This is a genomic window from Streptomyces sp. NPDC001828, assembly GCF_042892175.1.
Taxonomy (GTDB): domain Bacteria; phylum Actinomycetota; class Actinomycetes; order Streptomycetales; family Streptomycetaceae; genus Streptomyces.
Genome location: NZ_JBIATV010000013.1, coordinates 171300 through 227070, shown reverse-complemented (window position 1 = coordinate 227070; position 55771 = coordinate 171300). Strand labels below are relative to the sequence as shown.

Genomic DNA, 55771 nt, shown 5'->3' with positions numbered 1-55771 from the left:
CCGCACCCGTCCGCGTCGCCGAGAGATCCGGGCAGCAACGAGCTCACGCGATGCGCGGCCTGGATACGCGCTACGCCAAGCCCCCTCCAGCCTCCTCGCCGCACTCCATGTCGCGGCCATCTCCCTCTGGTCAGCGTGATCCAGAAGAAACGGCCTAGGCGGGCCACGCGGCGGGTACCGGTAACCACCAAGCGGGGCGAACCAGTCGCGCTTCCCGCCCCCGGCCCAGAGCCCGCACCGCACCCCGCACCACCCCGCACACCGCAAGGAGCCACCGATGACCGTGTCCGACCGATACCGCACTGCCTGGGACGGCTTTTGGGAGCAGAGCACGGGCCAACCGGGCGAACCCTTCTGGGACGCGGACCCGGCCGTGACGGCGCAGCGCGACCTCGACCATCTCACCCCGTACGCCGACCCCGCCCTCCCGATCGCCGACCTCGGGTGCGGCAACGGCACCCAGACCCGATTCCTCGCCACCCGCTTCGCCCGTGCCGTCGGGGTCGATCTCTCCGCAGCAGCAGTCGCCCACGCCCGCCGCGCCGACCCCGGCGGGGCAGCCTCGTACGAGCAGCTCAACCTCGCCGACCCGGCCCAGGCCGAAGCCCTGCACGAGCGACTCGGCGACACCAACGCCTACATGCGGGCCGTCCTCCACCAGAGCGACCCCGAGGACCGCCCGGCTGTGGCCGCCACGGTCGCCCGGCTCGTCGGCGAGCACGGTCGCGCCCTCGTCCTTGAACCGACCGGCGAGGCCAAGGAAGTCATCGCCGCCATCGCCGCACAGCCCGGTGGGCCCTCCCTGAAACTGCGCCGCGTCAAGGAACACGACCTGCGCCCCGGAGAGGTCGCCGAGGGCGAAGTAGCCACACTGCTGCGCGCGGCGGGCCTGGCCGTCCTCGCCGAAGGCGCGACCGCACTCACGATGAGCGAGACCCACCCGGACGGCGTCCCGGTGGAACTCCCAGCCCGCTGGTTCGTCGCCGGGCGCCCCTGACCGGGTTCTTTGCCCTCCCGGCACCCGCCGCCCCGGTCGCGACCGGACCCCTCCGATGCGCGCGTGCCCGGCGCGCGGGCACGGATGGTCCGTGACGCCCGGCCACAGGACCCCGGCCCCGCAGACGCGGGCCCGGGGCTGGGGCGGCGGGCCCGGGACAATCCTGAAGCCGGGTTCAGGAGGCTTCAGGGAAGGTTCAGGACACGCCCCGAGAGTGGAGTCATCGCCATCCGGTGAAGCACACCGCTCGGGAGTACTCATGAACAACAGCGCCACCGCTACGCTTCACACCGCAGGACCCGTGCGGCGCCACCGCCGCCCGGCGGCCGTCGTCCTCGCGGCCGGAGCCCTGGCCCTCTCGCTCAGCGCCTGCGGCGGGTCGGACACCGACGCCGGCGTGGACAAGGCCCGCGCCGCCAAGAGCACCGCCCCGGCAGCAGCCGAGACCTCCGTCGCTGCGCGGACCCCGCCCCCGGGTCCGGCCGCCCCCTCCGCCGATGCCTCCGCCTCGCCCGAGCGGGGCGGCCCCAAGACCTCCCGTACACAGGCCCTGGCCACCGCCGAGAAGGCGGTGTCCGGCGGCCGCATGACCGAGGTGCGGCTGGAGAACGAGCACGGCAACCAGGTCTGGAAGGTCGACGTCATGACGGCCGACCCCCGCGTCCACAACCTCAAGATCGACGCGACCACCGGCGCCCTCCTGGGCAACCGCGCCGACCAGATGCCCGAGCGGGCACGCCAGTACCTGGGGATCCCGCTCGCCAAGCTGGCCTCGGCGAAGGTGGACCGCGAGGCCGCCGTCCGTTCCGCCGTCGAGAAGGCGGGCGGCGGATTCGTCTCGCGGCTGTCGATCCAGGGCACCGAGGCCGGCCCGGTCTGGCAGATCCGCATCAATGACGGCACGGTCCGGCACGAGTTGGACGTGGACGCCAAGACGGGTGCGATCGCCCGCCACGAAGAGCACAAGAACGGCACCGCGAAGGCACCCCGGAACGGCGGGAACGACGCCGACACGGGCTCCGCCGGCGACAGCTCGGGCGAGCGCGGCAACGGCGGCCGCATCTCCGAGCAGGAGATCCGTGAGCGCTCCGGCAACTTCGGCAAGGACTTCTACGACTGGTCGCAGCACGTCCCTCGCTGATCCGTCCCGTCCGGATCACCCCCGTCAGCGTCAGCCACCAATAGGTAGAATCCGGTCAATGAGTCGCATTTTGATCGTCGAGGACGAAGTCTCCCTCACCTCCGTGCTCCGCCGCGGCTTCGAGGCCGAGGGACTGAGTGTCGACATCGCCCATGACGGCAACGAGGGTCTGCGGCTCGCCCTCACCGACGCGTACGACGTGATCGTCCTGGACGTGATGCTGCCCGGCCTCGACGGCCACCGGGTGTGCCGGACCGTGCGGGCGGCCGGCCTCTGGACGCCGATCCTGATGCTGACCGCGAGGGACAGCGAGTACGACGAGGCCGAGGGGCTCGACACCGGAGCCGACGACTACCTGACCAAGCCGTTCTCCTACCTGGTCCTCCAGGCCAGGCTCCGCGCCCTGCTGCGGCGGCGAGGCGCCGGCAGGCCGACCGTCATCGAGGCGGGAGACCTGGTACTGGAACCGGAGAACAAGCGGTGTACGAGGGCGGGCACCGAAATCCCCCTCACCGCCAAGGAGTTCGACCTCCTCGCAGTGCTCGCGCGGCGGCCCGGAGTCACGGTGTCCAAGGGGGCGCTGCTCGAGGAGGTCTGGGACCTGCCGGCCGACAGCGACCCGAACGTCGTGGAGGTCCACATCAGCGCGCTCCGGCGCAAGCTCGACCGCCCCTTCCGGCAGGCAGCCGCCGGCAATCCGCCCTCGCTGCTCCACACCGCGCGCGGCATCGGCTACCGCCTGAACCCGGCACCCCGGGCGACGAGGTGAACCTGCCGGACGACTCCGCCCCGCCCCACCAGAAGCAGCCGGAAGCCCAGGGCCACCCGTCACCTTCCGGCGGGGCCGCGGGCTCGCTCTCCCCGGAGGGGCGGAAGCAACGGAAGCAACGGAAGCAGAGGAAGAAGAAGCCGGGACCGCCACGCAAGGCCGCTCAGCGCGAGCGGCACGAGCAACCGCCGCGGCTCAGACCCTGGCGCCGCCGGATCTTCCCGCTTCCGTTCGGGTCCGTTCGGGTGGCGAGCACCCTGGGAGCGGTCGCCGTCGTCGCCGTGGCCCTCCTGGCCGCCTGCGCGGGGCTGCTCGGCGTGATCCGCCACGGACTGGTCGGCTCGGCCGAGCACACCGCACTCGCGCGCGCCGCTGCCGTGGCCGGGGTGAGCGCATCCGGCCGGCTCGTCGATCGCCTCGCCGTCCCCGACGGGGAGGACAGCCTGCTCCAGGTCGTCGCCGACGACGGTCGGATCCTGGCCGCGAGCGAGAACCTGGCGGGCCGTGCGCCCGTCGCCTCCTTCGAACCCGCCCCGGGCCACAACTCGGCCGCCCGCAGCCTGGACTTGGCCCTGCCCCCCGACCCGCACCCCCACCCGTACCGGCTCGTCGCGGTCCGCGCGACGACGGCCAACGGCTCCGGGGCGACCGTCTACGCGGGCACCAGCCTGGAGACGGCCCGCTACACGCAGCGCCTGATCGTCAGCTCCATGATCCCCGGCATCCCGCTCCTCCTGCTCCTGGTCGCCGCCGTCACCTGGCGTACCACCGGCCGCGCACTGCGCCCCGTCGAAGCGATCCGCACCGAGGTCGCGGAGATCACCGAGCGCGACCTCGGACGCCGCGTCCCCGTGCCGGCGTCGCGCGACGAGGTGGCCCGCCTTTCGCAGACCATGAACGCCACCCTGGACCGGCTGGAGGAGTCCATGGACCGCCAGCGCCGCTTCGTGGCCGACGCCTCGCACGAGCTGCGCAACCCCATCGCCGCCCTGCGTGCCCACGTCGAGGTCGCCATCGCCCACCCGCAGCTGCTCCACGGCCCCGAGCTGCTCGACGATGTCATCCGGGTCCAACAGCTCGCGGACGACCTGCTGTTGCTGGCCCGCCTGGATGCCGGCCAGTCCCCGGAGCGGAGCCGCCTCGACCTCTCCGAACTCGTACGGGCCACCACGGCCCGGCGCCCGCGCGGCCGGGTCCCGGTCACGGTCGACGCCTCGGGTCCAGCCCTGGTGCACGGCAACCGGGGACAGCTCGCCCGCGTCCTCGACAACCTCCTCGACAACGCCCAGCGGCACGCCCGTACGGCGATCACCGTGACCGTCGCCGACGAGGCGACGGCCGTCGTCCTGGAGGTCCGTGACGACGGCCCCGGAGTCCCGGAGGCGGACCGGGAACGAGTCTTCACCCGGTTCACGCGCCTCGACGCCTCGCGCAGCCGCGACGCCGGCGGCACCGGTCTCGGCCTGGCCATCGCCCGAGACATCGCGGCGAACCACGGCGGCCAACTCGCCGCTGCCACGGGACCGGGCGGCCACTTCACGCTCCGGCTGCCCCACGCCCCAGCAATGACGTGATCCGGCGCGGCCACCGATGTGTGCCGCACCACGGTTCATCCGTGGCCAAGGCCGACGGCGCTGAGGGGTCATGCCGTACTCATCGACGTCCAGAAGGACGTCCAGAAGCGTGCCAGTAGCGGCAAGAAAGGCGATGGAAGCCTCTGGGTGCTCTACCTGGACGGCCCGAGCGGACCGGGACCCGGGCCGTTTTCTCCTTCTCCACGGCGCGGCCGATGAGTTTGTGGCTCATGGCCGGTCGAAGCTTGTGACACCTCTGGAAGGGACACCGCCATGTCGGAGCTTCTCGTTGACTTCATCACCTCGCTCGACGGTTACGCATCAGGAGAGGGATGGCCCGGGTACTGGGGCCTTGAGGGCCCCGAGTACCTCGCGTGGCTCGGACAGCAGCCCGAGGTCACCTATCTCATGGGGGCGAACACCTACCGTCTGATGTCGGGCTTCGCCGCAGGTGAGGTCCCGAGTGGCCAGGACGAGTTCAGGGCCGAGGAGGAGGCATCCGTCGACGAGCTCACGCAAGCGTCCAAGGTGGTGTTCTCCTCCTCTCTCAAGGATCCACTGACATGGGCCAACTCCACGGTCGTCCGTGACGACGCCGTCGAGGCGGTCCGTGCCATGAAGTCGAGCGGTACGGGGCTCCTCAGCACGATCGGCAGCCTCAGCCTCTGCCGGTCCCTGCTCCGAGCCGGACTCGTCGACCGCTTCCGGGTCGTGATGTTCCCGGTGATCACCGGGGCCACGGGTGAAGAGCGCATCTATGACGGCTATCCGGACGTCGCCCTCGAGATGACCGAGCACCGCACCTTCGACGGCCGCATCCAGATGGTCGAGTACAAGCCCCGCGTTCTCGAGCACCCGCCGCTCGCCGTCCCCGCGTGACGACGCCCGTCCGCCGGCCGCCCTGGCCGGCGGGGGCCAGCCTCAGGGCGCCTGCCCACCTGGACCCGAGCCGCCGGGGTGGTTCGTCCCGCGCCCGCGTCGCACGTGCCGCACCTCGAGCCTTGAGCCGGCGCGGCCGCTCATGAGCCCGGCGCGCCCGTGCGCAGCCCGTCCATGACGAGGTCGAGGAGACGCGTCGAGCGTGTCTGCCAGTCGCTGTGCGGGTCGATCTGGAGCAGCCCGGCGATGGCGAGGAGGAAGTCGTCGGGCGTGACTCCGGGACGGATCGTGCCCGCCTCCTCGTTCGCCCGCAGCAGCATCGATATCGCCGCGACCATGGGGTCGTGGCCCAGTGCGCCCAGGGTGCGGTAGGCCGTGCTGCCGCCGCGCAGGGCTGCCGCCAGACCGACCTTCGCCATCGCGTACTGGGCCAGGCGGTCCATCCATTCCCGCAACGCCTGGTCCGGCGGCCGGGTTTGGACGAGGTGCGTCGCGGCGTCCGAGAGCTGCTGGACCTCGTAGCGGTAGACCTCCAGGACGAGGGCCTCGCGGTTGGGGAAGTTGCGGTAGAACGTGCCTTGCCCGACACCGGCCTTCTTGGCGATCGTGCTCAGCGGCGTATCGGCCGAGCAGGTCAGCTCCTCCAAGGCCACTTCCAGGATGCGTTCGCGGTTGCGCAGGGCGTCCGAGCGCAGGGGCGCGTCCTTCTCGTGCCGCATTCGGCCTCCTCCTGACGCCCGGTGCTCCGGCGGCCCCGGTACTCGTGCCCGGAACGCTCTTGCTAAGCGGACAGCTGTCCGTTACGTTCGAGATTAACGGACACTTGTCCGCTTGGCTGGACCATAGTGGCATGCGGAACCAGTGCAGCTGGTCGGGGAGTTGCACGGTCGGTCCGCGTTCCGCCGCACACGCCGCCTGTCTCGAGCACTCCGTCCGTCTCCGTACCCCTTCGCTTCGCGCACACGCCTCAGGCGCACGTGACAGGGGCCTCGCGGCCCCCGGCCTCGCCCGCCGTCGACACCACGCACGTGAAAGAAGGCTGTTCATGGCCCCGTTGACGTCCAGCGTCATCACTCTCAACATCAACGGCGAGAAGCACACGCTGCCGGTTGACCACCGCACCACGCTGCTTGACGCCCTGCGCGAGCGGCTCGACCTGACCGGCACCAAGAAGGGCTGCGACCAGGGCCAGTGCGGGGCGTGCACGGTCTTGGTCGACGGGCGCCGGGCGGTCTCCTGCCTCCAACTCGCGGTCGCCGCCGAGGGCCGCGTCATCACCACCATCGAGGGGGTCGCGGACGGCGATCGGCTGCACCCGGTGCAGCAGGCCTTCCTCGATCTCGACGGCTTCCAGTGCGGCTACTGCACGCCGGGGCAGATCTGTTCGGCCCTCGGGGTGATAGAGGAGCACGCTGCCGGCTGGCCAAGCGCCGTCAGCGCCGACGTCAGTCCCCAAGCGGAAGCACCACCGCTCAGTGCCGAGGAGATCCGGGAGCGGATGAGCGGCAACCTGTGCCGCTGCGGGGCCTACGTGGCGATCGTGGCGGCGGTCGCCCGGGCGGCCGGGGACGCGAAGGGCACCGCCAAGGAGGCACTGGCATGAGGGAGTTCGGTTACCAGCGGGTGCACGACGTCTCCGGCGCGGTCGCGCTGCTCGGCTCGGAGCCCGCGGCGCGCTACCTGGGCGGTGGCACCAATCTCGTCGACCTGATGAAGGCCGGTGTGGAGCGGCCTTCACTGCTGATCGACATACGGGAACTGCCGCTCGACCGGATCGAGGCGACGGCGGCCGGCGGCCTTCGTATCGGCGCCACCGTCACCAACAGTGACCTCGCCGCCCACCCGCAGGTGCGACTCGGCTATCCGGCGTTGGCGCAGGCCGTGCTCGCCGGCGCCTCAGGTCAGCTGCGCAACATGGCCACCGTGGGCGGGAACCTGCTCCAGCGCACCCGCTGCGGATACTTCACCGACACCGCGCTGCCGTGCAACAAGCGCTCCCCGGGCAGCGGTTGCTCCGCGACGGCGGGCGAACACCACAATCACGCCATCCTCGGCGCCACCGAGCACTGCGTCGCCGTGCACCCCTCGGACATGGGTGTCGCGCTCGCCGCCCTCGACGCGGTCGTGTCGTACGAGACGGCCGACGGGCCGGGCGAGCTCGCGTTCACGGACTTCTACCTGCCGGTGGGGGACACCCCGCACCTGGAGACCGCGCTGCCGGGCGGAGCCCTGATCACCGGGATCACCCTGCCGCCCGCCCCGGTCGCGGCCAACTCCCGGTACCGCAAGGTCCGCGAGCGCGCCTCGTACGCGTTCGCGATCGGCTCGGTGGCCGCCGCTCTGGACGTGAGGGACGGGGTGGTCAGCGACGCGCGCCTGGCCCTGGGGGCGGTGGCGTCCCGGCCGTGGCGGGCGCGTGCCGCCGAGCGGGCGCTGATCGGCGGACCGGCGAGCGCCGAGGCGTTCGAGGCCGCCGCCACCGCCGAGCTGGCCGCCGCCGAGCCGCTGCCCCACAACCGCTACAAGGTGGCCCTGATACGCAACCTCGTCGTGGCGGTGCTGACCGAACTCGCCGAGCAGACCGACCCCGCCGAGGAGACCGTCCGATGACCACCACGACCGGAACCCCCGTCACCACCGGCGCGGTCGGGGCCGCGCACAGCCGGGTCGAGGGCCGGGACAAGGTCACCGGAGCGGCCCGCTACGCCGGCGAGGTCCCCTTCGCCGACCTCGCTCACGGCTGGATGGTCGCCTCCACCGTCGCCCGCGGCCGGATCCTGAAGGTGGAGGACGCTCCCGTCCTCGCCATGCCGGGTGTCCTCGCCGTCCTGCACCACGGCAACGCCCCGCGCGTGGACTCGGAATTCACCGGCCTGCTCGGGCGGCCCGACCCCGTCATGGCGGCGTTCCAGCACGACCGCGTGCCGTTCGTGGGCTGGCCGGTCGCCCTGGTCGTCGCCGAGACCTCCGAACAGGCCAGGGAGGCGGCCGAGGCGCTGGTGGTGCGCTACGACACCGAGCCGCACGACGTCGAGTTCTACGCGGACCGCCCCGGCACATACACACCGGAGAACTCTCCGATGCTGGAGGCCGAGACCACGCAAGGCGACCTGGAAGCCGAACTCGCCGCGTCCGCCGTCGTCGTGGACGCCCGCTACACCACGCCGGAGGAGCACCACAGCTCGATGGAGCCCCATGCGGCCACCGCCCGCTGGAAGGGCGGCCGCCTGGAGGTTCACGACTCCAACCAGGGCAGCAAGTGGGTGGCGGACGAACTCGCCGCACTGTTCTCGCTCGACCCGGCCTCGGTCCGCGTGCGCTCCGAGCACGTCGGCGGCGCCTTCGGCTCCAAGGGCGTCCGCCCCCATCAAGTACTCGCCGTGATGGCGGCGACCGTCCTGGACCGCCCGGTCCGCGTCGTACTGACCCGCCACCAGATGTTCTCCGTCGTCGGCTACCGCAGCCCCACCGCGCAGCGCGTCCGGCTCGGCGCCGACGCGGACGGCCGGCTGCGCGGCCTCGACCACCAGTCGCAGAGCCTCACCTCGACCGTCTACGAGTTCGTCGAGCAGAGCGCCTCCATCGCGCGGATCATGTACGGCGCCGACGCGCACCACACCGTCAACCGCGTCGTGCCGCTGGACGTCCCCACGCCCACCTGGATGCGGGCCCCCGGCGAGGCGCCCGGGTCCTTCGCCCTGGAGTCCGCGATGGACGAGCTCGCCGAGAAATGCGGCATCGACCCGATCGCGCTGCGGGCACGCAACGAGCCGGACGCGGGACCGGTCTCCGGACTGCCCTTCAGCAGCCGCAACCTGAATGCGTGCTTCCAGGAGGGCGCGCGCCGCTTCGGCTGGGCCGGCCGCGACCCGCGTCCCGGGCTGTGCAGCGAAGGGCGCTGGCTGCTCGGCACCGGTACGGCGGCGGCCACCTACCCCTCGGGCGTCGCCCCTTCCACGGCGGCCGTGACGGCCGAGGCGGACGGCACCTACACCGTGCGCATCACCGCGGCAGACGTCGGGACCGGGGCCAGGACAGTACTGACCCAGATCGCCGCCGACGCGCTCTCGGTAGCGGCGGAGCGCGTCCGCGTGCGCATCGCGGACAGCGACTTCGGGCCGGCGATGGTCGCCGGCGGCTCCACCGGCACGCGTTCCTGGGCCTGGGCCGTGATGGCCGCCGCAGGGGAGCTGCGGGAGCAACTGGCCCTGGGCGTAGACATTCCGCCGCAGGGGATCACCGCCCACTCCAACACCGCCGAACTCGTCGGCTCGCTCCCGCCGAGAGAACGGCACTCCTTCGGCGCACAGTTCGCCGAGGTCGCGGTGGACGTCTCGAGTGGCGAGGTCCGCGTCCGCCGACTCCTGGGGATCTTCGCGGCGGGCCGGATCGTCAACCCCTTGACCGCACGCAGCCAGTTGGTGGGAGGCATGACCTGGGGCCTGTCCATGGCCCTGCACGAAGAGGCGATCAGAGACCAGGTGTCCGGCGGACACGTCGGCGCCGACCTCGCGGGCTACCACTTCGCGACCAACGCCGACGTCCCCCTCATCGAGGCGGACTGGGTGGACGACCCGGTGCCCGACGACCCGGTCGGCGGGATCAAGGGCATCGGCGAGATCGGGATCGTGGGTGTCGCGGCAGCCATCGCCAACGCGGTCTGGCACGCCACCGGCGTACGCCACCGCGACCTGCCGATCCGCCCCGACCGCGTCCTGCGGGCCGCGAGCGCACTGCGGGCGGCCGAACCAGCGGCTTCCGGGGACGGCTCCGTTGCTTGACCTGGCGCGCGAGTTGCGGCGTTGGGTCGAGGAGGGACGCGACTTCGCAGTGGCCACCGTGGTGTCCGTCGGCGGCAGCGCGCCCCGCCGGCCCGGCGCGGCACTCGCCGTGGACGGCGCGGGCACGGCCATCGGATCGGTGTCCGGCGGGTGCGTCGAGGGCGCGGTGTACGAGCTGTGCGGGCAGGCCTTACGGGACGGCCGCCCCGTACGCGAGCGATTCGGCTACAGCGACGAGGACGCCTTCGCCGTGGGACTGACCTGCGGGGGAGTGATCGAGGTCCTGGTGACACCGGTCACCGCAGCCGCGCCGGACCGGGAGGTGCTGTCCGCGGCGCTGTCCGCCGCGGCCGAGGGCGGGACGGCCGCGCTCGCCCGGATCGTGGACGGCCCGTCCGGCCTGCTGGGCAGGGCGCTCCTCGTCCGGTCGGACGCCTCCTACGAGGGCACGCTCGGTGGGCGCCCGGAGTCGACCCGCAAGGCGGCGGACCTGGCCCATGCCTTCCTGGAGGCAGGCCGCACCGGCACGTTCGCCCTGGAGTGTGCGGACGAGGTCGCCGGCGAAGGCCCGTTGACCTTCTTCGTCGAGTCACTCGTGCCCCCGCCCCGGATGATCGTCTTCGGTGCGATCGACTTCGCCTCGGCACTGGTGCGCACCGGCAAGTTCCTCGGCTACCACGTGACCCTGTGCGACGCGCGGCCCGTCTTCGCCACCCGGGCCCGCTTCCCCGAGGCCGACGAAGTGGTGGTCGACTGGCCGCACCGCTATCTGCGGCGTACCGGGACCGACGGGCGCACCGTGCTGTGCGTGCTCACCCACGACGCCAAGTTCGACGTGCCTCTCCTGAAGGAGGCGCTGCGGCTGCCGGTGGCGTACGTCGGAGCGATGGGGTCGCGGCGCACCCACGAGGACCGGGAGCGCAGACTGCGTGAAGTCGGCCTAACAGAGCGGGAGTTGGCGCGGCTGCGCTCCCCGATCGGCCTCGACCTCGGTGCCCGTACGCCCGAGGAGACCGCCCTGTCCATCGCGGCGGAGATCATCGCGACGCGGGAGGGCGGCACGGGCGCCCCGCTGACCGGTGCGCGCACGCCGATCCACCCCGGCGGGAGGCAGGCGGCCGCGTGAACTTGCCCCGAGGGGGATCCTGGTGTTGCCGAGGTCGGCTGTTCAGGTAGCGAGAGCGTCGGATGCCGCTCGGTGTGGGACTCGATGACGGCGCGGCCGTGGGAGAGGCGGCAAGGGATGGCGCCTGCGCAGCTGGTCAGTCGGTGTGTGCCGCCACCGCGTCGAGGAGTTCGGGCCAGAGTTCACGCGGGCGGTCGTGGCCCATGTCCGGAATCAGCCGGAGGACCGCCCCGGGCACCAGTTCAGCTGTGCGCTCTCCGCCGCTGGGGTCGATCAGTGTGTCGTCCAGGCCGTGGATCACCAGCGTCGGCACCCGGAGTTCGCGCAGGGCGTCCGCGCGTGAACCGCTGAGGACCATCGCCCCCAGCTGCCGGCCGATCCCCGCCGGGTAGTAGGCGCGGTCATAGCTGGCGGCGGCCAGCTCACGCAGCGCGGCGGCGTCACCGTATCGCCTGGAGGCCCAGACCAACTCCCTCTCCGCCGCTGCGACATATCCGTCGCGGTCCGTCGGCCTCGGGCTGAAGAGCACCGCTTGAGCCTCCGGGCTTGACCGGCCGTATTCGCTCTCACCGGTTGAAGACATCATGGATGTCAGGGTCAGGACCCGCTCCGGAGAGCGAATGGCCATCATCTGGGCGATCATGCCTCCCATCGAGGCGCCGACCAGGTGGGCGCGATCGATGCCGAGCGCGCTGAGCAGACCAAAGCCGTCGTCGGCCATGTCGTCGAGGCGGTAGGGAACCATCGCGAGGGCGGTGGGGATGTCACCCGAGCTCACGGCGGCGATGAACTCGCCCATGTCGACGGGGTGATCGTCGAACTTGGTGGACAGACCGCAGTCCCGGTTGTCGTAGCGGATCACGTATCGGCCCAGGGCTGCCAGCGCCCGGCAGAAGTCCTCGTGCCAGCCGAGCATCTGCGTCCCGAAGCCCATCACCAACAGGACAGCGGGATCCCCCGGGTCGCCGAAACTCTCGTACGAGAGGGACAGCCCGGCAGACACGTCGACGTTCGGCATAGCCGGAGGCTTTCATATCCGGCCGGGAGGCGCATCGCGATATCCGCGCCTTGCTCTGGTGCGGTCGTGCCGCCGTGCCGTCCGTGCCGTCCACGCGGAGGGCACCAGTCTCGGCGCCGCCCAACGTTAGATCGCGGAACGTACACCGGAGGCCGGCCTGCTCGGCGAGGTCGCCGCACTGAGGCTCGCGAGCGGCCGCGCGCGGCCGGCGGTCGGGAATCCTCCGTCAGGACAGCGGGACCGCCCGTACGGGGGAGGAGGGCGTCCTGCGCGCGCGTACGAACGCGTCATTCGTCGAGCGCGGTCAGCCCGTCCTCCCAGCGACGGCGCCGCTGGGAGGCGCTCTGTTCCCACCAGGGAGTACCGCGTTCCCCGAGAGCCACCTTGGCGCGCTGCACGCGCTCGCGGGCGGCCCGTACCGCTGCTTCGTCCTCGTCGGCGAGGGCCGAGCGCACCGCACGCCGGGCCGCCATGAGGTGCTTGCGCAGCCGGGACGCGATGTCTTCCGGGAGCATGGGGTCGGTCGCCCGCCACCTCCGCCCGTCGATGACGACGAAGTGCCCGTCAGGAGTGTGGTCGAGTTGCCGGCCGGAGGACATACGGCCGATTCTGCCCGGCCGATTCGAGTCCCACCAGTTCAACTGGGCCGGGGCGGCCGGGCGGGCGGCGCGGCTCCCGCCGACTCCGTCGGCCGGGCGGCGACCGGCCACGACGAGCCCCGTCGCCAAGCGGCTGGACGCTCTCACCAGCAGGGCCCGGCCTGGTGAGCATCATTGAGCGCGGCTACAGAGGCTTCATCCACAAGTACACCAACGGCCTGTACTGCCGGAACTGGTTGCACGAGGCTTGGCTACTGCTGGATGACCACATCGTCCAGCTCTGGACCCCGCAGATAAGAGCGCTGGACGAGCGATTCAAGGCCGCGACTATCGACGACGAGGCATCGCACTCGCCCAGTTCCACAGGATCCTCGACGCGGGCCTGTGGCGGCGGCATCCCCACATCCTCACCGGGGACCTGGGTCGCTCACCTCGCTCAGCCGGAGCTATCGGCGCCGACGGTGGACGCAGCCTGACCCTCAACCTCAACCTCAACCTCAACGTCAACTTCAACGTCAACTTCAACGGATTACGGGATTACGGGACGACGACTCTCACGGCGAGACCCGCAAAGGGGGTTGCTGGATGTGCCGCTGGGGCTGAAACGGCTGCCTGCCGTCTGGGTGGGGCCCGGAGCTCGGCCGTGGCCGGGGGCGGAACGTCAGGCGGAAGCAGAATGCCGGCCGGGGCCGAGTTCGGGGTGGGCTTCGAGCAGTTGGTCGGTGGCCGCCTGGCGCCAGGAGTCCTCCAGGATGTCGCGGAGCTCGCCCAGGCCTTCCAGCGCGGCGAGCCGTACTCTCACCCAGGATGATGCGGCTTCGTGCGCGGGCACCCAGAACTTCTCCGGTTCAGCCGCGATCAGTTCGGCCCGCTCGTGGCGCGGACACCGGACGGCGAACGAGGTCTGCTCATCCGGCACGGTGATGAACATCTTCCCGGCCACCCGGAAGGTCGGCATGCTCCACGCTTCCTTCTCCACGGTCTCGGGAAGGGAGAGCGCCATGCGCCGGACATCCTGGGCGGTGGGTGTGTGCGTCACATCGACCACGGTAATGACTCTCGACGCCCGACACGCGCAGGGGGTGGGCCTTCACGTGTCAGGGCAGCAACATCGGTCAGTCGCAAGCGCGTTGTTTGTGGCACCACTTGAACCTCAAACCCTCGGCTTGCCCGACCTCCTCGTTTCCCTCGCTGTCACCGACTACGAATGCAGGCCGACGGCCGTGCTCACGTGTCCAGCGGCTCAGCCAGGAGGGCAACCTGCTCGGCCCCGACGTCGAAGCGGAGTACCGGACGGTCATGGCCGCCCGGGGGTTCCATCAGCGCTGGCTTGTCCAAGTGCCGCCCTATCCCGCAGAAGGCCGCAGAACACATCCGGTCGCTGCTGACCCCGCAACCCCCGCAGGTCAACATCGAAGTCGATGACCTCGTCGTCAAGGGAACGGAAGATTGCCAACACATCCAAAGCCGGCCAGACCCGAAGATTCGGGCACGCCGCCATGCCGGCCAGCTCCCCGACTCAGCGCATCCCTGTTTCCCTTGGCCAGAGAGGTAGGGGCACCCCCGGGTCCTTGAGGCCGATGACGCGGTCGGCGCGAACTGCGCCGGCCCGTAACATGCTCAGAAACTTCCTTGGAGGTCGTCTCAACTGGGTTCGAATTGGCGGGAGTTCAGCTTGGCCAGTTTGGATGGTCGAGGGTAGGGATGAGGCTAAGGCAGCTCTTTCGGATTTTTGCTTGGATCCGTGGTGCCGCTACGAAATCAGAAGAAAAAACGCCGCTTCTGTAGTCAATGCCAGCATTCCCCATCCAGCTATCCGCCCAATTGGACGAACTGGATGCCCGCTGTTTTCGCGAATGATAGTCACGTGCGCCGCCAGGGCGGCGGGAGTAGCTACGGCCCATAGGCAGCCCATAACTGCGAACCAGCTTCCAGCGTATTCGAGACCCCACGTTGCCTCGTACGCCTCAGCTGCGCACCAAGGCACTGCCACCGCAAGGAATGCGGCTAGCGTCGAGCAGGCTGCTACCCACTTTCCGCCCCTGCTGACGGGAATGCGATAACGGTGACACGTCCAGTGGCTGAAAATCACGACAGGCAACGTGTAAAACGCTGTCAAAGCGGCGCTGAGGCCCAAAAGTACAGGCAGGCAGAGGACCAGCGTAAAAGGCAGCAGTGCAACGCCGCTATACAGATCCCCTGCCACTCCCACCCGTGCAATGGTCAGCGCAGCAGTCATGACCGCGATCACTGCCATCGACACAGACGCTGGTGTAGCGCCACGCCCCGCCTTCTTCGTCAGGTGCACGACGGTCTCCATCGGGTTGTCATGAACGATCAAGCGAGGATGTCATGTCATGGGCGCCTGAGAGCGCAGGCCTTGACGTCCCAGTGGGTAACGCGCTCATCCGAACCGCATCCAGTACGCAATGCGTTGCCCTCCGGCCTGTCGTCCGGCCATGAGCAAGGCTCGTTCGCCCGGAAGGGAGAGGGTACGCATGCCTACGCGAGGCGACACCACGTGGAACGTCCGAAGCGCCGAGGGCACCCAGTGGGGCCGATCGCCTAGAACGCCCTGTCAGGCCCCGCCCAGTTCACGCCGGACCGGCGATCCGAGGTGAGACCGGCCTCTCGAAGAAGGTCTCCAGCACCACCGTCGCCTGGGTCCCGCTGACCCCTTCGATGGCGTAGATCCGGCGCAGTACGTCCTGGAGCTGTTCGGTGGTTGCGGTCCTGACTTTCACCAGAACGGCAGCGCTGCCCGCAATGACGTGCGCCTCAACGATCTCGGGGAGTGCGGCGAAGCTGTCGGCCGAGTCGCCCATCCACAGAGTGGAGTCGACCATCACGTAGGCCAGGACGTTCCCACCGACTGCCGCAGGGTCCACCTCTACTGCGGTGCGGCGGATGATGCCGCGCTCGCGGAGTTTGCGCACGCGTTCGTGAGTCGCTCCCGCAGACAGGCCCACGGTCTGTCCGAGGGCCGCGTAGGACTGCGTCGCGTCCAGCTGGAGTTGAGACAGAAGGGAACGATCTATGTGATCCACAGCTCTCCATTCGAACTTGTCTTGCGCAGACTGTAGTTCATCCGGCAGTGTGCCGAATGAGCCGAAGCAAATTCGGCACACCTGCGAAGAGGTGACCTATGACCAGCGAACGCCCCGCGCTGTACGACATGCTCGACGAACGGTTCCGGACCGGACGGTGCATGAACGGCGATGCCAACCTCGAAGTGCTCTACACCGGTTGCCGCTGGGCCGAAGGGCCGATCTACCTGCCCGCCTGGAAGAGTGTGATCTGGAGCGACATCCCCAATGACCGGATGCTCCGATGGGACGAGGAAACCGGCACCGTCAGCGTCTTCCGCCATGGGGCCGGACACAGCAACGGCAACACCCTCGACCACCAAGGCCGCCTGATCACCTGCGAGCAGGGCAACCGCCGTGTCACACGAACCGAGCACGACGGAACCCTCACCGTCCTGGCCGACCGCTGGCAGGGCAAGCGACTGAACAGCCCGAACGACGCGACAGTGAAATCGGACGGATCCATCTGGTTCTCCGACCCGGACTTCGGCATCACCAGCGACTACGAGGGATACCGCGCCGAGAGCGAGATCGGTGCCAACAACGTCTACCGCATCGACCCGGACAGCGGTGAAGTCCGCCTGGCCGCCGAAGGCTTCGGTGCGCCGAACGGCCTGGTCTTCTCCCCGGATGAGCAAGAACTGTTCGTCTCCGACACCCGGGCAGGCCTTATCCGGGTCTTCGACGTGCAAACGGACGGCACCCTCTCCGAAGGCAGGAAGTTCGCCGACGCCGCAAGCCGGGAGAACGCACGCTTCGACAACCTTCGCTTCGACGCCGACGGCCGTCTCTGGGCGGCCGCGATGGATGACGGCGTCCACTGCTACGACCCCGCCGACGGCAAACTGATCGGCCGGCTCAACATCCCCGAGACGGTGTCCAACATCGCCTGGGGCGGCCCCAAGCGCAACCGGCTCTTCATCACCGCGCAGACCAGCGTCTACTCGCTCATGATGGGCGTTACGGGCACACACCCGGCTGGCCCCGGGCACCAGCCCTGGAGCCCTGCGAAGGCATAGCTAAGGTTCCCCGGCGGGCCGCGTTGCCTCTGCGTCGTTGCGTAGGTCTGCGTCCTCCGCCTCCAGCGACGTCGCCGGCTTTTCACCCGCGGCCGCAGGGCCCCGGAACGGGAGCCCGGACGCCGCCCGTCGGCGGCCTGGAGCCGGTTGCGTAGCACTTCCGGATTGACCCTGTCGACGAAGCACCATCCCGCCGAGTTCAGGCGGAGGCGGTCGCGCTGTACCAGTCGCGGCCGGGAGCGACCATCCAGGAGGTTGCCGCAGAGCCTGTCCCCATCGACAGTATTGCCGCCTGCGGGCATCCACCGCCCGGCTACGGCCGGCTGGCTCCCGTGCCCAAGGCGCCCATGGACTCGCCGTCGTACGAGGGCCGCCCTCGCGGCGAGCACACCGGGCGGGTCTTCGACGCGGGGACGCTGTCGTTCCTCGGCCGGGGCAAGTACCTCACGGTGACGAAAGAGGGGGTAGGAGGGCATTCCCGTTCAGCCAACTCGCCCTGGAAACAGGGGGCGTCGGCCGTTCGCGTCAGCTGCCGTACATCATCGCGGACGCCCCCGCGCCGGCACCGAAGGTGAGGTTCTAGAAGGTGGGGCGCCGGAAGTAGGCGATGGCGTCCTGTGCGCGGCAGTTCAGGATGACGAAGGCACCCAGTGCGACGACTGGCCCGGAAACGATCTGACCGGCCAGCAGGTTGATGAGGCCGTGGACAGCGAGCAGGGCGCCAATGGCGATCGCACCGGTCCTGACTCCGTTGCGGCCGGACCGGAAGCGTGCGGCAAGGACTGTCGCGACGGAACCGAGGGCCAGGGTGAGGCAGCCGAGCAGGTACAGGACCGGGGCGCTTCTGTGGGCGAGTTCGGGGTTGGTGACCGTGCCGGTGCTGACCGCGGCGGCCGCGATCAGCACCAGGAGCCCGCTCAGCGCGTTCAGGCCGCCAACGATGTACAGGAGGATCCGGGCTGTCCTGACTGTGCGAGGCATCTCCGGCTCGATGGGCCGCTGGTGCGGCCCGAACCCCGCTGGTGGTACGGGAGTCATCGGGGCTGAGGGCACGGCGTTGTAAGGGTCGGGGGTGTGCATACGGGCTCCTGAGGACGCGAGGGCGGGACCGTCGACTGCTGGGGCAAGCGGAGTGGTGGGTTTGTCGGGGCGGGCCCGCCTCCGTCACCGCGCGAGGCGTGGACAGAGGTGCAGGGCGCCGAACCTTTCGGAATCCGCCGCCCCGCACCATGTCTCGCCGTTGTCAGGCGAGTTGCAGAACGGTCTTCCAGGTGGTGCCGCCCCACATGGTGGTGGCGGCGGTGATGCCGCCCTTGCCGTCGCCCTTGTAGAGGTGGAGGGTGCCGTCGGTCCACACCGCCATGAGGTCGGCGATGCCGTCACCGTTGAAGTCACCGGCGGTGAGCTGCCGAACGGTGTCCCAGGTATTGCCGCCGAGGGGGACCGTCGCGCCGTTGGTGACCTGGCCGTCGCCGGTGCCCTTGTAGTAGTGGAGGGTGCCGTTGCTCCACACGGCCATGAGGTCGGCGATGCCGTCACCGTTGAAGTCGCCGCCGGGCAGGAGTTTGACACTGCCCCAGGTGTTGGTGCCGGCGGTGACCTTCACCTGCGGCTCGAGCTGGCCGTCGCCTTTGCCCTTGTAGAGGTGGAGGGTGCCGTCGGCCCACACCGCCATGAGGTCGGCGATGCCATCACCGGTGTAGTCACCGGCGGTGAGCTGCTTGACGGTGCCCCAGGTGTTGCCGCCCTGGGTGACGGTGGTTGCGCCGGTGATGCCGCCCTTGCCGTCGCCCTTGTAGAGGTGGAGGGTGCCGTCCTGCCAGATGGTCATGAGGTCGGCAACGCCGTCACCGTTGAAGTCGCCCTTGGCGAGCTGCTTCATCGACTTCCAGCTGGTGCCGCCGAGCTGCGCCGTCTGGCCGCCGGTCAGGCCCTTGACCTTGTCGCCGGGGTAGATGTGCAGGGTGCCGTCACCCCAGATCGCGGCGAGCGAGGCAACGCCGCTGCCGGTCATGTCGCCCTGTGCGGCGAAGGCGGTTTCCTTCACCCAGGTACCGAGGTCGTCGACGCGCGTGTTCACGGCGCTGGTACGGGTTTCTTTCGCGTCGGTGCCGAGACAGCCGCCTTGCCAGGAGCGGGAGTTGACCGACACCACCTCGTGGCCACCGTCCCTGCCGGTGCGAAGGGCGGGGCCGCCGGCGTCGCCCTGGCACAGCACCGACTTGGCCGAGCCATTGAGCTGAATGCTGGTGGCTTCGACGGCGGCAACCGTGAAGTCGCCCTGGTGGAGTCGGCCGGGCACCCAGGTGTCGGCGGTCCGCCCGAACCCGAGCGCGCGTAGCTCCTCGCCGGGCTTCGGCGCGCCGGTGGAGAGGGGCAGAGGGGAGATGCCCTGGACGCGGTGCGCCAGTTTGACCATCACCACGTCCCGGTCTTCACGCGGCACCAGCCAGGTGGCTGCCTGGGTGTTGACGCCCTTCTGTGCCAAGTCGATACCGCCCAGGGTGACGGTGGTCTTCTCCTTCGGCACGCCGGGGGTGAGCTTGGCCGTCCCGCCGGTGAAGCAGTCGGCGGCGGTCAATACCCACTGCGGTGCGACGAGTACCCCGGAGCAGGCCCGCTGAGCGTCACCGATCTGCAGATGGGCGGCTGCGGTGTATGCGACATCCGCGGCCGTCTCACCGACGACGGCACCGGCTGGCGCCGCAGTGACCAAACTCGCTGCGAGCGCCGTAGCGATCAGGCAGGCGGCCCCGGCGGTACGGGCAGGGGTGGAGGACATGACGAAGCTTCCTTTGACGGGATGAGAGCTACGGCGTGGAGGAGGGCCCGGGATCGGGCGCCCGTGCGGTCCACGCGGGGGACGTCTACTTGCTGGTTCGGATCTCGACGAGGGTGTGGTCGCGGCCCTCGGGGTCGGTGGTCTCCCCGATGCCCCGGTAGTCGTTCTTGGCGATGTCGTAGGACTTGGTCTTGGCGTCCACTGTCATATTGATGTGCGCCTTGTGACCGCTGGTTTGCACGCCGACTACGCCGGGGACCTCCAGGCTCAGATAGCCCGTGCCGCCGATGGTGCGGAAGCAGAAGTCTCCCCGGTCACGGCCGATGAACTGCAGCAGATCTGGGGCGCTTCCGCATTCAGCGAGCACGATGTGGCCGTCCCCGCGTTTGAGTTTGAGGTTCCTCTCCGCGAGGATCTTCGCCGCGTTCGGGTAACCGAATGTCTCCACCGTCGAGGGCATCGCCGTATCGGCCGTCTTGCCGGTGGTAGTGGCTCGGGACTCGCCAGGGCCCGCGGCGGTGGCTATCCCCGCGACCAGCAGGCTGGTACTCGCCACCGTCGGAATCATCCACCGCCATCGAATACGCATCACAATAAGACCCTCTCTGGAGTTGTCGGGAGTTCAGGGGAGTGCCGTTGGCTGGGCAGGAGAACGAGAAGCTCCGAGCTATGGCCAAGACGGCGTCATATTCCAGAAGTAGCACGGGAATTGAGGATGCAACCTGTGCGCTCGCTGTGATCAAGATCAACTCGCGTCGGGTTACCGAGGGTTCAGTCCCGCTCCGTGGGACTAACGACCTTGCGCCATAGATGCAGGTCAAGGCTGCTGGAACGAGCCCAGCCCACCCCTTGGCCCGGCGTCACGAAGGACTTTAGTCCTTTATTTATCCGTGACTTAGAAGTGATGAGGTTTCGAGGGCACCTTCAGGCAGTCCTGTCTGGACTCCCTTTTCTTACCGTCTCGTTGAGGATGCAGACACCCCATCATGAAATGGTCCAAGTGGCCTCGCTGCGCCGTGTCCGGCGTAGGGGGCAAGCGCGCGACTGTGGTCGCGCTCGGCATGTCGGCGGTGCTGTTCTGCACCACGACGGCGCAGGCAGCACCGGCGGATCCGGCATATGACCCGCCTGCGGGCAGTCGTGCGCAAGCGGTGGAGGAGTGGCTGGCCGGCGGGAAGGGGGTGAAACGCGAAGCGGCCAAGGCCCTGTTGGGCAACGACGAGGAGTTGCGAAGGTTCTACGCCGCCGGCCTGCACCGTGCCTCGGTGGAGGATGCTCGCGTGACGATCCTGAAGATGCTGCCCACGGCCGGAAAGGGCGTGTCGGAGGCTGGGCGTAAGGCGCTGTCGGGCTCCGACCAGGACGTGCTGGACTTCGTGAATTCCGGTTTCGAGAAGCCGCTGCAGGACGACCGCAGGGTCGCGGTCCTGAGGGCGATGAACGAGGGAGGCCGGGGCGTCAACCGCGAGGGCCGTAAAGCGCTGAACGACGGCACCCCAGAGGCACTGGACGCGTTCTTGCAGACCGGAGTGTCCAAGGCCGCCTTCGAGGACAACCGCGTGAAAGCCCTGCAGTTGATGGAAACGGGAGGCCCCGCACTGCGCGAAGCCGGGAAGCGAGCCATGAACGGCACGCCTCAGGAACTCGTTGTCTTCCTGGAGAACGGGCAGTACCTGGCACAGGCGCGTGACCAGGAACTGATGACGGTGACGCAGCTGGCCAAGGCCGCGACGGAGGCCGGCAAGGAGGCGAAGGCGGCAACGGACCAGGCCAAGGAAGCCGCGTCCCGGGCCGATGTAGCTGCCGATGAGGCGAAGAAGGCAGCGGAGAGGGCCGCCAAGGAGACCGCTGCGGCCAAGGGGGACGCCGACAAGGCCGGCGCGGCGGCGAGCCAAGCAGCACAGGCCGCTGAGGGTGCAGCCGGAGCCGCACAGGCCGCGGTGGAGGCCTCCAACACGGCGGTCGCTGCGGCCCGGACCGCAGCGAGGGCGGCCTCGAACGCGGCAGCCGCGGCAGCAGCGGCTGGACAGGCAGCCGCCCGGGCCTACAACGCGGCGAACGCGGCGATCGGAGACCGGAACAAGGCCGAAGGCGCCCGCAAGGCGGCCCAGGTCGCTCGGGAAGCCGCAGCCGGCGCCAAGGATGCCGCCGCGGCCGCGAGTCACGCTGCGAACGCGAGCGCGGAGGCCGGAGATTCTGCCGCAGCGGCCGCGCGGGCGGGGCAGAACGCCGCCGCAGCCGCCGACGCGTCCGCCCGCGCGAGTGAACAGTCCGGGGTCGCCGCGAGCGAGGCCAAACGAGCCCGTGAAGCGGCTGCGACCGCTCGGACGGCAGCCGGCCAGGCCACCCGGGCTGCCGGCCGTGCGCAAAGCCTGGCCGCCCGGGCCGCCACCGCGGCACGGTCGGCCCATCAGTACGCCAGCTCCTCAGCCGACCACGCGGAACAGGCGGCCAAGGCCGCTGACGAGGCAGCCGATCATGCGGGCGAAGCCGATGCGGAGGCCAAGAAGGCCACCGCCCACGCGGACGCGGCGCTGAAGGCCGCCGACGCCGCCGCCAAGGCAACCACCGAGGCCACCAGCGTCAGCAAGGTTGCCCGCGAGGCCGAGCAGTACCGGCTCGAACAGGAAGAAACCGCAGCCACCGCAGACGCCAAACAGCTCACGGCCCTCGGCGAGGAGATCGGCCAGGCCGGCGACCGCGCCCAGAACCAGGCGGCGCGGATGAGCGAGGAAACCAAGAAGCTGCTGGCCGAAGCCACCGAAAAGGTGGCGGGCGACAGGACAGCGGGGGCGGCTCTGGCACGCCGTGCCGCGCTCAACCTGCTCGGCAGCGACGGCCCCTGGACCCAGAAGGCGGCGGGCAACGCCCTGTCCGGCACCGACACGGACATGCTTGCCTGGCTCAGCTCCGGGCGCCTTGCGGCACAGCAGGAAGACGACCGCGAAACCGTCCTCCACATCGCCACCGTCGGCACCGCCAAGACTGCGGCCGCCGCCGAGAAAGCCCTCGAGGACGGCCCCCGGGCAGTCGAGGAGTTCCTGACCACCGGCATGTTCGAAGGGCAGCGCGACGAGTACCGCATCCAGGCCCTGCGCGCCATGGAAGGCGCGGGCAAGGGTGTACGCGAAGCGGGGAAGAAGGCCCTCAACGACGGCTCGGCCAAGGCCCTCAACACCTTCCTGACGACCGAGTACCCGCGCGTCCTGGCCGACGACAACAAGGTCGAGACACTCCGCATCCTGGAAAAGGGCGGACCTCATGTGAAGGCCGCCGCCCGCATCGCCATGGCCGGACCGGACTGGATGAGGAACGTCTTCGTCACCCGCATCCAGTACAAGGCCGCCCAGGCCGACCAGGACACATACACCCACGAATCCGCTATCAGCACCCAGATCGGTATCGCGGCCCGCATCACCGCCGAGGCCTACGAAAACGCCAACACCGCGGCCAAGACAGCGGCCTGGGCCCGCGGCCGGGCCGAAGACGCCAAGCGCTACGAAGCCGCCGCCAAGAAGTCCGCCGCCGACGCCAAGGACCATGCCCGGCGGGCTGGCGAGAGCGCGCAGGCCGCCGACAAGTCGGCCGCCGACGCGGCTGCCTCCGCGAAGCTCGCCAAGGACGCTGCGGCCACCGCGCAGAGGGCCAGCAGGGCGGCCAACTACTCGGCCGCCCAGGCCACCAACTCCGCAGCCCAGGCCAGCAACTCCGCCGACTCCGCCGCCGCAGCAGCAGCCACGGCACGCCAGGCCGCGTTGGACGCCGGCAAGAACGCGGCCGAAGCCAGTCAGGCCGCGCAGCAGGCACTCGCCTCCGCCACCGAAAAGCGCAATCAGGAGCAGCGCACCGCAGCCCAATCCGCCCGCAAACAGGCGGAAGAGAACGCAGCCATCAACTACAGGCCGCAGGACGACCCCAAGAACGATCACTCCTCGCAATTCCCCTCACACAGTGACGCGGGAATACCCAGTGGCGTACGTAATGTCGTGGGCTTCTTCAGCTATCGAGGGGCGATTGATACTGTTGCTCTCTCATTGCTGGGGCGGACGGACGAAGCGAAGGAGTCCTTCAAGGGATTCGTCGGCCCCTACATCACAGGTAAGGGGTTCGGGTTCGCGATCAGCGGGGGACAGAAAGTCGGACTCGTCGTGGGTCCGGGCGGAGCGATGGCCAGCAGGTTGTTCGGATCACCTGTCGCGTTCGGCGCCACCATCGTCGATTACCTGCTGCCGGCCGGTGGGCCTGTACGCTACCTCGAACCGGGCCCGCTCGACCGTCGGCCCAAGCCGCCCATCGCCTGAAGATCACTGAAATGAAATCCATGAAATCCTGGCTCAACTCGACCAAATCTGGAAGGGCTGCCAAAAAGGTCGTAAACGTGATCAGTCCAATCCTCTTCGACTGGCGTTCACTTTTTCTCGGCTGTCTCGGGGCACTAGGAGGGTTTGGAACTTCGGTAAGTCCAATATCTGGCCTCGGGATTGGTGGTCGATTGGTGGCAGCTGGGATAGGTGTTGCTTCTCTCGCGTTGGCCATCGCGTCTTACAAATACATGAAGAATGCAGACAAATGGAACTGGTAGGCGCGGCAGGCTAGTTCAGTCATTCATCGCGTAGCCTTCCCGGGGCTCTGGCCGCCCTCCGGCAGCTAGAGCCCATGCGCACGTCATCAGATTCCTGCTGAGATTCTGTACGCGCCAGCGGGCAGGGCGCGTCATACCTCCTCGTCTTTCGCAGCCGTAACAGCCGCATCGTCGCGCGATTCCCGTTTCAGAAGACAGCGATCGGGTTCACGGCGAGTCCGGTTGTGCCCGTGATGCGCGGCGGCGCCAGCACCAGCATGAAACCCGAACGTCCCAGCCGCCCGCAGACTTCGGCGAGCTCGTCCAGGTCCGCGGCATCGACCAGTGGCAGGCCGAGCCGAGCGAGGGCGACCTGGTGCATGGGCATGGGGAATTGGGCCGGTCGGGCGTCGCTGATGTCGCCGAGGTACACGCTCACACCATGTTCGTCCAGCCATCGCACGGCGCTGAGGTCGAGGCCGGGTACCGGTTGGCTGAGCGGGCGATGGGTGTCCCATCCTCCCCGCACTGCCACAGCGTCTCCGGAGGACAGCACTGTGCCCGCACGATCGAGCGCGGCATCGAGATCGGTCGCTCCGATACGCCGGTCGGCCGACAGGCTGCCGCCGTCGGGTGCCAGGTCCAGGAACACGCCGCGGGTCACGATCCCGGCGCCGAACGGGTCCGCCGAGCCATGTGCAACGCCCGTCGGTGTCACGGCGTCCTGCACCGGTACACCGGGGTAGACATGTTCGTCGACCGGCATGTGTGCCACGGCGTCGAGATGGGTCAAGGCGGCGTTGTGCGTGTTGAGGACGAGTGTGTCGGTCAGCGCCAGGGGCTTCGCCCCGTTGAAATTCATGATCTGCAATACCCCGGCCGGCATCACGGCAGGGCTGCCGACGGGGCCAAGTCCTGTGGTGAGAGGCACCGGGCGAATACGGCGAGCCAGGCTGACGTGGTGGGCGTCGCGTACTTCGGTGGCGGCTCGCTTCCTTGCTGCCGCGTCGATGAGGTGCAGGGTGCCCAGTTGATCCTTGTCGCCCCACCGACCCCAGTTGCTCGGAAGTACGGCCTCGGTCATGGTTGCTCCTTTCCGGCGGGCCGGCGGGACGGTGCTCCAGTGCCGTCCCGCTGCCGGCCCGATGAGCGGGCGGGCTTTGTTGAACTGAAGAGCGGGGGAGAGGGCGAAGCGAACTGCCGTCTGCCGCCCGGAAGATGGCCGGGCGAGGCCGAGGCGGAGATCAGTCCGCGCACGTTCACGCGCACCTGTTGCCCCGCCCCAGACGGCTGTCCCGTATCGCCGATATCGATACCGATATCGATGGCGCTGTTGTTCGGGTGGCTGTGGCGATGGCGGCTCTATACATCTGACCCGCTTCCGATCCGTCCCGCTGGTGCCGGTTCGCGCATGAGCAGACCGGCCAGTCGGTCCAGTGCGGTGCGAAGACTGTCGCCCCCGGTGCCGCGTGCGCTGACATAACCGTCGGGACGTACGAGGATCCAGTCGCCGGCGGCTGCGGTCAGTGTGTCCTGCACCCGGCCGTCCCGGTCCCACACGCCGCAGTCGATCCTGTTTGGGCGGCTCCGGCTGATCGTCACTTTGTTCAGCCAGGCTGGGAGCGAGGTCGTCTCGGCGGTGATCCGATCCGGGCTGGAGGCATTGCCGTCGGCGAAGACGAGCAGGTGCCACGCGGGGTCCCTGATCAAAGCGCGAAGTGCGGTCCAGCCGGGGGACTGAGCGTCGGCTGCGGAGATCTGAGTGAGGCGTTCGCCAGGACGTGGGTCCTGTTCAGCCTCGCCGTCCGTCACGGTGAGGGGGCTTTCGGGGTAGGCGATGCTCAGCCCCGACATGCTCCGAATGAGCCGGCGCATGAACCCTCGATCATGGTGCTCGGTGTCCCCGGTCTCCTCGCTGGACGTGTCGACCATGGCCGTGTTCATGACCTTCGCGGTGGAGGCGAGCAGGGCCTGGCCGATGGGAACCCGCTCGGCGTCGTAGGTGTCGAGCAGAGTGTCGTCGGCGTGACCGTGTACGACCATGGCCAGCTTCCAGGCCAGGTTGTACGCGTCCTGGATGCCGGTGTTCAGCCCCTGCCCCGATGCGGGCGAGTGGACGTGGGCGGCGTCGCCGGAAAGGAGACACCTGCCGACGTGCATGGTGGGGACCGCGCGCTGCTGGATGGTGAACTTCGATGCCCAACTGGGCCTGCTCACAAGGGTTTCGCGGCCCAGAGCCTGTGACAGTTTGGTGCTGAACTGCCGGGCGATCAGCTCTGGCTGTTCAGGCTCACCCGCGCCCGACGTATCCAGCAGCCGCCATTTCCCCGGTTCCGGAAACGGAAACAGCATCAGCGCGCCGCCGGGCGGAAACAGCCAATGCACCCCATCTCGTTCGATAGCGGTGTGCACGACCGCATCGGCGATCAGCCACGTGTGCGCGGCTTCGCCTGCCAGGGGGAGCCGGAGGGCCTTGCGGACCGTCGAATGTCCGCCGTCGCAGCCCCAGAGGTATTGAGCACGCACGGTCTCCTGTGTGGCGCCTGGGCGATCGCCGCTGCGCAGCACGGCTGTGACACCGTCGGCGTCGGGCTGGAACGACTCCAGCCTGGTGTTCCACTCCACGTCGATCCCGGCCGACACGGCATGCCCACGCAGCACTCGCTCGGTGATCACCTGATCGACGTTGAGCATGTACGGAAACCGGGTCACCAAGTCGCCGTAGTCGAAGTCGACCCGGGTCGTGCGGTCTGCCTGATGGCGGACGAACGCGTTGACCCGTGTCCCGTGCGGAGCGATGTCGCCGAGAATCCCGAGCTGATCGTAGATTTCCAGGCTGCGGGCGTGGGTCCCCAGCGCGCGGCTGGTGGCGGCGGGCCCGGGTGCGCCATCCACCAAGCGAACCGACAGCCCCCACCGGGCCAGTTGCATCGCCGCCGTGAGACCGACCGGGCCTGCTCCTGCGACAAGGACGTCAACGGCATTGCTTGTCATGGCAACCGAACCTCCGCTGTGTCAGCTATGCTGACGCAGAAACGTACCCCACAAGTGACAGGACCGCGAGCGATGAGCGAAAAGGAGAACGCGACTACGGACCCGCCGCTCCTCACCCTCTTGCAGCGAGGGGCCCGTTGGTTCTCCGACGAGTTGATGGCGCGTCTGGACGCCGCGGGCGTGGACCCCATCACGCCGGCGCACGCGGCGGTGCTGGCGCACCTGGACTCCAGCGCGTCGCTGAGCATCGCCGAGCTCGCCCGCCGTGCCGGAGTCACCCGCCAGACGATGCATCGCGCGGTCACACAGCTTCTCGACGAAGGCCTGCTGGTCAGCACGCCGGGGCCGGGATTCCCTCGCAGCACCCTTATCGGCCTGACGGACTCGGGTCGTCGGCGTCGTGACGTGGCGTCAGGGATTCTTCGCGACCTGGAGCAGACCTTGGAGCGTCAGCTGGGTGCTGCGGCGCTGGCGGCTCTGCGTGACGGCCTGACGCGGGCATGGCCAGGGTGAGGATACGGGTCGCCCATCACGAGACGGGGCGGTCATCGGGCTGAGGCGGTCACGGTGAAGGTGGGGGAGGAGGGGCTCAAGTCTCCTTCGGCAGAGGTGTGTTGAGGCCTGACGGATACATCTCGGCCACCTCCTCCCAGGGTGTGACGCCAGTTCGCTCCGCCCCGGGGTCACTCGATGGTGAGAACGTCCCGCACCGTGCGACGAGGGGAGCGGGGTCCGGCCGGACCGTATCCGATACGGAGCATCACCTGTACGTACGGCATGGCGGAGAGCGGGTCTCGTACGGCCCATCGCAGGTCCTCGCGCTCAAGAGCTTCCGTGGTGACGTTGGCGACGAGGTCGTGGTGTTTGGCCAGGAGCAATACATGCTGCAGGGCTTGGCCGGCGCGCAACCAGTCGCCGGGGGAGTCCTCGGCCGTGCCCAGGAGGGCCAATTGCGGGACCCGCTCGAAGTCCAGGCGGCCGCGGTCGGCGACCGGCCGGCCGGTGGCGAAGTCGCGGATGGGGGCGGCGCCACTTCGACGACGCGGCGCGAAGGCGAAGTCGGGCACTCCGTCGACGGCGGTGTCCGACGGGGTGGCCCCGACGCGGGTCCAGCGGGCGAGTTCCGCGATCTGCTCCGGGTCGTGTGCGTTCTGCGATTCCGCGTCCTGGGCCAAGTCCAACAGCGCGTCCACGTGCCAGGGATGGGGGAAGAGGAGCTCCGCGCCCTCGCATGCCGCGGCGTCGCGGAGAGCGTCACGGACGGGTTCCGGTACGAGTGTCGGAGCGAACGGATATCTGCTGGTGTGCCGCCTGGCGATGTCCTGACGCAGGGAGGCCAGGTCCCGAGCACCCTGTGTGTCCCGGGGAGCCTGCGCATTCAGCCTTACCGCGGCGAGGAGTTCGGGCCGGGCCGGATCGGGCAGCGGGGACACCTCCGGGTCCAGGCCGGCGCCGGCGCAGGCCACCCGCAGGGTGAACAGCGACGCGCCGCATCCGATGTGCAGTGCCCGGCCCCGGGGGTCGGCGTACGAGACCGCGCGCCGTTCGTCGGAGTACAGCTCGACGGTGTTCGTCGCGCGCAGGTAGCGAAACCGCCAGGGTTGGGCGTTGTGCAGGGACGGTGCGGCCGTGGCGGCCTCGATGAGCGCGGTCACGGCCGGAACGTCCAGGATGGGGATGGTCCGTGGCATCGTGTTGCCCTCCTTGCCGAGGTCGGTGCGCGGTGGTGGCCCCTTCCGTCGCACGCCCCTGGGTGCGGGGGCCCGGCGGCCCGGGAGTCTTTGGCGGGCCGGGCGTTCGACCCCGGGCACGAACAGAAGCGTGGCGCAACAACCGCCGCGTACAAGGGAATTGATTAGCCGTCAGTGGACGCGCGCACCACGGCGACTGTGCATTGTGCGTACTGGACGACCTGTTGGCTCACGGAGCCCAGCAGCGCGTTCTTGAACCCGCCGTACCCGCGCGTGCCCACGACCATGGTGCGGGCGTCCTGCGACATCTCCACCAGGACGTGGGCGGGCGAGCCCTGCACGACCCGGGGGTGGACCGGGGCCGCGGGGTGGTCGCCCAGGGCCTCTTGGATGACCTCGGCCAGCTTCTCGCGGGCCATCTCCTCCGGGCTTACCATGCCGGAGGCGAGCCCCGTGGTTCCCATCCCGAGGGGGTTGCGCGACCACTCCCAGCACATCACCGCGTGCACGCGCCCCTCGATGGAGGCGGCGTGATCGACGGCCCACCGCAGGGCGTCCATCGAATTGCGCGAGCCGTCCACACCAACCATCACCAGGGGCTTTCTGACCTCGTTCATGTCGTCCTCTCGCTTCGTTGGCGTACTCGACGGGCACTCGCGGGGATCGAGGTACCGGTGTGGCGGCGCTCGCCATTCGGCAGTCCGGGCTCACCCTCAGCCTCACCGCTGTGAACGGGGACTCACAGAAGCCAAAGTCCCTCACAGCAGGGCCAAAGGTCCCGGCCGCAGCGGCCGACGACCGCCCGGAGCGCACCCGCTCGTGGGTCCCCACGAATCCTGCCCGGCTTTGTCCGGTGCCGCCTGTCGAGATCATCGCTCGGCGCAGGGGGAGCTGCTCGGTCCCGGCGTCTCGAACTCGCCTTGGTCGTGCGCGGCGGGCTCGCCTTACGTCGGTCGTACGACACCGCCCGGGCTTGCGAGGCCGAGGTGGGTCCGCGCGGTCGCCGGTCGGCCTGACGGAAGCGCGGGTACGGGCAGCACGGTCGGCAACGACCGGGGTATGCGTTCCAGGACGCCGCCCGCGAAGACGTCGTACAGGGGCAGGGACTCCAGGTGCACGTAGCCGATGTGGCAGTCGCACGTGGTCAGTGGGCAGGGACGCGGCGCGAGGGCGGTGCGGTAGGAACCGTCGTAGAGATTGCCCAGTTCGTCGCGTACGAAGTGGCAGCGGCGGACCGTGCCGTCCCCGTCCACCGAGATCACGGACTCTCCGGTGCGGCAGGGCAGGCCGGCCGAGGCGTGCGGGTGACGGCTGAGCGGGAAGAGCGGATCGAGCGCGGTCCACCGGGCGGCCTGCTCGTCCGTGTAGGCATGGCCCTCGGCGGCGTTCACCCAGAGGTACACCTCTTCCGGCAGTTCCTCGCGCAACTTGCGGGCTGCCTCAAGGTGCTCCGGCAGGCCCACGACTCCGACGCTGAACCGCACATTCAGATCGCGCAGTTGACGGGTCTTGGCCAGGAAGCGCTCGTGCGGTGTCTGCCCCGGGTGGTAGGTACACCACAGAGCCGCCGTGTCCCGGTCGGCTTCGTCGAGCCAGTCGGTTCGGCAGCTGAGGTTGGTCTGGATCGCCACGCGCCGCACATGCGGTTGACGGGACAGGCGCACCAGGGTGCGCTGGTACCAGGAGCGGGTGAGGCCCTCGCCCCACGGCGTGAAGAGTACGGAAAGGCGGTCTTCGTGCTGCCCCGCGACCCAGGCCTCGAAACGTTCCAGAGCCGCACGGTCGGCGCGCAACTGAGCCGTGGTGTCGCGGCGCTTGGCGAACGGGCAGTAGGGGCAGTCGTAGTCGCAGGACGCCAGTGGGCCGCGATAGAGGATGGTCAGGTCCACGGTGGCCTCACTTGAGTTCGTAGGCGGCCATGGCGTCACGGACGGCCGGGGAGAAGAACTCGGGACCGATGGCATCGGAGTGGGCAAGTCCTTCGGGAGACAGGCGCAGCAGGTCGTCGCCGTCGTCGCGCAGCCAGCCGCGCGCGGTGAGTACGTCGAGTTCGGAGCGGAAGTCGTCCCAGGGGTCGGCTCCGAAGCGCAGGCGGTAGTCCGCTCCGAGCAGTCCCTCGGCCTGGAGCAGGGACTGCAACAGGTGTCGGCGCCGGGCTTCACCCTCGTCGACGTGCCGGCCGTGGAGGGCGTGGGAGAAGTCGTCGGTGGCGGTGTAGTCGTCGATGATGCCGCGGATCTCCCGCATGGAGACCGCGTAGTCGAAGGAGTAGTGCAGCGTCGAGGTGTACGAGCGGGCGCCGCAGCCCAGGCCGATCATGCCGTCGGTCTGACAGGCGTAGTCGTCCGGGCCCTGCGGCGGGGCGTCCGCACGGCGGAACATCCGCATCGATACCTGCTCGTAGCCGTGGGTCAGCAGATGGTCCCGTCCCTCCCGGTAGCGGCGCAGACGCTGTTCGTCCCAGTCCCGCCCGGCGCGCAGCGGGTCGGTGTGCCGGCCGAGGCCCGTCAGGGGACGGACGTAGAGCGGGTAGAGGTAGATCTCCTCCGGCCGCCAGGCCAGAGCCGCGTCGAGGGACTGGCGCCAACTGGCGGCCGTCTGGCCGTCGATTCCGTAGATCAGATCGATGTTCAGGACGGGGATGCCCGCTTCACGGATGCGTGCGAGCGCCGCTTCCACGTCGGAGCGGCGTTGTGGCCGCGCCGCGGAACGCGACTCCTCCTCGATGAAACTCTGCACTCCCAGGCTGAGTCTGGTGGTGCCGCGCGCGGCCAGTACGTCCAGTCGGTCCGTCGTCGCGGTGGAGGGGGAGGCCTCGACCGACAGGGGAACAGCGCGGAGGTCCGCTCCCATCTCGTGCTCGGCGATGTCGCAGAGCTGCTCCAGTTCGCGGGGGTTCAGGAACGTGGGTGTGCCGCCGCCGAACGCGGCGTTGACGAACCGCGGGGGTCCGTCGTCGCCGAGCGCCGTGCGCACCGCGGCGGCTTGGCGGCGCACCGCGTCCAAGTAGCGGCCGGTCAGGTCGTCGGGCGCCCCGATACGGGTGAACAGGTTGCAGAATCCGCAGCGGACCTCGCAGAACGGTATGTGCATGTACAGCGATAGGGACCCACGGGACTCGCCCGCCCACAGGTCCTTGAGCGCGGGGCGCGGAGCGAGCGGCCGGTAGGCGGTCTTGTGCGGGTAGGCGTAGGTGTAGCTCTGGTAGGGGCGTGGAGCCGTGCGGGGCGGCGTGGCCAGGGGGGTGCGGGTCATGTGGTCGGCTCCAGGAAGAAGTGGCTGTACGGCACGGTCCATACGCAGTCGTGACCGAGGCGATGGCCGGTGTGGCCGTCGTCGCCGTACGCGGTGCCGTGGTCGGAGCTGACGATGGCGAAGCAGCGGCGGCGTGAGCTCATGGCATCGAAGAGCCGTCCGACATGGCGGTCGATGTACTCCAGGGCCGCGGCGTGGGATGCCCTGCTGTCGCCCGACTCGCGGGTCGCGCCGGGCAGGTGGAACCAGTTGGGCTGGTGCAGGGCCGAGGCGTTGAGGAAGAGGAACAGCCTTTGTTCGGGAGGCAGTTGGGCCACGACCTTCTCGGCGCGCTCCACTTGGGATTCGAAGGAGGTTGGTGAGGCCACCGAGAACTCGGGTTCCCAGTGGCTCTCCTGGAAGAATCCGGGCAGGACGTTGCCCAGCGCACCCTGCTTGTTGAAGAAGCCGACTCCGCCGATGCACACCGTCCTGTAACCACGGGCGGCGAGACCGGCCACCAGATGGGGGGCGTCGAAGACGAACGTCCGCCCTGCGGTGCTCTCGCTGCCGGCGAATCGTGCCGCGAACAGCCGTGGGTGCGGGCCGGGCGAGGCCGGGGTGGGGAGGAAGCCCGCGAACATCGCCTGATGGGAGGCGTAGGTGAAGTTGCCCGGTGCGTGGCGCTGTTCCCAGGCGCCGCCTGGCAGGTGCGCGGAGAGGTTCGGGAGGCGGCCGGTGGCGGCGAGTTCGACGGCCACGTCGTAGCGCAGGGTGTCGAGCGTCAGCAGAAGGAGGTCGTCTCGCCCCACCACCTCGTTCATGTCCGGGATGTCGTGCGCAGGGGGCGAGATGGCCGCGGCGGCCCGCGAGGCTTCAGGGGCGGTCATGTGCTGTCCTCGGTAGTGCGTAGTGCGTAGTGCGTGGTGGGTGGGGCGACGGTGGGTCGGGTCGGGAGCGACTGTGCTGGAGGAAGGTGCGCGGGTGGCGTGGTGCGGCCGGACCGGACCGCGGCGATCTGGGCCGCGTAGGTGTCCAGACCCTCCGCGCCGCTGTCGGGCAGCCCCGTCAGTCGGGGGAGGAGATCACCGAAGGCGTTGACCTCTCCCACGGCGAACCGACGCCAGCCCACGGCGGGCAGCAGGTCCACCCCGACGCACAGGGTGCCGGGGAAGCAGGCCGCGGCCCGCTCGCTGAGGGCGAGGGCTTGCGCCCACCGGTCACCGGCCAGCGCGCGTACGGCCGAGAGGTCACCGCGGGCGCCGCCCAGGTGCAGATTGGTGAGGGGGGAGCGGCTCGTCCGGACCACGGCATGGGTCGCGCGGCCGGCCACGACCACTACGCGCAGATCCGCGGATCTGCCGAAGAGCGAGGCCTTGGGCAGCCAGCGCTCGATGTGCAGCCCGTCCGCTGACAGCGCGTCCACGATCGAGGCGATCTCCGCCTCGTCCGTATAGCGGCGGATGCGCAGGGAGTTGTGGAGGCTGCCGTCCGCGGTGCGCTCCACGCTGGTGGTGGCGGCGACGCGGCCGGTGCTGTTCGTCTGGACGGCGAGCACACCCGAGGCGGACGACCCGTGGGCGAGCTTGACGAACACCCGGTGCAAACCGGCCTCGCGCATGAGGTGCCGTACGCCGCTCCATCCCTCCACCGGTGCGAGCCCACCGCTGGTCGGTGACTGGGGCACGGGCACGCCCGCGCGGTCGAGACGGGCGTGACACAGCCGCTTGTCGAAGAGCACCGCGAGATCCGCCGGGTCGTCGAGGCGGCGCCCGCCGCGCAGCGAACGGACGGCGCAGAGGAACTGCTCGTACCAGCGTGATGAACCCTCGACCCGGGTCTGCTCCTGGGTTCCGCGCAGGATTCGGTCCACCGCCGCGTTCTCACCGGGCGAGTCCAGCCGTACCACCTCGTCATCGCCGAAGTCGGCGCCGCCTTCCCGCAGCACGTCCAGCCACTCCACGACGCGTGGTGTGCCGTGGCCCGCTTCTCGTGCCGCTGCCGTGAAGAGTTCCGTCCGGCGGTTCTCCCCATTGGCGACGACCGCCCATTTCACCGCCATGTGCTGTCCCCGTACCTCTGCCATCCCACGTCCCGGCCTCGTCGTCCCTGCGGCGTTGGCTATTCGCCCACGGCGACGAAGCGCCAGACGCTCCCGTCCTCCTCCTCGTCGGAGTCGGCGTCTCCCGAGTCGGCGTCGACCCTTACTCCGGCGGCCTCCAGTGTCTTCACGAGGCGGTCGCGCAGTTCCGGGCCGAGGTAGTTGTGGTGCAGATCGAGCGACTTGAGGTGGGTCAACGGCTGGCCCGACAGCAGTGCTGTGGCACCGTCGTCCGTGAGGACACCCATCGAGATGTCCAGGTCCTCCAAGCGGGCCACGACGGGAGCCGAGGCGAGCGCGCGGCAGATGTCGTCCTGGATCTCGCTGTTGCGCAGCCCCAGCCGGCGCAGGCTGGGCAGCCGGTCGCCCGCGAGGATCGGGGCCAGGTCGGAGACCTGGCAGTCGCCGCCGTACTCGGATGTGCCGAGCCACAGGTCGAGGGAGACCAGCGCGGGCAGATCGCCGCCGGCGACACCGCGTACCGCCGCCACCGGAAGGCCGCCCGTCTCCACGGTGAGCGCGCGCAGCCGTTCGTGCCGCACGGCCGGAAAGACCAGCTCGTTGCCGCCTCGTACGCCGAACTCCTCCAGATCCGGGAAGGCGGCCAACAGGGGTGAGACGTCACCTTGAACGACCCAGGAGATCTCGCACTCCTCCATGACGATGTCACCGAGGAACAGGCCGCGCAGCGCGGGCAGTTGATCACGCGCGGCGACCAGAGCCTCGATCACGGCATCGGGCGCCTTCTCGTACACATCGCTCCAGGCGCCGACGATCAGCGCGCGCACCCGTCGGCCGTCCACGGCCGCGAGAAAGCGGGCGAAAGCCTCCGGCCACTCTTCCTCGCTGTCGTACGCGTCCACGGCGATGCGCCAGGCCACGGATTCGGCGGCGGGCAGGGATACGGTCACCCCCGGAGAGTCGGCGGCGGAGGGAAAAGTGAAGGCCGGCAGGCCGTGGAATTCCTCGAGGTGGCTGCCAATGGTCATGGGGACCGCTCCTTCGCGCTGATTCCGATGCGTCGACGATGGGCCCGGCTCGGTGGGTCGAAGCCAGGTAAGGGAGTTGTACCAAGCCCCACTGACATCGCCGCCGACAGGGGCGTTTCTCGGTGGCCCGCAGAACTCGGTGGCCTTGCGGCGCAAGCGCGTTGAGCGACAGGCGTCCTCGCGGCCGGATGCTGTCCGCTGGGGGGCGTTCACCTGCTGTGGAGGCGGAGGCGGAGGCGGGCGAGGTCGAGATCGGTCAACCCGGCCGGGATACATGGGCGTTGGGCCTAGCCGGTCTTGATGGGCGGAGAATGGGCGGAGAATGGGCGGAGAGGGATGTCCGGTTGGTGGTCGGTCATGGCGGCTGGGCGGAGCCACCTGGTTCGCGATGTTGGGGCCGGAAGTGTCTCTGGGGCCCTGTGGGTTGGGGTGGGCGTGTCCCTGGGGGCAGGGCTCGCGGACGGGGCCGAGGAGGGGCACCGTCAGGCGTGGGCGAGTTCCAGTACCGCGATGCCGGCCAGGACCGCCGCGCTTGCGGCGAGGCGGCGGTTGCCGAAGGGCTCCCGGAACAGCAGCAGGCCGATCAGCGCGGCGAAGACGATGCTGGTCTCCCGCAGTGCGGCGATGGTGGATATGTTGCCGCGGGACTGTGCCCAGACCACGAGCCCGTATGCGAGCAGGGAGAGTACGCCTCCCGCGAGGCCGCGCCGGCCCACGGACTTGAGCCGGACGCCCAGCGATCGCCTGCGCGTCAGCCAGGCGGACAGGAGGAATGCGAGGCTCTGGGACAGGAAGAGCCATGCGATGTACCCGGCGACCGTGTCCGATTTCCGCACGCCGCTGCCGTCGACGAGTGTGTAGGAAGCGATCATCACCCCTGTCCCGAGGGCGGCGGCCAGTGCGGGTAGTTGAGCGCGGCCGGGCAAGCCGTCGGCCAGGGCGAGTCCGGCGAGACCGAGGGAGATCACCAGAACGCCCGCCGTGTCCTTGGCGGACAAGGGGCGGTCGAGGACGGTCGTGGAGACCAGGGCGACGAGCAGAGGGGACGTGCCGCGGGCGATCGGGTACATCTGGCCGAAGTCGCCCAGCCGGTAGGCCTGCAACAGCAGCATCTGGTAGGCGACTTGCAAAGCGGCCGAGGTGGCGATGTACGGCCAGGCCGCGGCGGAGGGAAGCGCGGCGAAGCAGACCATGGTCGCGGCGCATCCGGCCGTGGCCACGTTCATCAGCACGAAGACGGCCAGTTTGTCCTCGGCTCCGTGTGCCAGTGCGTTCCAGACCGCGTGGAGCAGGGCGGCGGTCAGCACTGCGACGGGCACGGCGGCCGCGCCGTGCGTCGGCAATGCCAGGGCCATGGACATGGACACCCTCCTTTGTGGAACTATTTTCCACGCTAGCATCGAGCCATGGAATTCAATTCTGCCGGGGGTCGGGGGCTCGCGGCGCACGTCCGGTCCCACCTGTCGGAGCTGCGCGATACCGAGGCCCGCGTCGCCCAGGTCGTCCTCGACCAGGGGGCGGAGCTGGTGCGTCTGAGCGTCAGCGACGTCGCGCAGCTCGCCGGGGCGGCACCGTCGTCTGTCGTCCGCGCCTGCCAGCGTCTGGGCTTCCGCGGATATCAGGAGCTCAAGATCGCGGCGGCCCGCGAGGCGCCCGCGTCGCCCGCATCGAGCGAAGCCGATCCCGCTGCCCGCGCACTCGCCGACACGGTGCGTTCCGCGCGGGAGGCGCTGGACGGTCTCGCTTCCACGCTCGCCCTGGACGCACTGCGCGACGCGGCCGCAGTGCTCGACACGGCTCCGCGCGTACTGGTCGTGGGTGCGGGACTCTCCGGTGCTGTGGCTCTGGACGCCGCGTACCGCCTGCGCGCCCTGGGCTGTGTCGTGGACGCGCCGGCCGACCCGCTCACCGCCCAGCTGGCCGCCGGGCTGCTGCCGCCCTCGGCCGTCTGCCTGGCCATCAGCCACACCGGTGCGACCCGCACCACCGTCGACGCGGCCCGTCGAGCCCGCACGGCTGGGGCGACCGTCCTTTCGCTGACCAGTTACGCCCGTTCGCCCCTGAGCGAGATCAGTACCCACACGCTGGTCGCGGGTGGCCAGGACCGCATCTTCGGACTGGAGACGGTCGCGAGCCGTCTTGCGCACCTCGCCGCCGTCGACGCGCTGTGCCAGACCCTGATCGCTGTACGCGGGGCGGAAGCGGACAAGGGGCTGGCGATGTCGTCCGATGTCACTGCGGACCACACCTACTGATCGCCCGCGGCTGCCGTGCGCAACCGGCTTCCGCGACGGCCCGTCCCGCACGCGAGGTCGGCGTCCGTGCCTCACCTGCGGGTGAGGGCCGGGCGGAGGCCCGGCCCGGGACCGGGCCGCAGGAGGCACGCACCCGGTGGATCCGCCAGACGCCGTGTCACGCGTGCGGATCGCCCCCGGCAGGTGGCCGCAACGCGTCCACCAGGAGGTCCAGCATCCGGCCTGTCGGAGCTGTGCCGTTGACCGCCGTCGAGGACAGGAACACTCCGAGGAGCATCATCGTGACCTCGTCCGGTTCCACATCGGCGCGCAGCGAGCCGGTCCGCACGCCGGCGCTGAGGATCGTGCCGATGGCCGCTGTCAGTCGTTCACGCGTGGCCGGGGTGGCGATGGCGCCGGATGCCCAGCCCGCGCGCAGGGTGTCGGAGATGCCGCGTTTGGCCGCGAAGAACGCGGCGTAACGGTCCATCCACGCACGCAGAGCGGCTTCGGGCGGGAGCTCGGAGAGCAGCGCGGGGACGCTGGTGACGACGGCGTCGAGCTCGGAGGCGTAGATGGCCTCGACGAGGGCTTCGCGGGTGGGGAAGTGGCGGTAGAGCGTGCCGATGCCGACGCCGGCCTCTCGGGCGATGGCGTCCAGGCGGGCCGTGCCGTCCGTCGCGGCGAAGGCGTCGCGGGCGATGGCGAGCAGGCGTTCGCGGTTGCGCCGTGCGTCGGCGCGGGCCGGGCGCCCGGCCGCAGCGGACGGCCCGTCGGCGGTGGGGGAGTCTGGCGAAGCCAAAACGGAGACCCTCCGGTTGGTGTTACGGTCGTAGGTAAACGGAGTTCCTCCGTTTGCTTCCATCGTCTCATGAGAGCGAGACCGCCATGGTGTCCACCGACCGATCTCTTCAGCTCACCGCCGGCGGCGCCGCGCGGCCCGGTGGGCCTGGAACGCTGGCGGGCCGAACCGTGTCCCGGATCGGCTACGGCGCGATGCAGCTGGAACGCCTGCGACGCGACGACGCGATCGCGTTGCTGCGTCGCGCGGTCGAGCTCGGCGTCGATCACGTCGACACCGCCCAGTTCTACGGCGACGGCCACGTCAACGAGGTCATCTGTGCGGCGCTTCGCCCCGAGGACGACGTCCTGGTGGTCAGCAAGGTGGGCGCCGAGCCCGCCCCGGGCGCCGCGGTGCCGCTGCGCCTCGCCCAGCGGCCCGAGCAGTTGCGGGCCGGAGTCGAGGCCAACCTCAAGAGCCTGGGTCTCGACCGGATCCCCCTGGTCAACCTGCGCCGCGCCGACACCGGCCCGGGTCTCCGCCCCGAGGGCGACCAGGTGGTCGACCTCGACGACCAGCTCGCCGTCATGACCGCCCTGCGGGACGAGGGCAAGATCGGCGCGATCGGTCTCAGCAGCGTCACTCTGGACGGACTGCGCCGCGCGCTCCCGGCTGGGATCGCCTGCGTGCAGAACGCGTACAGCCTGGTGGCGCGCGACGACGAGGACATGCTCCGACTCTGCCGGGCCGAAGGCATCGCCTGGGTGCCGTTCTTCCCGCTGGGCGGCGCCTTCGCGGGCCTGGCGAAGGTCGTCGACGAGCCTGCCGCGATCGCCGCCGCCCAAGCGCTGAACGTGACCCCGGCGCAGGTCGGGCTGGCCTGGCTGCTCCACCACGCCCCGAACGTCCTCCTCATCCCCGGGACCGCCGACGCGGAGCATCTGCGCGGGAACATCGACGCGGCCGCGATCAGCTTCGACGACACGACGCTCGCCACGCTCGACGCCGTTCCCAGCCGCGCGGGAGACATCGTGCTGTGAGAAGCGCGGAGGGCCCCACCGGGCACCGGGAGCCGGCCGTCCGCGCCGAGCGCGTTGCGTCGGGTCACGAACGCCACGACAGGCCCCCCCCGCCTGCGTTGCGGCCTCCTCGCGCCCGGCCTCAGCGAAGTCGCGCACTGTCAGATACGGGAGGGAGGCCTTGCCGGATTCCGGTTCGGTCTGGATGACGATTCGCCGCATTGTGTGGCGTCGTCGCGCGGAGCTTCGGACCAAGTGCGCCGCATGGTGACGCCCTTCGGGGGCCCTGGAACAACGTCACAGCCAGGCTTGGCTATAGCTGAAGGTCACGGGCAACCGCGTGGTGCCGGGAAGGCGGCCGACCGGGCGATGAGTTTGCGAGACCGGAACGGTCTACCCCCCAGTGGCAAACGGATCAGACGGTTCACCACGTAGGCGACGGAAGGTCGCTCCTAGGAGGACGGCACAGTGACCGACGATGTGGGCAAGGTGACCTGCGACCTCTCGATCTCCGTCGACGGGTACTCGGCCGGGCTCAACCAGACCGAGCAGCGTCCGTTCGGCGACGACGCGGGCGATGGCTGGGGCGACAGACTGCACGCCTGGATGTTCGAAACCCCGGAGCAACGGCAGGCTGAGCTCGACCGGCTGACGCTGGCCGGCGCCTTCATCATGGGACGCAACATGTTCGGCCCCGTACGCGGCACATGGGATCGGCAGTGGAAGGGCTGGTGGGGTGACAATCCGCCGTATCACGCACCGGTCTTCGTGCTCACCCACCACCCGCGCGACCCACAGCCGATGGACGGCGGCACCACTTTCCACTTCGTCACTGATGGCATTGAATCCGCGCTGCGGCAGGCTCGAGAGGCGGCAGAGGGCCGCAACGTGTCGATCCACGGGGGCGCGACCACCGTCAACCAGTACCTGGCGGCAGGCTTGATCGACGAGCTGCGGCTCCACATTGTGCCGTTCACGCTCGGCGCCGGTACGCGGCTGTTCGCCGGCGTGAGGTCACTCAATCTTGAACAGGTGGATTCGCGAGCAGCGAACTCAGTCACACATGTCACCTATCGCATGCGGTCATGAGCTCGGCTCTGTTGACGCCCCCCGCTCGTCCTGAGTTCCTGGAGGATTTCCCGGTGGGCTGCGGGCTCGTCGACGATCCGTCCAGAGCGCCTGATCCATGTCCCGTTCTCAAAGGGGTCTGAGGTTCTGGCTTGCAGTGGTGTCCGAAGGCTCCGGGCGGCCTGGACAGCGGGCGGGACGACCTGGGTGGCCGGGGTGAACCGGCGTTCGGATGCCACCCACTGCTCGCGGCAGGTGTGTCATGACGGCCTGGCGGTCGGTGGTCGAGAGGTCGCCGGCCTGGAGCAGGCACGCCCGCAGACACATTCGTGACTACGAGCGTCTCGTCCAGTACTCCGAATCACCGAACACCTCGTCCGAGATCACCCTTGTGACCAGGCGCACTACTCGCCGGCAGTCCAGCCGGGCCGGCCGGCCCGCCTCTCGCGAACACACACGGGACCGACCGCGGTCACGACCGCCAACTCCACTCCAGCACTTCCTTCATGCCCGGATCGGCAGCCGGGTGCCGAGTACTTGGTGCTCAGAACCCGTTGCCCCATTAGAAGGTGAGGTTGTACGCGCGCTGGAGTGCGTGCCGGCCATGGTCCCCGTCGGCGTAAGTCCATGCGAGGGCGGCAGCAAACCAGAGCAGAACGGCTCCGCTGACGATGCCCAGAGCGACCAGTTCGCCGTACCAGATGAGGAGGACCAGAGCGACGGTCACGATGACCGCGCCGACATGGGCTCCCGACAGGTCGAGTGACGCAGCCTTGCGCGCCGCTCGGGCGTCAGCCCGTTCTGCGGCGAAGCGCTCTTCTCGAACCGACTGCGGTTCGTTCTCGTCGAAGTTCATCTCCCCCCCTGGGCCTGACGCTACAGGGATCCGGACCGCGTCGGCAGTCGGCAGGGGAGCACCGCAGGGGATATGGATCAGGTACTGAAGGATTTCAGTTGCCGTGCTGGGTAGTCAGCGAACAGTGCCGCGGCGGTTGCCCCTCCACCCAGACTCATCACCATGAACTCGACGTTGTTGGATAGCGGAATGGTGAGAGGCGAGAAGGAGAAGAAGCGGCCCGCCTGGGGCGTTCCGAGGGGGATCATTCTGTTGGCGACGCCGGAGGGCTGGCGCAGCAGTGTCCTCACCGAAAACGGAACGCTCTGTGGGCGGCTGGACGTGCCGACGAATGCCGATCCGCAAGACGCGCGGGCTGCGGCGGCGTTGAAGGTGACGGAACTTGCGCGCGACTTCCACGACATCGACGTGGCAGTGAGCTGGGAACCGCCCCAGGAGCCCTGGTCATGGACCGCCCAAGTCACCCTCATCGCCGAAAACGAACCGCCTTCGCCGGGCGCCGAAGGCTGAACGACAAGCTCAGTAGTCACTCGACCAGCGCCCGCAGCCCGGACACGCCGCCTGCCTGGCCGTGGACCGGGCGACGGTTGGATGGTTGAAGGCCTGGAGGGTGAGTCATACCTGCGGCCAATGAATGCGCTCACCTGGCCAACTCCGGCGCTCAGTCAAAGCCTTAGCTGTGCGCTCCGCTCGACAGCGACCTCGTCGCCGTGCTCCTGGACGTGAGAGTGCCGGGGTGCTGCCTGCGGAGGGGCCGTGGCATGGGGGCAGGAGGACCGCTCAACCTCCCCAGGCTTCCCCGGCCCTCCTGCATCCCGACAACCTGGTGCCCAGCCGCGCCCCCTTCATGCGCCGCCTGCGCGTGTCTCTGCGGCGCCTGGGAAGAGGGGGCGGGCGTCAGCCCGGGGCGCAGCTTGCGCGCCGGACAGCACGGCCGGCCGCAGCCGGCCTGACGCTGTCCGGGATCTTTGCGACGGCCACGTCCTGCCGGGGCGGGCACGTGCGGAGGGCGCCACCCGTGTGGGACATCAGGCCGCCCCCAGCACCCGCTCCAGCCAGGAACGGCGGGCCTGCCACGCTGCCCGGCTGATCACCGCGTCCGGGACCACCAGGTCGAACGTGTGGTAGCCGCCGGCCCACACATGCAGCTCGGCAGAGCCGCCGGCCCGCCAGATCCGGTCGGCGTAGGCTACGGCCTCGTCGCGCAGCGTCTCTGCCGAGCCGACGTCGATGAACGCCGGGGGCAGTGCGGACAGATCCGTTGCGCGGGCCGGCGCGGCGTAGGGCGAGACGCCCGGGGTGCCGCATTCCGAGCCGAGCAGGGCCTTCCACCCGAAACCGTTCCAGCTGCGGTCCCAGACATCGACACCGTCCATCTGGTGGGCCGAAGCACTGTCGTTGCGGTCGTCGAGCATCGGACACATCAGCAACTGCCCGGCCAGCCGTGGGCCGCCCTTGTCGCGCACCGACAGACTCAGCGCGGCGGCCAGGCCACCGCCGGCGCTTGTCCCCGCGACGACGATCCGGTCCGCGTCCAAACCGAGTTCCGCCGAGTGCTCAGCGGTCCACAGCAGCCCGGCGTAGACATCGTCGAGCGGTGCGGGATACGGATGCTCGGGCGCGAGCCGGTAACCTGCCGAGACCAGCGATGCCCCGAGCCGCTCGGCCTCGTCCAGCAGCGGTTTGATGAAGAACAGGTGCCGTGGATCGCCGCTGAAGTAGCCGCCGCCGTGCACGAAGTAGAGGACCGGGCGCGACGCGGCAGGACCCGCCACGGCGGCAGGCGTGCAGATCAGCAACTCGGTTTCCGAGGCCCCGGACGCCCCTGAGACGGAGACCGAGGTCACCTCGAACCGCCCACCCTGCCGCAGCTCGTCGAGCGTCGGCACCTCCGCGGCATCCTCGGTGCGGACGGTTGGCAGCCGTTCCAGGCTCATCGGGCCCGCACCGGCCTCCCGCACGGCGCGGTATCCGTCGAGCAATGCCGCATCGATAGGTATTGTCGCCATCAGTCCACCCTCGTCAGAATGCGCGCGCCACCCCTGGGCATGGCGCTCATGAGCCCCGAACGCGCGCCCCGTGATGCCTTATTGGAAGCGGGCGTCCAGCCGCCAGGGCAGTGTAGATCTTGCTCCACATGGCCAATCCCCGCGGTCCCGTGTCGGGCCGGGGCGCGGCAGGTAGGAGCACCTCGCCTGTGGTGAGGCCGACGGGCTATGGGCCCCGAATGCCTGACGGCCCTGCCTCACGCATGCTGCGCCGGGCTGGCTGTGACGTTGGTCAGCGGCCCAGCATGTCGGCTCCACGGGGCCTCAGTTGGCGGAGATCCTGCGTCCCTTCGACGTCCTTGAAGTGGCTCCGGGGGACGGCCTGAGGTGGGTCCAGCAGGGGGCATCGAGCGATGTGCGTCGGGCGGGCTCGACAGCTCGACAGCTCGATCACCCGATGGACCCGCGACGCCGAGAGGCCAGTGGGCCCGTCATGATGGCCCGGTGGATGATCTCGCTGTGCTACGGCAGGAGTTCTCGGAGAACGAGGACGCATTTCTTGCGACCGTGATCCGTGATCAGAGGTGGGACAAGGATGCCTTCTCTCGTTTGGAGCGGGCGATGCGCGGTGTGTGTTCAAGGTTCGAGGAGCATGATCAGCAGGACCTGCCGCGATGGCTGGTGGAAGGATTCTGGCTCTGTGCCGACTGGTTGCCGGATCACACGGCCGAACTGCGGTTTCCCCGCCCCGAGCCGTCGACGTATTACGAGGCAGCTCTCACGAGGCTGCGAGACCTTCAGTACTGGCTGGTGACGGGCGTTTCACCGTACTTGCCCGACCACGGGATCGCAGACCTCTAGGACGCTGTGACCAAGCCGGTGTACTGGGAACCCACTGCGAGAGCCGCAGCTCTGGCGGGGATCTCGACCAGCGGACGGCGCGTGAGCACCAGGGAGCCGAGCGGCGGCGTCGCCCAGACGGCCGGTCGCCCCCAGCACGACCGCACCCCGCCTAACGCTGTCGTTGGGCCGCCGAATGCCCTGGGCGCTCAGAGCAACTGCGGGGGAGTGTCAGGAGAGCGGGCGCTTCGCCGGGGGCCATGGACAGCTCCCGCGCGTGATGCAGTTCCTCCACCGCCCGCACCAGCGCGTCCGATCCCCGGTCCGGCCCGGCTCGACGGACACGGCGGCGGTGGCGTTGTCAGTCACCCGGAACCCGCCGGCGGCGCACAGATCGGGCATGGTGAGCGGCCCGTGCAGGAACGTGCCGAGCGGATCGGTCGGGCACGGCCCGTGCTCCTCGTCCGGCTCGAAGCCGTTGCGGTCGGCAATCCGCATAGCCGCTGTGCCGGCCTCCGCCGGAGTCAGCTCCCCGTCCGGAACGAGGCAACGTACGACTCGTGTTCGCCAACTGGCGAGAAAGCAAAGGTGTCGGCGGCGAAGCTTCCCAGCACGGGCTGCATCACAATCACACTGGGATGATGCCGGGCCCCACTGCCCTACCGCCACGGCTTCAGATGCGGGATCGGGCCCTGCGAATTCGCTGGTCGAGAGAGGCGTCCGTGCGGGAGGCTGCATGCGTGATTGAGCGAGAGACCGCCGTCCGGGCTGTCGAGGACCAGTTGGAGCGTGACTATCAGCAGTGGCGGGCTGCGAGCGTGGAAGCGATGCGGATGGCTGTGGTCCACGTCAAGGAGCACGAGCTGGTGTGGATCGTGTCCTGGACCTCCGAGGAGTTCGTGCGCACCCGGAACCCGGAGTTCATGCTGGCCGGGAACGGGCCCTACCTGGTCGACCGTGTCGACGGTGGACTGCACCAGATCGGCGTCGTCTCCGCGATGACCGGGGAGTGGGAGGCCGACTACCGAGCCCGAGTACGTGGGCTGCCGGTGCGCACCGCAGTAGACGATCTGCACGATGCGCTGTGTGAAGTCGCCGCTGCGCGCGGACGTATGCATGCTGTGCGGACACTTCGTCAGAGACTGCGGATGTTCTCGCCTGCGGAGGCAATTGAATATGTGAGCGCCCTGCTGGAGGGTGATGCGCCCGCAGGTCTCGTGGCCGTCGCCACCAAAGAGCTCGTGGAGCCGCTCAGCCCGGTACTTGCAGTGAAGACGATTCTGAGCGGGGCGGAGATCCGAGCCGGTCAGAGACCCGAGGGGTGACGGGGAAGCCAGTCGGTATGCAGATCGCGTACCCGGTCCCGTTCCTCGGACGTGGCAGGGAACACGTCGGCGCCACCGTCGTAGGGGTGATTGGATGCGCTTCATTCGGCAGTCCGTCGCGTTGGTGCAGGTGGGGGCCTTCGGCTACTGACCGAGTCTCTCTAGGACTTGTCCGGCCGATCATGTTCGGAGCCAGAGAGTGAGGGCTGCGGCGGTTGCGGTTCCAAGGTAGACGTAGCGTCGCTTGTCGTAGCGGGTGGCCACCGCCCGGTGCTGCTTGAGCCGGTTGATGGCCCGTTCGACAGTGTTGCGCTTCTTGTACGGCTCTTCGTCGAAGCCGGATGGCCGTCCGCCGCGTGAGCCTTTGCGCAGGCGGGCGGCCTTGCTGTCGACCTTCTCCGGAATGGTGTGCCGGATGCCCCGACGCCGCAGGTGCTCGCGGCAGGGCCCGTTGCTGTATGCCTTGTCGGCCGCCAGTCTGTCGGGTTTCTTGCGGGGCCTGCCGGTTCCGGGCTTCGGGACGCGGATCTTCTCCAGGACAGGTTCGAGCTGGGTGCGGTCCGCCCGCTGGCCTGGTGTGACGACCAGGGACACCGGGCGGCAGCGGCCGTCCGCGCTCAGGTTAAGCATGGTGGTGAACCCGCCGCGCGAGCGGCCCAAGACCTCACCTCCCGCATCACCTCCACCAGGCGGGCGTGCAGGCTCTGCCACGCGGTTTCGCTCTGATGTTCCGCCAGCTCGTCCCCCTTTGAGGCGGGTGCCGGCGGCGGGTCGGTGCGGGCGCCGGCCGCGTGCTGATGCGCCCGCACGATCGTGGAGTCGACCGGGATGTCCCAGTCGATCTCACCCGCCGCATCTGCGGTGGCCTGGACCTGCTGGAGCAGCCGCTCCAACGTCCCGTCCGCCGACCACAGGCGGTGCCGTTCGTAGACGGTCTTCCACGGCCCGAACCGTTCGGGCAGGTCACGCCACTGCACCCCGGTCCGGACCTGGTGCGGAATCCCGTCGATCACCTGCCGGAGGTCCCGCCACCTGCCACAACGCCTATTGCTGACTGGCAGGAACGGTCGTAGTCGTTCCCACTCGGCATCGCTCAGATCACCCCGCCCGATGTCTACATCAACGCCCCGGACCCACGCCCGTCGCAAGATCACACGACTCCTTGCTCTCAGTCCGCGATGAAGGGTGCATATCCAACCGGCACCTCGCTCACCTCAAGGTCCGAGAAGAGCAAGGTCAGATCGTGAGCGTTGGTCTCGATGTGAACCTCATGGAAGTCGATCCCGACAGCCTTCGACCAGCGGAGGGCAGCCTCCGACTTGAGACGAAGCTCGGCTCCGTACAGCTCGTGGTGGTTCGCGCCCCAGACGTAACCGTCGAGGTCGATGGCGGTTTCGCTGTCGAGGAGCCGGGCGTCCAAGGAAGTCCGCCAGGTCTCCGTGGACAGGAACGTCTCGCATCGGGCCTCAACGCAGTACCGGAAGAGATACCGCAGGTAGGTTGACGGGTTCTGAGGGCCGTCCCACACGTTGATGACGATCTCGTAGTCGCGCATGTAGGTCGTGTATCCGTGGTGCACGACAACGGCTTCGATGGGTTCGTTCAGCGTCCGCTGAAGTTCTGCGGTGTCCATTCCACCCTTCTACCTCACTGGGCAAGCCCTTCGACAACGAGATTCGCAGGGTAGCCACACCTCGGCTCAGAGATCGCCCGGACAAGTCCTAGCCGAGCGGGCCGGCCCATTCGGCGTCCGAGTAGAGAATCCCGGGGTGCAGACTCACCTGGAAATTGTGGGCCGCGTCCGGGGACACCGGGAATGCGTACTGGCCCTCTGCCGTGTCGCCGGGCGCGAGCTCGCCCTGGAGCAGCTTCATGCCCGCCTTGGTGTCGAGGAGGAAGTCGACTCCGGCACCATTGGCGTCCTTGACGCGCGGCTGAAGGAAGTTCGCGTCGACCGGCTCAGTGGAGTGGTTGGTGACGGTGATGTGTACGAGGAACGCGCGGTCGCCCTTCTCCAGCCCGAGGGCCCGTTTGCCGGGTGTGTACTCGGTGGGCGCCGCCACGGTGACCGTCACGCCGTCGTCGTACGTGTGGCTCTCCCCGTATTTCGCGGGCCCGGGGTCGCTGACCTCGTGGAACGCGGGCAACGGGGTTGCGGGCGCCTGAGGGGAGGCCTCCGCGACCGCGGCTCTGCGGCGTTGCTTGTCGTCGTTGATGGCGTCCTTGACCATGGTCACGGTGACGACCAGGCCGACGATGGCGAGAGCCATCGAGACGCCGCCGAGGATCGTGCCGCCGAGTGCCGAACTTTTGTTGTCGGCCCGCCCTTTGCGGACGTTGTGAAGCCCGACCAGGCCGAAGATCACGGCGAGCGGGCCCAGGATCCACGCCACCCAGAACAGGCCCGGCAGGAGCGCGACGAAAGAACTGATGGAGCCGAGAACGATAGCGGCGGTGCCGAGCCCGTTGCTGAGCCGCGGCGGCACTGGAGCCCACCCCGACGGATAGCCGTCCATGGGGGGCGGGTTGTCGCCGGACGGCGGCCCCCACTGCGGCTGTGGCTGGGGTTCAGGGGTTACAACAGGCGTCGTCATGCTCGTCTTTCTGAGGTGCAAAGTGCGGGCCTCACCCTAACAGCGTCCTTTACATCTCCTTTACTGGTTTTTCGGAAGACGTTCGTAGTCGACCGTTGGGCGCGCGTGAGCCCAGCGAGCCGGGCTGAACGATCCAGGGCGTCTCACCGCCGCTGTTCATGGCGAGGCCCCGGCACATGTACTGGAACGCCGCTCTGGGGTACTTCGAGACCGCGCGGCTGCTCTCGCCGAGGACATGGCTTGCTGGTTCCCGGGCGACCGCTGAACTGCGACGCGGCGACGCCCAGGCAGTGGGCGCAGGGGGCGGCCCCGTACATGTGCTGGGTCAGGCTTGGGTGCGGCGGCGGATGTGGTGGGTGACGGCACGTTGGGTCAGGGTGCCGAGTCCGTCCAGGGCCTGGGCGAGGGCGGCAAGTTGGTCGAGCGATTCGAGGGCGCGGGTCGCGCCCTCGGGGTCGACGCCTTCGTACAGTCCGATCCCGACGAAGGAGGCGGCCGCGGCTCGGGCGAGGCCGGCCGGGTCGGTGAAGGACGCCAGCGGGGTCGCGCCGAGCAGCCGGGTGAGGACGGTCTCCAACTCCGCGACCCACAGTGCGAGTCCGCCGGCGGTGGCGGCCGCCAGGGCGGGCGAAGTCTGCCCGGCGGCCAGCAGGTGGCCCAGGACGGCCACCTGTCCGGCTGCTCGTTCCTCGGTGTGCATGGCGCGGGCGAAGTCCACGAGTTCGGCGAGGGAGTTGATGGCGGCGAGCCGCTCGCGATAGCGGGATACGCGCTGCTCGGCGCCGTGTATGCAGGCGGCGGCCAGGAGTTCGTCCACGGAGCCGAAGTGGTAGAAGATCAGCCCCTGATTGACCCCTGCGGTCGTCGCGATCGCGCGGGCCGAGGTCTTGGCGATGCCCTGCTCGACCACGGTGCGCAGGGCCCCGTCGAGGAGCTTGAGGCGGGTGGTCCCGCTGGAGGAGCTCATGCGCGTGCCTCTTCGCGGACGGGCCGCAGGTCGGCGTGGAATCCGGAGCCGCTCGCGTCTACGTACTCGGCGGTGAAGGAGCCCTGGTAGCCGAAGAGGAAGCCGAAGTGCCGGTTGGTCACTCGTACCCGGATCCGGAAGCGGCCGGTGCTCTCGTCGAATGCCTCGCGCACCTCGGCGTCCCCGCCGATCAGGGACGGGACGCGGACGTCGACGAGCCCTTCGCGGAAGCGGTGTTCGCCGGAGCGGATGGTGAGCGAGCCGTCGGGTTCGGCGCGCATGTGGAGGTCGCTGGCCAGATGCTGATGGGTGCCGAGGTAGTCGAGGATGCAGTCGCGCTCGGGGCTGAGAACCATTGTGGCGTCGAACCGGTGCGGTCCGTCGGGCAGTTGGAAGGTGCGCACGAAGGTGACGGTCTCGCGGCCGAAGGAATCCGCGTAGGGATAGTTCTCGATCGTGAACGGGACATCGCGGCCCTCGCGTGGGACGAGGATGTTGCGTGTTCCGCCGAGCCGGAGGAACGGCTTGACGTAGGGGGCTCCGTGGCGGATCCATTCCATGGTCCCGCGCCCGACGCAGGCTTCCCCGCTCTCGAGCCCGACGGAGAAGCGCCGTCTGATCTCGGGGTGCAGGCGGCCGAAATCAGCGCCCATGTGCGTACGGAAGATCGAGGTCACGAGGTCTCCAGGGTGGCGAGCAGGCGAGGGGAGCGGAGCCGCCCGATCGGGGTGCGCCGGCAGCGGCGCGCGGCCGGGGTGCCCGGCAGCGGGGGTAGTAGAACGGCGAGGACGGCGGCACCTGCCGCGAGGACGAGCGGCGCGAAGGGAGAGGCGAACAGGACGACGAGGACCATGGCCAGGCGCAGCGCGCACTCCCCGAGAGCGCGGGCCAGGGCGGCGCGTGGATGGATGCCGCGTTCGCACCACAGCCGCAGCCGGTCGAATGACCAAGCGGTGGCCCAGCCCATGAGCGGCCGGAAGGCGAGCCGGTCGGCGAGTGCCCCGAAACGGCCCCAGCGCGGGCGGTAGTCGTATCCGGTCAGGAAGCGGATGCCCGTGGTGCCGGGGACGTACCGCCAATAGCCACTGCCCTCGGCGAGCGGGGAGAGCGGATGGCCCGAGGCGAAGCGCAGCGCCGAGACGCGGGTGCCGTCGGCCCGCTGCCGCTCGCCCGCACTGACTCCGGTGCCGGCGACCCAAAGGAAGGGCAGCAGCCGGGTCGCGTAGCGGAACTTTTGTGACTCCCCTTCGGCGCGGGGGAGGTAGGTGATCGACGTGAACCTCAGATCCCAGGACTGGTGCCGCGACGGGTCCTGCGTCCGTTCCCACAGGACGTCCATGTCTGTATCGATCACGGTCTCCACGTACAGCGCGATGGCTGCCACCTCCCCCTTTTCGCGGTTTGAGCGGTCGCTCAAGATGGCAAGCTAGTCGAGTTTGAGCGATTGCTCAAGTAGGTGTCAGGCCTCATCGCCGCCCGTTCTCCAGGTGCCAACGCCGTTGCGGGAAGCGGCATTTCGTGGCTTCCCGCACTCCCTCTCACCGTCCGCTTCATGGCTGATGTGCGAACGGAACGGCCGAGGAAGCCATCGCAGGTTCTGCTGGGTGGTGAAGTGACCCTTTTCCCTGGATGCCACCGAGGGCTTCCACCGCCTGCTGGGTGCCGCGCGCGAACGTCGCACACTCGCAGTCGGCAGCAGCCTCCGCTCGTCAGGATTCGACGAGATCATGCCCAAGACCCTGGCCACGGCCACCGTCGACCGGCTTCTGCATCACGCCCATGTCGTGGTCACCCAGGGCGAACCATTCCGGCTCGTCGAAGCCACCACCGGAAAGGGAGTAATGCCACTGAGATGACCACGGACTCTCCCAAGCGGGGAAGTAACCGGCCGCCGCACGGGCGCCCGTCAACTGGCCGCGACAACGTGACGTACGTGGCCGCCGGCCGCTACGACGTGACGTATGTGGCCGCCACCGGGGACATTGAAGGGGTTGCTAACGCAGGACGCTCGGAGCGGTTAGGGAAACGTTGGCGCCGCCTGGAACTCTCGTGCGTTCCCCATGGAGCCCGTGCCGATGCCCTGCCGGGGCCAGGCTCCTCCGGCCCAGCACCGCGAGCGGCAGCACGCGAGAGGACCCCATGCACGCCAACGACCAGGCCCAGACTCCCGTGGGCAAGAAGCCCGCCCACTCCGCCGCCAGGGCCCCCGGCCGCGGCAGTGGCGTACCCGCCGGGCTTCTCGCCTTGCAGAGCACTGCCGGCAACGCGGCCGTCGTCCAGATGCTCCGAGCGGCCGGCCACGCATGGTCCGAGCCGGAGCGGCACCAGCACGGCGCCGGCTGCGGGCATCAACAGGCCTCCGTGCAGCGCACCGCGGTCCACGATGTCCTGCGCTCCGGCGGGCAGCCCCTGGACGACGCGACGCGGGCGGACATGGAAGGCCGGCTCGGCGCCGACTTCTCCGACGTCCGCATCCACAACGACGGCGCCGCCAAGGCCTCCGCCGCCGAAGTTGGCGCCCGCGCCTACACCAGCGGGAGCCACGTCGTCATCGGCGAGGGCGGTGGCGACAAGCACACCCTGGCTCATGAACTCACCCACGTCATCCAGCAGCGCCAGGGCCCGGTCGCGGGGACCGACAACGGTCAAGGGCTTTCCGTCAGCGACCCCGGCGACCGTTTCGAACGTGAGGCGGAGGCCAACGCGACGCGGGTGATGCGGAGCAGCACGTCGCTTCCTCGGCATGCCGAGGAAGCCGCCGAGGGCGGAGGCGCCCCGATCGAGGGCGCGGTCCAGCGGCGGGTGAGCGTCCGGGACGCGCGGAACCCGGAGACCAAGCGGGAGTTGGGCAACGAGGAGAGCGTCCGGGGATTCCTGGAAAAGTACGGCGTCTCGATCACCAAAGCTGTCGAAAAGCGTCTGGGTGCCAGCCTTGGTATGAAGGCGTCGGCCACCGTGGAGTTCAAAGCCACCGCCGTGATCACGGAACTCGTGGACAGGGGAACAGAACTCTCCTACGAGGACAGCAAAATCGGCGCAGAGGAATTGGCCAACGTCATCTGCGTGCGCGTCCTCGAAGCCCTCTCGGGGATGCCGGGGCAGTCCGCTCGTCCCACTCCGACGGAGATGCTGCGGCAGATGAACCAGCGCCAGCCGAGCGCCGGTCATCTCGGGCAGACCCTGGGCGGTCCGGGGCTCGGGCGGTCGTCCGAAGGCCCGGGCCTTGGGTTCGTTACCGACCCGCTGTCGAAGTTCGCCCGGCAGGAGATGGCCGAAAGGACGCCGGAAAGCCCGTTCCTGACGGGGTTGGGGAACGGTATGCAGTCGGCTGTCACCGACCGGGTAGGCGCGCTCACCGGGCCTCTCCCGAGTGCGGACAACCTGTCGGAAGTGGCACGTTGGGGTGCCTGGGTGGCGCTTGAGGGTGAAGACACGGTGCGCCGGCAGGTGGAGGATGCCGCGAAGCGAGTGAGCCCGGAGGAGGGAACGAAGCTCATGGCTCAGTTCAATGATTCCCTGGAGGCGAAGAAGCGCGAACTGGAGGGGTCTGTCATCGGCTCCGGGGTGGCGGGCGCGGCGATCGGTCAGGCCGCGAATGTCATCCCGCACCCTGGCGTCAGGGTGGCGGCCAAGGTGACTTCGACGGTTCTCGGAGGTGTGGCGACGGCGCAGAAGGCAGGCCAGGTCGCGGACGTCCTCAAGCAGGTCGAAGAGGTCAGCCCCGAGACCTACGCGCAACTGCGGAACGCCCGTGACAAGGCCCTGAACCAGGCCGCCTCGGCGCTCTCGCAGGCGAGTAGCCAGGCCACTCTGGAGCAGGTCGAAAACCTGGGCAACCTCTTCTGACTGTGCGGGTCGGGCGAGTTCGGCTACGCCGGTAATGCGGTGGAGGGGGTAAGTGAAGTTCGGCTGGAACGCAGCCCTGAAACCCGCGCTGTGCGCTGCGGCACGGCCCCGGGGACCTGATCCGTCACTCGGCCGACCTGAGCGTCACCCTGGCGGACCTTCGTGAGGACAACTGGCCCCTACCTACGGGGACATGGTTCGCCTAGGTGAATAAGAGCGGCCTGCCCCTTTCCACCAGCGCGGCCCAGCGCATCGCCGCCCGCCACCAAATCCTCGGCTGCCAGCTCGCCGTGGAGGGCTGTCTGTTCGGGTGCGAGGTGCCGGAAGGGGACAGGTCAGGATGCGTGTGATCGCGATCGGGATCGACGCTCACAAGTCCTCACACACTGCCGTCGCCATCTACGCCACAGATCACAAGACCGGCCAGCGGCACTTCGTTGTCAACGCCGGCACCTTCGGACAGCTGATGCGCTGGTGCGAGCAGTGGCCCCAGCGCCGGTTCGCGGTGGAAGGAGACGGAGGACTTGGCCGTGGCTCGCCCAACAACTGGCCGCTGCCGGCGAGGACGTCGTCGATGTTCTCTCGACGCTCTCGACGCTCTCGACGCTCTCGACGCTCTCGGCCAAGGCCAGGCTCCTGTCCACCGGTTGCGACCGCAAGACCGACCCCGCCGATGCCCTCCATGTCGCCCAGGTCGCGCTCTTCCGCGCCGACCTGCGCAGAGTCACCGCTGAGGACCAGTTCACGATCCTGCGGCTGCCGACAGAACGGCGACACGACCTGGTCAACGAGCGAACCCGGACCATCAACCGGCTGCATGCGCTGCTGCATCACTTGCTGCTCGGCGGAGCCCCGACTGGTCTCTCGGCCGACAAGGCCGCGGCCTTGATGAAGGGGATCCGGCCGGTTACGGCGACCGACTGCTGCCCGCGTGATCTGGCACGCGATCGGCTGACAGACCTCCGTCGACTCGACCGGCAGGTCAAGGACGACGAAGTGCAGATGCGTGACGCCACTGCAGCCTCCCGCACCACGCTGACTTCGCTGCCTGGTCTTGGGACGGTCCTGGCGGCCGAAGTCCTCGGGCACCCCGGCGACATCGGGCGGTTCTCCACCGAGCACCACTTCGCCAGCTACACCGGAAGCGCGCCCCTGGACCCCTCAAGCGGCAAGAACGTACGCCATCGTCTCAAGACGGGCGGCACCCGGGCCCTGAACTCCGCCTTGCACATCATCGCCGTCTGCCAGATTCGTGACGACGGCCGCGGCCAGGAGTATTACCTCCGCAAGATCAGCGAAGGCAAGACACCGGCCGAGGCGCGACGGGCCCTCAGACGATGACTCTCGAACGTCGTCTACCGGACCATGAAACGCGATCAGCGAATCCAACTCGCAGCAGCCGCTTGACACATAGAGGCGCTCATCAGCGGTCAGTCAGTGCCTCCGGGGACCGGCGACACCCCCGGATCATGGGTAACAAGGGGGAAGTCATGCCGTGCCCCGGAAGGCCGGAAGGTCCGTTGCGAAGCCAACGAAGAAGGAAACGGGGGGACACCGGCGAGCACGGACTTTCAGCAGGCGCCGGGCCCGTACACGGCGGATCCCCGGCGCTCGAGTTAAGGCCCCGCCTCGATGCCGAGGCGAGGCCTTGGTACTGGTCGGTTCGGCTAGTTGTAGGGCTTGAGGATGGTGTTGGCCGCGTAACTCCAGTTGGCGGGGGTGTTGAAGGAGCAGCCGGGGGCGGCGCCGTTCAGGGTGCCGTCGGGCTTGGTGGTCCAGGTGAACATCTTGGTCGTGCCGTCGCTGTCGCCGTACATCGCACCGATGCCGTCGAGACCGTCGCCGTTGAAGTCACCGGTCAGGATCTGGTCGGCGTTCGGCCAGTGGCAGTTGGTGATTCCCTTGCGCAGAACGGTGCACAGGGCGGACGGTGCGGGCCTCGGGCAGGTGCTCGAGGCCCGCGAGGGATGACCTTCGCTCCGGGACCGTCGTAGGTTCCCGCGCGAAGGGCCGCCAGGACCGTATCGTCGATCGACCAGTCGACACTGCGCGAACCCACCTGAAGCGCCGGAGCATCCTCGATCACCGGCTCGAGCAGCCAGATCGGCGAGCCGGAGAGCGTGTAGTCGGACGGGCGAAGGCGACCGGTCGTCACTGCTTTTCGAAGCAGCGCAGTCGACGGCAGCCCGAACAGCGCCACAAGCTCCGCCTGGCCCACCAGCGGGGGAGTTGGCCGACTTCGCCAACCCAGTAGCCCGGATCCTGTTCCTTGACCAAGCGGGCGAGGTCAGCTTCGTCGAGGCGTTTTGGGTCGGCGTGTGGTCTCTCCGAAGCCCTTCGCGAACTGGAGCAGCCAGTACGGCGAGCCACTGATGACCTTGGCGTATCGGTAGCCGAGTGTCTGATCCCCGCTGATCCACTGGCTGACCTGAAGCCGCTTCACGTTGTAGAGCGCGGCGAACTCCGCACCGCCGACCAAGTACGGCTGCCTCGCCGCCGGCCGCTCAGCCTGCCACCCCACACCTCCCGATCGCAGCACTGAGCGTATGGGTCACCAGCAATTTGGCCGCAGGGGCTATGCCCGCCGAAGCCCGGCTGCGCTGAGCTGTGTAAGAAGGTCGAGGGCCCCGCACCGGAGTCGAAGTCCGGGGCGGGGCCGCTGGGTTGTGGGGGGGCTAGTTGTTGTAGGGCTTGAGCAGTGTGGTGGCTCCGTAGCTCCAGTTGGCGGGGTTGCCGGTGTAGCCGCCTGCGGCGGGGTTGAGGGTGCCGTCCGGCTTGGTGGTCCAGGTGAACAGCTTGGAGATGTCGGTGCTGAGGTAGTGGAACATGCAGGCGAGGTCGTCGCGGCCGTCCCCGTCGAAGTCTCCGGTGAAGATCTTCATCTGGTTGCGTTCCCAGTTGCCCGGCCCGCT

52 protein-coding genes and 2 pseudogenes (1 of these 54 running past the window's edge) are annotated in these 55771 nt (G+C 69.2%); 23 read left to right on the top strand and 31 right to left on the bottom strand.

What is annotated here, in order from left to right:
- Nucleotides 1-277: 277 nt before the first annotated feature.
- The 5 genes from ACFYZA_RS31285 (at nt 278) to ACFYZA_RS31265 (ending at nt 5360) form a co-directional block, all read left to right on the top strand.
- Nucleotides 278-997: a methyltransferase domain-containing protein gene (locus ACFYZA_RS31285; RefSeq protein WP_388494113.1), complete on the top strand. Its 720-nt coding sequence runs from the start codon at nt 278-280 to the stop codon at nt 995-997.
- Between the two features lie 259 nt (nt 998-1256).
- Nucleotides 1257-2138 carry a PepSY domain-containing protein gene (locus ACFYZA_RS31280; RefSeq protein WP_388494110.1) on the top strand — a complete coding sequence of 294 codons (882 nt, stop codon included), beginning with the start codon at nt 1257-1259 and terminating at the stop codon, nt 2136-2138.
- A gap of 58 nt (nt 2139-2196) precedes the next feature.
- Entirely contained in the window at nt 2197-2907 is a 711-nt protein-coding gene (locus ACFYZA_RS31275) for a response regulator transcription factor (RefSeq protein WP_388494108.1), read from the top strand.
- Between the two features lie 245 nt (nt 2908-3152).
- Nucleotides 3153-4481, top strand: coding sequence for a sensor histidine kinase (locus ACFYZA_RS31270; protein WP_388494106.1), 1329 nt, complete (start codon nt 3153-3155; stop codon nt 4479-4481).
- 273 nt (nt 4482-4754) lie between these two features.
- The gene (locus ACFYZA_RS31265; protein WP_382598782.1) at nt 4755-5360 is read left to right on the top strand and encodes a dihydrofolate reductase family protein; all 606 of its coding nucleotides are present in this window, start codon (nt 4755-4757) and stop codon (nt 5358-5360) included.
- A gap of 140 nt (nt 5361-5500) precedes the next feature.
- On the opposite strand, the gene ACFYZA_RS31260 is transcribed toward ACFYZA_RS31265, so the two are convergent.
- Complete coding sequence (locus ACFYZA_RS31260; protein ID WP_382598780.1) at nt 5501-6079, bottom strand: TetR/AcrR family transcriptional regulator; 579 nt, start codon at nt 6077-6079, stop codon at nt 5501-5503.
- Between the two features lie 326 nt (nt 6080-6405).
- Here ACFYZA_RS31260 and ACFYZA_RS31255 point away from each other — a divergent pair, with 326 nt between their 5' ends.
- Genes ACFYZA_RS31255 through ACFYZA_RS31240 form a run of 4 tightly spaced genes read left to right on the top strand, consistent with a single transcriptional unit; the run spans nt 6406 to nt 11267 of the window.
- Complete coding sequence (locus ACFYZA_RS31255; protein WP_382598778.1) at nt 6406-6963, top strand: (2Fe-2S)-binding protein; 558 nt, start codon at nt 6406-6408, stop codon at nt 6961-6963.
- Nucleotides 6960-7970, top strand: coding sequence for an FAD binding domain-containing protein (locus ACFYZA_RS31250; protein ID WP_388494103.1), 1011 nt, complete (start codon nt 6960-6962; stop codon nt 7968-7970). The genes ACFYZA_RS31255 and ACFYZA_RS31250 overlap by 4 nt, the downstream gene beginning before the upstream one ends.
- Entirely contained in the window at nt 7967-10141 is a 2175-nt protein-coding gene (locus tag ACFYZA_RS31245) for a xanthine dehydrogenase family protein molybdopterin-binding subunit (RefSeq protein ID WP_388494101.1), read from the top strand. The genes ACFYZA_RS31250 and ACFYZA_RS31245 overlap by 4 nt, the downstream gene beginning before the upstream one ends.
- The gene (locus tag ACFYZA_RS31240; RefSeq protein WP_388494100.1) at nt 10134-11267 is read left to right on the top strand and encodes an XdhC family protein; all 1134 of its coding nucleotides are present in this window, start codon (nt 10134-10136) and stop codon (nt 11265-11267) included. Before ACFYZA_RS31245 ends, ACFYZA_RS31240 begins: the two co-directional genes overlap by 8 nt.
- A gap of 136 nt (nt 11268-11403) precedes the next feature.
- Here the strand turns inward: ACFYZA_RS31240 and ACFYZA_RS31235 are convergent, their stop codons facing one another.
- Nucleotides 11404-12285, bottom strand: coding sequence for an alpha/beta fold hydrolase (locus ACFYZA_RS31235; RefSeq protein ID WP_388494098.1), 882 nt, complete (start codon nt 12283-12285; stop codon nt 11404-11406).
- Nucleotides 12286-12572: 287 nt separating this feature from the next.
- Complete coding sequence (locus ACFYZA_RS31230; RefSeq protein WP_388494096.1) at nt 12573-12884, bottom strand: hypothetical protein; 312 nt, start codon at nt 12882-12884, stop codon at nt 12573-12575.
- 164 nt (nt 12885-13048) lie between these two features.
- On the opposite strand from ACFYZA_RS31230, the gene ACFYZA_RS31225 reads away from it, so the two are divergent.
- A complete protein-coding gene (locus ACFYZA_RS31225) occupies nt 13049-13360 on the top strand; it encodes a hypothetical protein (protein ID WP_382598766.1) in 312 nt (103 codons plus the stop codon).
- Between the two features lie 185 nt (nt 13361-13545).
- On the opposite strand, the gene ACFYZA_RS31220 is transcribed toward ACFYZA_RS31225, so the two are convergent.
- From ACFYZA_RS31220 to ACFYZA_RS31210, 3 genes are all read right to left on the bottom strand, one after another.
- Nucleotides 13546-13887 carry an MmcQ/YjbR family DNA-binding protein gene (locus ACFYZA_RS31220; protein WP_388494195.1) on the bottom strand — a complete coding sequence of 114 codons (342 nt, stop codon included), beginning with the start codon at nt 13885-13887 and terminating at the stop codon, nt 13546-13548.
- Between the two features lie 750 nt (nt 13888-14637).
- Nucleotides 14638-15192 (bottom strand): hypothetical protein, encoded by a 555-nt coding sequence (locus ACFYZA_RS31215; protein WP_388494094.1) that lies wholly within the window; start codon nt 15190-15192, stop codon nt 14638-14640.
- A gap of 286 nt (nt 15193-15478) precedes the next feature.
- Nucleotides 15479-15931: an Lrp/AsnC family transcriptional regulator gene (locus ACFYZA_RS31210; RefSeq protein ID WP_388494092.1), complete on the bottom strand. Its 453-nt coding sequence runs from the start codon at nt 15929-15931 to the stop codon at nt 15479-15481.
- A gap of 98 nt (nt 15932-16029) precedes the next feature.
- On the opposite strand from ACFYZA_RS31210, the gene ACFYZA_RS31205 reads away from it, so the two are divergent.
- Nucleotides 16030-16989, top strand: a complete 960-nt coding sequence (locus tag ACFYZA_RS31205) for an SMP-30/gluconolactonase/LRE family protein (RefSeq protein WP_388494090.1) — start codon at nt 16030-16032, stop codon at nt 16987-16989.
- Between the two features lie 579 nt (nt 16990-17568).
- Here ACFYZA_RS31205 and ACFYZA_RS31200 read toward each other — a convergent pair.
- From ACFYZA_RS31200 to ACFYZA_RS31190, 3 genes are all read right to left on the bottom strand, one after another.
- On the bottom strand, nt 17569-17970 hold the full coding sequence (locus ACFYZA_RS31200) for a hypothetical protein (protein ID WP_388494088.1): 402 nt from the start codon (nt 17968-17970) through the stop codon (nt 17569-17571).
- Nucleotides 17971-18232: 262 nt separating this feature from the next.
- Nucleotides 18233-19771, bottom strand: a complete 1539-nt coding sequence (locus ACFYZA_RS31195) for an FG-GAP-like repeat-containing protein (RefSeq protein ID WP_388494087.1) — start codon at nt 19769-19771, stop codon at nt 18233-18235.
- Between the two features lie 85 nt (nt 19772-19856).
- Nucleotides 19857-20327: a hypothetical protein gene (locus tag ACFYZA_RS31190; protein WP_382598756.1), complete on the bottom strand. Its 471-nt coding sequence runs from the start codon at nt 20325-20327 to the stop codon at nt 19857-19859.
- Between the two features lie 430 nt (nt 20328-20757).
- On the opposite strand from ACFYZA_RS31190, the gene ACFYZA_RS31185 reads away from it, so the two are divergent.
- Nucleotides 20758-24072, top strand: coding sequence for an ALF repeat-containing protein (locus tag ACFYZA_RS31185; protein WP_388494086.1), 3315 nt, complete (start codon nt 20758-20760; stop codon nt 24070-24072).
- Nucleotides 24073-24540: 468 nt separating this feature from the next.
- Here ACFYZA_RS31185 and ACFYZA_RS31180 read toward each other — a convergent pair whose 3' ends face one another.
- Together ACFYZA_RS31180 and ACFYZA_RS31175 are read right to left on the bottom strand one after the other, a co-directional pair.
- Complete coding sequence (locus ACFYZA_RS31180) at nt 24541-25416, bottom strand: cyclase family protein (protein ID WP_388494084.1); 876 nt, start codon at nt 25414-25416, stop codon at nt 24541-24543.
- A gap of 278 nt (nt 25417-25694) precedes the next feature.
- Nucleotides 25695-27326 carry an FAD-dependent oxidoreductase gene (locus ACFYZA_RS31175; protein WP_388494082.1) on the bottom strand — a complete coding sequence of 544 codons (1632 nt, stop codon included), beginning with the start codon at nt 27324-27326 and terminating at the stop codon, nt 25695-25697.
- 72 nt (nt 27327-27398) lie between these two features.
- On the opposite strand from ACFYZA_RS31175, the gene ACFYZA_RS31170 reads away from it, so the two are divergent.
- Nucleotides 27399-27839: a MarR family winged helix-turn-helix transcriptional regulator gene (locus ACFYZA_RS31170; protein WP_382598748.1), complete on the top strand. Its 441-nt coding sequence runs from the start codon at nt 27399-27401 to the stop codon at nt 27837-27839.
- Between the two features lie 170 nt (nt 27840-28009).
- On the opposite strand, the gene ACFYZA_RS31165 is transcribed toward ACFYZA_RS31170, so the two are convergent.
- The 8 genes from ACFYZA_RS31165 to ACFYZA_RS31130 form a co-directional block, all read right to left on the bottom strand.
- Nucleotides 28010-29017, bottom strand: coding sequence for an Acg family FMN-binding oxidoreductase (locus tag ACFYZA_RS31165; protein WP_388494080.1), 1008 nt, complete (start codon nt 29015-29017; stop codon nt 28010-28012).
- A 164-nt stretch (nt 29018-29181) separates the two neighbouring features.
- Entirely contained in the window at nt 29182-29634 is a 453-nt protein-coding gene (locus ACFYZA_RS31160) for a universal stress protein (RefSeq protein ID WP_382598744.1), read from the bottom strand.
- Between the two features lie 327 nt (nt 29635-29961).
- Nucleotides 29962-30906, bottom strand: a complete 945-nt coding sequence (locus ACFYZA_RS31155) for an STM4011 family radical SAM protein (protein WP_388494078.1) — start codon at nt 30904-30906, stop codon at nt 29962-29964.
- Between the two features lie 7 nt (nt 30907-30913).
- Complete coding sequence (locus ACFYZA_RS31150) at nt 30914-32272, bottom strand: STM4012 family radical SAM protein (RefSeq protein WP_388494076.1); 1359 nt, start codon at nt 32270-32272, stop codon at nt 30914-30916.
- The gene (locus tag ACFYZA_RS31145) at nt 32269-33075 is read right to left on the bottom strand and encodes an STM4013/SEN3800 family hydrolase (protein WP_388494194.1); all 807 of its coding nucleotides are present in this window, start codon (nt 33073-33075) and stop codon (nt 32269-32271) included. The genes ACFYZA_RS31150 and ACFYZA_RS31145 overlap by 4 nt, the downstream gene beginning before the upstream one ends.
- 62 nt (nt 33076-33137) lie before the next feature.
- Entirely contained in the window at nt 33138-34337 is a 1200-nt protein-coding gene (locus ACFYZA_RS31140) for an STM4014 family protein (protein WP_388494074.1), read from the bottom strand.
- Between the two features lie 35 nt (nt 34338-34372).
- Nucleotides 34373-35341 carry an STM4015 family protein gene (locus tag ACFYZA_RS31135; RefSeq protein WP_388494072.1) on the bottom strand — a complete coding sequence of 323 codons (969 nt, stop codon included), beginning with the start codon at nt 35339-35341 and terminating at the stop codon, nt 34373-34375.
- A 482-nt stretch (nt 35342-35823) separates the two neighbouring features.
- Nucleotides 35824-36702, bottom strand: a complete 879-nt coding sequence (locus tag ACFYZA_RS31130) for an EamA family transporter (RefSeq protein ID WP_388494070.1) — start codon at nt 36700-36702, stop codon at nt 35824-35826.
- Nucleotides 36703-36747: 45 nt separating this feature from the next.
- Between ACFYZA_RS31130 and ACFYZA_RS31125 the strand changes: the two genes are divergently transcribed.
- The gene (locus ACFYZA_RS31125; protein WP_388494068.1) at nt 36748-37596 is read left to right on the top strand and encodes a MurR/RpiR family transcriptional regulator; all 849 of its coding nucleotides are present in this window, start codon (nt 36748-36750) and stop codon (nt 37594-37596) included.
- A 157-nt stretch (nt 37597-37753) separates the two neighbouring features.
- On the opposite strand, the gene ACFYZA_RS31120 is transcribed toward ACFYZA_RS31125, so the two are convergent.
- On the bottom strand, nt 37754-38377 hold the full coding sequence (locus tag ACFYZA_RS31120; protein WP_388494066.1) for a TetR/AcrR family transcriptional regulator: 624 nt from the start codon (nt 38375-38377) through the stop codon (nt 37754-37756).
- Nucleotides 38378-38463: 86 nt separating this feature from the next.
- Here ACFYZA_RS31120 and ACFYZA_RS31115 point away from each other — a divergent pair, with 86 nt between their 5' ends.
- Together ACFYZA_RS31115 and ACFYZA_RS31110 are read left to right on the top strand one after the other, a co-directional pair.
- Entirely contained in the window at nt 38464-39396 is a 933-nt protein-coding gene (locus ACFYZA_RS31115) for an aldo/keto reductase (protein WP_388494065.1), read from the top strand.
- A 447-nt stretch (nt 39397-39843) separates the two neighbouring features.
- Nucleotides 39844-40464, top strand: a complete 621-nt coding sequence (locus ACFYZA_RS31110) for a dihydrofolate reductase family protein (protein ID WP_388494063.1) — start codon at nt 39844-39846, stop codon at nt 40462-40464.
- Between the two features lie 541 nt (nt 40465-41005).
- Here ACFYZA_RS31110 and ACFYZA_RS31105 read toward each other — a convergent pair.
- Nucleotides 41006-41299: a hypothetical protein gene (locus ACFYZA_RS31105; protein WP_388494062.1), complete on the bottom strand. Its 294-nt coding sequence runs from the start codon at nt 41297-41299 to the stop codon at nt 41006-41008.
- A gap of 162 nt (nt 41300-41461) precedes the next feature.
- Here ACFYZA_RS31105 and ACFYZA_RS31100 point away from each other — a divergent pair, with 162 nt between their 5' ends.
- Entirely contained in the window at nt 41462-41809 is a 348-nt protein-coding gene (locus tag ACFYZA_RS31100) for a hypothetical protein (RefSeq protein ID WP_388494060.1), read from the top strand.
- Between the two features lie 518 nt (nt 41810-42327).
- Here ACFYZA_RS31100 and ACFYZA_RS31095 read toward each other — a convergent pair.
- A complete protein-coding gene (locus tag ACFYZA_RS31095; RefSeq protein ID WP_388494058.1) occupies nt 42328-43308 on the bottom strand; it encodes an alpha/beta hydrolase in 981 nt (326 codons plus the stop codon).
- Between the two features lie 483 nt (nt 43309-43791).
- On the opposite strand from ACFYZA_RS31095, the gene ACFYZA_RS31090 reads away from it, so the two are divergent.
- Complete coding sequence (locus ACFYZA_RS31090) at nt 43792-44148, top strand: hypothetical protein (protein WP_388494057.1); 357 nt, start codon at nt 43792-43794, stop codon at nt 44146-44148.
- Between the two features lie 719 nt (nt 44149-44867).
- Nucleotides 44868-45452, top strand: a complete 585-nt coding sequence (locus tag ACFYZA_RS31085) for a YrhB domain-containing protein (protein ID WP_388494055.1) — start codon at nt 44868-44870, stop codon at nt 45450-45452.
- A 180-nt stretch (nt 45453-45632) separates the two neighbouring features.
- Here the strand turns inward: ACFYZA_RS31085 and ACFYZA_RS31080 are convergent.
- The 6 genes and pseudogenes from ACFYZA_RS31080 to ACFYZA_RS31055 form a co-directional block, all read right to left on the bottom strand.
- A pseudogene (locus ACFYZA_RS31080) lies at nt 45633-46564 on the bottom strand (IS5 family transposase).
- Nucleotides 46565-46620: 56 nt separating this feature from the next.
- Nucleotides 46621-47085 carry a hypothetical protein gene (locus tag ACFYZA_RS31075; RefSeq protein ID WP_388494054.1) on the bottom strand — a complete coding sequence of 155 codons (465 nt, stop codon included), beginning with the start codon at nt 47083-47085 and terminating at the stop codon, nt 46621-46623.
- 88 nt (nt 47086-47173) lie between these two features.
- On the bottom strand, nt 47174-48046 hold the full coding sequence (locus ACFYZA_RS31070) for a DUF4190 domain-containing protein (RefSeq protein WP_388494052.1): 873 nt from the start codon (nt 48044-48046) through the stop codon (nt 47174-47176).
- Nucleotides 48047-48371: 325 nt separating this feature from the next.
- Complete coding sequence (locus tag ACFYZA_RS31065) at nt 48372-49013, bottom strand: TetR/AcrR family transcriptional regulator (RefSeq protein ID WP_388494051.1); 642 nt, start codon at nt 49011-49013, stop codon at nt 48372-48374.
- Nucleotides 49010-49690 carry a DUF4166 domain-containing protein gene (locus tag ACFYZA_RS31060; RefSeq protein ID WP_382600111.1) on the bottom strand — a complete coding sequence of 227 codons (681 nt, stop codon included), beginning with the start codon at nt 49688-49690 and terminating at the stop codon, nt 49010-49012. Before ACFYZA_RS31060 ends, ACFYZA_RS31065 begins: the two co-directional genes overlap by 4 nt.
- A complete protein-coding gene (locus ACFYZA_RS31055; RefSeq protein ID WP_388494193.1) occupies nt 49687-50388 on the bottom strand; it encodes a hypothetical protein in 702 nt (233 codons plus the stop codon). The genes ACFYZA_RS31060 and ACFYZA_RS31055 overlap by 4 nt, the downstream gene beginning before the upstream one ends.
- Nucleotides 50389-50629: 241 nt before the next feature.
- Here ACFYZA_RS31055 and ACFYZA_RS31050 point away from each other — a divergent pair.
- The 4 genes and pseudogenes from ACFYZA_RS31050 to ACFYZA_RS31035 form a co-directional block, all read left to right on the top strand.
- Nucleotides 50630-50869, top strand: a pseudogene (locus ACFYZA_RS31050) (ATP-binding protein); the annotation flags it as partial.
- Nucleotides 50870-51152: 283 nt separating this feature from the next.
- Nucleotides 51153-52859 carry a DUF4157 domain-containing protein gene (locus ACFYZA_RS31045; protein WP_388494049.1) on the top strand — a complete coding sequence of 569 codons (1707 nt, stop codon included), beginning with the start codon at nt 51153-51155 and terminating at the stop codon, nt 52857-52859.
- A gap of 206 nt (nt 52860-53065) precedes the next feature.
- Nucleotides 53066-53209, top strand: coding sequence for a hypothetical protein (locus ACFYZA_RS31040; protein WP_388494048.1), 144 nt, complete (start codon nt 53066-53068; stop codon nt 53207-53209).
- Between the two features lie 133 nt (nt 53210-53342).
- Nucleotides 53343-54200 carry a transposase gene (locus tag ACFYZA_RS31035; protein WP_388494046.1) on the top strand — a complete coding sequence of 286 codons (858 nt, stop codon included), beginning with the start codon at nt 53343-53345 and terminating at the stop codon, nt 54198-54200.
- Nucleotides 54201-54526: 326 nt separating this feature from the next.
- On the opposite strand, the gene ACFYZA_RS31030 is transcribed toward ACFYZA_RS31035, so the two are convergent.
- The 3 genes from ACFYZA_RS31030 to ACFYZA_RS31020 form a co-directional block, all read right to left on the bottom strand.
- Nucleotides 54527-54676 carry a hypothetical protein gene (locus ACFYZA_RS31030; protein ID WP_388494044.1) on the bottom strand — a complete coding sequence of 50 codons (150 nt, stop codon included), beginning with the start codon at nt 54674-54676 and terminating at the stop codon, nt 54527-54529.
- Nucleotides 54677-55146: 470 nt separating this feature from the next.
- Entirely contained in the window at nt 55147-55380 is a 234-nt protein-coding gene (locus ACFYZA_RS31025) for a hypothetical protein (protein ID WP_388494043.1), read from the bottom strand.
- 154 nt (nt 55381-55534) lie between these two features.
- A protein-coding gene (locus ACFYZA_RS31020) for an FG-GAP-like repeat-containing protein (protein ID WP_388494041.1) crosses the window boundary here: on the bottom strand, nt 55535-55771 show its 3' portion. It continues 4047 nt past the right edge of the window; 237 of the gene's 4284 nt are visible here — the last part of the coding sequence; its start codon lies off the right edge, out of view; its stop codon occupies nt 55535-55537.

What these genes read in the sequence shown, in the direction of transcription:
- ACFYZA_RS31125 (WP_388494068.1), top strand. Translation starts at nt 36,748, where the DNA reads ATGGAATTCAATTCTGCCGGGGGTCGGGGGCTCGCGGCGCACGTCCGG.
- ACFYZA_RS31235 (WP_388494098.1), bottom strand. Translation starts at nt 12,285, where the DNA reads ATGCCGAACGTCGACGTGTCTGCCGGGCTGTCCCTCTCGTACGAGAGT.
- ACFYZA_RS31105 (WP_388494062.1), bottom strand. Translation starts at nt 41,299, where the DNA reads ATGAACTTCGACGAGAACGAACCGCAGTCGGTTCGAGAAGAGCGCTTC.
- ACFYZA_RS31045 (WP_388494049.1), top strand. Translation starts at nt 51,153, where the DNA reads ATGCACGCCAACGACCAGGCCCAGACTCCCGTGGGCAAGAAGCCCGCC.
- ACFYZA_RS31070 (WP_388494052.1), bottom strand. Translation starts at nt 48,046, where the DNA reads ATGACGACGCCTGTTGTAACCCCTGAACCCCAGCCACAGCCGCAGTGG.
- ACFYZA_RS31095 (WP_388494058.1), bottom strand. Translation starts at nt 43,308, where the DNA reads ATGGCGACAATACCTATCGATGCGGCATTGCTCGACGGATACCGCGCC.
- ACFYZA_RS31100 (WP_388494060.1), top strand. Translation starts at nt 41,462, where the DNA reads ATGAACTCGACGTTGTTGGATAGCGGAATGGTGAGAGGCGAGAAGGAG.
- ACFYZA_RS31245 (WP_388494101.1), top strand. Translation starts at nt 7,967, where the DNA reads ATGACCACCACGACCGGAACCCCCGTCACCACCGGCGCGGTCGGGGCC.
- ACFYZA_RS31145 (WP_388494194.1), bottom strand. Translation starts at nt 33,075, where the DNA reads ATGAACGAGGTGGTGGGGCGAGACGACCTCCTTCTGCTGACGCTCGAC.
- ACFYZA_RS31185 (WP_388494086.1), top strand. Translation starts at nt 20,758, where the DNA reads ATGAAATGGTCCAAGTGGCCTCGCTGCGCCGTGTCCGGCGTAGGGGGC.
- ACFYZA_RS31135 (WP_388494072.1), bottom strand. Translation starts at nt 35,341, where the DNA reads ATGACCATTGGCAGCCACCTCGAGGAATTCCACGGCCTGCCGGCCTTC.
- ACFYZA_RS31250 (WP_388494103.1), top strand. Translation starts at nt 6,960, where the DNA reads ATGAGGGAGTTCGGTTACCAGCGGGTGCACGACGTCTCCGGCGCGGTC.
- ACFYZA_RS31260 (WP_382598780.1), bottom strand. Translation starts at nt 6,079, where the DNA reads ATGCGGCACGAGAAGGACGCGCCCCTGCGCTCGGACGCCCTGCGCAAC.
- ACFYZA_RS31285 (WP_388494113.1), top strand. Translation starts at nt 278, where the DNA reads ATGACCGTGTCCGACCGATACCGCACTGCCTGGGACGGCTTTTGGGAG.
- ACFYZA_RS31160 (WP_382598744.1), bottom strand. Translation starts at nt 29,634, where the DNA reads ATGAACGAGGTCAGAAAGCCCCTGGTGATGGTTGGTGTGGACGGCTCG.
- ACFYZA_RS31075 (WP_388494054.1), bottom strand. Translation starts at nt 47,085, where the DNA reads ATGGACACCGCAGAACTTCAGCGGACGCTGAACGAACCCATCGAAGCC.
- ACFYZA_RS31150 (WP_388494076.1), bottom strand. Translation starts at nt 32,272, where the DNA reads ATGACCCGCACCCCCCTGGCCACGCCGCCCCGCACGGCTCCACGCCCC.
- ACFYZA_RS31205 (WP_388494090.1), top strand. Translation starts at nt 16,030, where the DNA reads ATGACCAGCGAACGCCCCGCGCTGTACGACATGCTCGACGAACGGTTC.
- ACFYZA_RS31265 (WP_382598782.1), top strand. Translation starts at nt 4,755, where the DNA reads ATGTCGGAGCTTCTCGTTGACTTCATCACCTCGCTCGACGGTTACGCA.
- ACFYZA_RS31195 (WP_388494087.1), bottom strand. Translation starts at nt 19,771, where the DNA reads ATGTCCTCCACCCCTGCCCGTACCGCCGGGGCCGCCTGCCTGATCGCT.
- ACFYZA_RS31280 (WP_388494110.1), top strand. Translation starts at nt 1,257, where the DNA reads ATGAACAACAGCGCCACCGCTACGCTTCACACCGCAGGACCCGTGCGG.
- ACFYZA_RS31180 (WP_388494084.1), bottom strand. Translation starts at nt 25,416, where the DNA reads ATGACCGAGGCCGTACTTCCGAGCAACTGGGGTCGGTGGGGCGACAAG.
- ACFYZA_RS31275 (WP_388494108.1), top strand. Translation starts at nt 2,197, where the DNA reads ATGAGTCGCATTTTGATCGTCGAGGACGAAGTCTCCCTCACCTCCGTG.
- ACFYZA_RS31200 (WP_388494088.1), bottom strand. Translation starts at nt 17,970, where the DNA reads ATGCCTCGCACAGTCAGGACAGCCCGGATCCTCCTGTACATCGTTGGC.
- ACFYZA_RS31065 (WP_388494051.1), bottom strand. Translation starts at nt 49,013, where the DNA reads ATGAGCTCCTCCAGCGGGACCACCCGCCTCAAGCTCCTCGACGGGGCC.
- ACFYZA_RS31220 (WP_388494195.1), bottom strand. Translation starts at nt 13,887, where the DNA reads ATGGCGCTCTCCCTTCCCGAGACCGTGGAGAAGGAAGCGTGGAGCATG.
- ACFYZA_RS31115 (WP_388494065.1), top strand. Translation starts at nt 38,464, where the DNA reads ATGGTGTCCACCGACCGATCTCTTCAGCTCACCGCCGGCGGCGCCGCG.
- ACFYZA_RS31170 (WP_382598748.1), top strand. Translation starts at nt 27,399, where the DNA reads ATGAGCGAAAAGGAGAACGCGACTACGGACCCGCCGCTCCTCACCCTC.
- ACFYZA_RS31165 (WP_388494080.1), bottom strand. Translation starts at nt 29,017, where the DNA reads ATGCCACGGACCATCCCCATCCTGGACGTTCCGGCCGTGACCGCGCTC.
- ACFYZA_RS31130 (WP_388494070.1), bottom strand. Translation starts at nt 36,702, where the DNA reads ATGTCCATGGCCCTGGCATTGCCGACGCACGGCGCGGCCGCCGTGCCC.
- ACFYZA_RS31230 (WP_388494096.1), bottom strand. Translation starts at nt 12,884, where the DNA reads ATGTCCTCCGGCCGGCAACTCGACCACACTCCTGACGGGCACTTCGTC.
- ACFYZA_RS31255 (WP_382598778.1), top strand. Translation starts at nt 6,406, where the DNA reads ATGGCCCCGTTGACGTCCAGCGTCATCACTCTCAACATCAACGGCGAG.
- ACFYZA_RS31030 (WP_388494044.1), bottom strand. Translation starts at nt 54,676, where the DNA reads ATGTACGGCGACAGCGACGGCACGACCAAGATGTTCACCTGGACCACC.
- ACFYZA_RS31175 (WP_388494082.1), bottom strand. Translation starts at nt 27,326, where the DNA reads ATGACAAGCAATGCCGTTGACGTCCTTGTCGCAGGAGCAGGCCCGGTC.
- ACFYZA_RS31140 (WP_388494074.1), bottom strand. Translation starts at nt 34,337, where the DNA reads ATGGCAGAGGTACGGGGACAGCACATGGCGGTGAAATGGGCGGTCGTC.